At 69.2% G+C, this 51540-nt stretch carries 57 protein-coding genes, 1 tRNA gene and 1 pseudogene; 25 read left to right on the top strand and 34 right to left on the bottom strand.

The genetic code is table 11. The annotated features are described in order from the left end of the window. Together rpmE and V6M45_RS07435 are read left to right on the top strand one after the other, a co-directional pair. A pseudogene (gene rpmE, locus V6M45_RS07440) lies at window positions 1–81 on the top strand (50S ribosomal protein L31); the annotation flags it as partial. A 163-nt stretch (window positions 82–244) separates the two neighbouring features. After that, window positions 245–1807, top strand: coding sequence for a L,D-transpeptidase family protein (locus V6M45_RS07435; RefSeq protein WP_332655120.1), 1563 nt, complete (start codon window positions 245–247; stop codon window positions 1805–1807). A gap of 3 nt (window positions 1808–1810) precedes the next feature. On the opposite strand, the gene rcdA is transcribed toward V6M45_RS07435, so the two are convergent. Together rcdA and V6M45_RS07425 are read right to left on the bottom strand one after the other, a co-directional pair. After that, the gene (rcdA, locus tag V6M45_RS07430) at window positions 1811–2341 is read right to left on the bottom strand and encodes a protease adaptor protein RcdA (RefSeq protein WP_442880556.1); all 531 of its coding nucleotides are present in this window, start codon (window positions 2339–2341) and stop codon (window positions 1811–1813) included. Between the two features lie 82 nt (window positions 2342–2423). Next, entirely contained in the window at window positions 2424–2627 is a 204-nt protein-coding gene (locus V6M45_RS07425) for a DUF1192 domain-containing protein (protein WP_332655118.1), read from the bottom strand. Between the two features lie 81 nt (window positions 2628–2708). Between V6M45_RS07425 and V6M45_RS07420 the strand changes: the two genes are divergently transcribed. Continuing rightward, complete coding sequence (locus V6M45_RS07420; RefSeq protein ID WP_332655116.1) at window positions 2709–3680, top strand: NAD(P)H-quinone oxidoreductase; 972 nt, start codon at window positions 2709–2711, stop codon at window positions 3678–3680. Here V6M45_RS07420 and V6M45_RS07415 read toward each other — a convergent pair whose 3' ends face one another. After that, on the bottom strand, window positions 3681–4268 hold the full coding sequence (locus V6M45_RS07415; protein ID WP_332655114.1) for a beta/gamma crystallin-related protein: 588 nt from the start codon (window positions 4266–4268) through the stop codon (window positions 3681–3683). A 214-nt stretch (window positions 4269–4482) separates the two neighbouring features. Here V6M45_RS07415 and V6M45_RS07410 point away from each other — a divergent pair, with 214 nt between their 5' ends. Beyond that, window positions 4483–5151, top strand: a complete 669-nt coding sequence (locus tag V6M45_RS07410) for a DUF1013 domain-containing protein (protein WP_332655112.1) — start codon at window positions 4483–4485, stop codon at window positions 5149–5151. 59 nt (window positions 5152–5210) lie between these two features. Here the strand turns inward: V6M45_RS07410 and V6M45_RS07405 are convergent, their stop codons facing one another. Then, window positions 5211–5384, bottom strand: a complete 174-nt coding sequence (locus V6M45_RS07405; protein ID WP_332655110.1) for a YdcH family protein — start codon at window positions 5382–5384, stop codon at window positions 5211–5213. 128 nt (window positions 5385–5512) lie between these two features. Here V6M45_RS07405 and V6M45_RS07400 point away from each other — a divergent pair, with 128 nt between their 5' ends. Genes V6M45_RS07400 through V6M45_RS07390 form a run of 3 tightly spaced genes read left to right on the top strand, consistent with a single transcriptional unit; the run spans window position 5513 to window position 6854 of the window. Next, the gene (locus tag V6M45_RS07400; protein ID WP_332655124.1) at window positions 5513–6127 is read left to right on the top strand and encodes a UbiX family flavin prenyltransferase; all 615 of its coding nucleotides are present in this window, start codon (window positions 5513–5515) and stop codon (window positions 6125–6127) included. Then, window positions 6124–6591: a TIGR02444 family protein gene (locus V6M45_RS07395; RefSeq protein ID WP_332655108.1), complete on the top strand. Its 468-nt coding sequence runs from the start codon at window positions 6124–6126 to the stop codon at window positions 6589–6591. Before V6M45_RS07400 ends, V6M45_RS07395 begins: the two co-directional genes overlap by 4 nt. A 38-nt stretch (window positions 6592–6629) precedes the next feature. Continuing rightward, window positions 6630–6854: a YdcH family protein gene (locus tag V6M45_RS07390; RefSeq protein WP_332655106.1), complete on the top strand. Its 225-nt coding sequence runs from the start codon at window positions 6630–6632 to the stop codon at window positions 6852–6854. A gap of 3 nt (window positions 6855–6857) precedes the next feature. Here V6M45_RS07390 and V6M45_RS07385 read toward each other — a convergent pair whose 3' ends face one another. Beyond that, complete coding sequence (locus V6M45_RS07385) at window positions 6858–7421, bottom strand: GGDEF domain-containing protein (RefSeq protein ID WP_332655105.1); 564 nt, start codon at window positions 7419–7421, stop codon at window positions 6858–6860. A gap of 125 nt (window positions 7422–7546) precedes the next feature. On the opposite strand from V6M45_RS07385, the gene purE reads away from it, so the two are divergent. Beyond that, window positions 7547–8050 (top strand): 5-(carboxyamino)imidazole ribonucleotide mutase, encoded by a 504-nt coding sequence (gene purE / locus V6M45_RS07380; protein ID WP_332655102.1) that lies wholly within the window; start codon window positions 7547–7549, stop codon window positions 8048–8050. After that, window positions 8051–9130, top strand: coding sequence for a 5-(carboxyamino)imidazole ribonucleotide synthase (locus V6M45_RS07375; RefSeq protein WP_332655100.1), 1080 nt, complete (start codon window positions 8051–8053; stop codon window positions 9128–9130). 3 nt (window positions 9131–9133) lie between these two features. Here V6M45_RS07375 and V6M45_RS07370 read toward each other — a convergent pair whose 3' ends face one another. Beyond that, entirely contained in the window at window positions 9134–9826 is a 693-nt protein-coding gene (locus V6M45_RS07370) for a COQ9 family protein (RefSeq protein WP_332655098.1), read from the bottom strand. Window positions 9827–10014: 188 nt separating this feature from the next. On the opposite strand from V6M45_RS07370, the gene rpsU reads away from it, so the two are divergent. Next, a complete protein-coding gene (rpsU, locus tag V6M45_RS07365; RefSeq protein WP_168049186.1) occupies window positions 10015–10269 on the top strand; it encodes a 30S ribosomal protein S21 in 255 nt (84 codons plus the stop codon). Window positions 10270–10481: 212 nt separating this feature from the next. Here rpsU and V6M45_RS07360 read toward each other — a convergent pair whose 3' ends face one another. Then, window positions 10482–11867 (bottom strand): ABC transporter permease, encoded by a 1386-nt coding sequence (locus V6M45_RS07360; RefSeq protein ID WP_332655096.1) that lies wholly within the window; start codon window positions 11865–11867, stop codon window positions 10482–10484. Further along, window positions 11864–12820 (bottom strand): ABC transporter ATP-binding protein, encoded by a 957-nt coding sequence (locus tag V6M45_RS07355; RefSeq protein ID WP_332655093.1) that lies wholly within the window; start codon window positions 12818–12820, stop codon window positions 11864–11866. Before V6M45_RS07355 ends, V6M45_RS07360 begins: the two co-directional genes overlap by 4 nt. Window positions 12821–12973: 153 nt before the next feature. Between V6M45_RS07355 and V6M45_RS07350 the strand changes: the two genes are divergently transcribed. From V6M45_RS07350 to phoB, 6 genes are all read left to right on the top strand, one after another. Further along, window positions 12974–14416 (top strand): sensor histidine kinase, encoded by a 1443-nt coding sequence (locus V6M45_RS07350; protein ID WP_332655091.1) that lies wholly within the window; start codon window positions 12974–12976, stop codon window positions 14414–14416. 109 nt (window positions 14417–14525) lie between these two features. After that, window positions 14526–15956, top strand: a complete 1431-nt coding sequence (gene pstC / locus V6M45_RS07345) for a phosphate ABC transporter permease subunit PstC (protein ID WP_332655089.1) — start codon at window positions 14526–14528, stop codon at window positions 15954–15956. Then, window positions 15949–17256: a phosphate ABC transporter permease PstA gene (gene pstA / locus V6M45_RS07340; protein WP_332655087.1), complete on the top strand. Its 1308-nt coding sequence runs from the start codon at window positions 15949–15951 to the stop codon at window positions 17254–17256. Before pstC ends, pstA begins: the two co-directional genes overlap by 8 nt. Before the next feature lie 4 nt (window positions 17257–17260). Continuing rightward, complete coding sequence (gene pstB, locus V6M45_RS07335) at window positions 17261–18133, top strand: phosphate ABC transporter ATP-binding protein PstB (RefSeq protein WP_332655085.1); 873 nt, start codon at window positions 17261–17263, stop codon at window positions 18131–18133. 8 nt (window positions 18134–18141) lie between these two features. Next, on the top strand, window positions 18142–18864 hold the full coding sequence (phoU, locus tag V6M45_RS07330; RefSeq protein WP_332655084.1) for a phosphate signaling complex protein PhoU: 723 nt from the start codon (window positions 18142–18144) through the stop codon (window positions 18862–18864). A gap of 16 nt (window positions 18865–18880) precedes the next feature. After that, the gene (gene phoB, locus V6M45_RS07325) at window positions 18881–19570 is read left to right on the top strand and encodes a phosphate regulon transcriptional regulator PhoB (RefSeq protein ID WP_300291520.1); all 690 of its coding nucleotides are present in this window, start codon (window positions 18881–18883) and stop codon (window positions 19568–19570) included. A gap of 43 nt (window positions 19571–19613) precedes the next feature. Here phoB and V6M45_RS07320 read toward each other — a convergent pair whose 3' ends face one another. From V6M45_RS07320 to V6M45_RS07310, 3 genes are all read right to left on the bottom strand, one after another. Continuing rightward, window positions 19614–20117: a DUF805 domain-containing protein gene (locus tag V6M45_RS07320; protein ID WP_332655082.1), complete on the bottom strand. Its 504-nt coding sequence runs from the start codon at window positions 20115–20117 to the stop codon at window positions 19614–19616. 424 nt (window positions 20118–20541) lie between these two features. Then, a complete protein-coding gene (locus V6M45_RS07315; RefSeq protein WP_332655081.1) occupies window positions 20542–20766 on the bottom strand; it encodes a hypothetical protein in 225 nt (74 codons plus the stop codon). Window positions 20767–20876: 110 nt separating this feature from the next. Next, window positions 20877–21797, bottom strand: a complete 921-nt coding sequence (locus tag V6M45_RS07310; protein ID WP_332655079.1) for an Hsp33 family molecular chaperone — start codon at window positions 21795–21797, stop codon at window positions 20877–20879. Between the two features lie 150 nt (window positions 21798–21947). Here V6M45_RS07310 and V6M45_RS07305 point away from each other — a divergent pair, with 150 nt between their 5' ends. The 5 genes from V6M45_RS07305 (at window position 21948) to V6M45_RS07280 (ending at window position 30548) form a co-directional block, all read left to right on the top strand. Beyond that, window positions 21948–23354, top strand: a complete 1407-nt coding sequence (locus V6M45_RS07305; RefSeq protein ID WP_332655077.1) for an SDR family oxidoreductase — start codon at window positions 21948–21950, stop codon at window positions 23352–23354. 107 nt (window positions 23355–23461) lie between these two features. Further along, on the top strand, window positions 23462–25369 hold the full coding sequence (gene serA / locus V6M45_RS07295; RefSeq protein WP_442880555.1) for a phosphoglycerate dehydrogenase: 1908 nt from the start codon (window positions 23462–23464) through the stop codon (window positions 25367–25369). A gap of 90 nt (window positions 25370–25459) precedes the next feature. Further along, window positions 25460–27289, top strand: a complete 1830-nt coding sequence (locus V6M45_RS07290) for an autotransporter domain-containing protein (RefSeq protein ID WP_332655075.1) — start codon at window positions 25460–25462, stop codon at window positions 27287–27289. Window positions 27290–27554: 265 nt separating this feature from the next. After that, window positions 27555–28181: a M23 family metallopeptidase gene (locus V6M45_RS07285; protein ID WP_332655073.1), complete on the top strand. Its 627-nt coding sequence runs from the start codon at window positions 27555–27557 to the stop codon at window positions 28179–28181. Window positions 28182–28247: 66 nt separating this feature from the next. Beyond that, window positions 28248–30548 (top strand): ATP-binding protein, encoded by a 2301-nt coding sequence (locus tag V6M45_RS07280; RefSeq protein ID WP_332655071.1) that lies wholly within the window; start codon window positions 28248–28250, stop codon window positions 30546–30548. An 8-nt stretch (window positions 30549–30556) separates the two neighbouring features. Here the strand turns inward: V6M45_RS07280 and V6M45_RS07275 are convergent, their stop codons facing one another. Together V6M45_RS07275 and aceA are read right to left on the bottom strand one after the other, a co-directional pair. Further along, window positions 30557–30766 carry a hypothetical protein gene (locus V6M45_RS07275; RefSeq protein ID WP_332655069.1) on the bottom strand — a complete coding sequence of 70 codons (210 nt, stop codon included), beginning with the start codon at window positions 30764–30766 and terminating at the stop codon, window positions 30557–30559. Between the two features lie 14 nt (window positions 30767–30780). Next, on the bottom strand, window positions 30781–32061 hold the full coding sequence (gene aceA, locus V6M45_RS07270; protein WP_332655067.1) for an isocitrate lyase: 1281 nt from the start codon (window positions 32059–32061) through the stop codon (window positions 30781–30783). Window positions 32062–32216: 155 nt separating this feature from the next. Between aceA and V6M45_RS07265 the strand changes: the two genes are divergently transcribed. After that, window positions 32217–33644 (top strand): helix-turn-helix domain-containing protein, encoded by a 1428-nt coding sequence (locus V6M45_RS07265; protein ID WP_332655065.1) that lies wholly within the window; start codon window positions 32217–32219, stop codon window positions 33642–33644. Between the two features lie 52 nt (window positions 33645–33696). Here the strand turns inward: V6M45_RS07265 and V6M45_RS07260 are convergent, their stop codons facing one another. The 3 genes from V6M45_RS07260 to V6M45_RS07250 all read right to left on the bottom strand — a co-directional run bounded on the left by V6M45_RS07260 (window position 33697) and on the right by V6M45_RS07250 (window position 37104). Next, window positions 33697–34428: a hypothetical protein gene (locus V6M45_RS07260; RefSeq protein ID WP_332655063.1), complete on the bottom strand. Its 732-nt coding sequence runs from the start codon at window positions 34426–34428 to the stop codon at window positions 33697–33699. A 169-nt stretch (window positions 34429–34597) separates the two neighbouring features. After that, window positions 34598–36049, bottom strand: a complete 1452-nt coding sequence (locus V6M45_RS07255; protein ID WP_332655061.1) for a M1 family aminopeptidase — start codon at window positions 36047–36049, stop codon at window positions 34598–34600. Between the two features lie 65 nt (window positions 36050–36114). Next, window positions 36115–37104 (bottom strand): helix-turn-helix transcriptional regulator, encoded by a 990-nt coding sequence (locus V6M45_RS07250; RefSeq protein WP_332655059.1) that lies wholly within the window; start codon window positions 37102–37104, stop codon window positions 36115–36117. 89 nt (window positions 37105–37193) lie between these two features. Here V6M45_RS07250 and V6M45_RS07245 point away from each other — a divergent pair, with 89 nt between their 5' ends. Then, window positions 37194–37424, top strand: a complete 231-nt coding sequence (locus V6M45_RS07245) for a hypothetical protein (protein WP_332655057.1) — start codon at window positions 37194–37196, stop codon at window positions 37422–37424. Window positions 37425–37496: 72 nt separating this feature from the next. After that, window positions 37497–38978 (top strand): tetratricopeptide repeat-containing sulfotransferase family protein, encoded by a 1482-nt coding sequence (locus V6M45_RS07240; RefSeq protein WP_332655055.1) that lies wholly within the window; start codon window positions 37497–37499, stop codon window positions 38976–38978. Here V6M45_RS07240 and V6M45_RS07235 read toward each other — a convergent pair whose 3' ends face one another. The 10 genes from V6M45_RS07235 to V6M45_RS07190 all read right to left on the bottom strand — a co-directional run bounded on the left by V6M45_RS07235 (window position 38979) and on the right by V6M45_RS07190 (window position 46760). Next, on the bottom strand, window positions 38979–39404 hold the full coding sequence (locus tag V6M45_RS07235) for a DUF1801 domain-containing protein (protein ID WP_332655053.1): 426 nt from the start codon (window positions 39402–39404) through the stop codon (window positions 38979–38981). A gap of 4 nt (window positions 39405–39408) precedes the next feature. Continuing rightward, on the bottom strand, window positions 39409–40824 hold the full coding sequence (locus V6M45_RS07230) for an NAD(P)(+) transhydrogenase (Re/Si-specific) subunit beta (RefSeq protein ID WP_332655052.1): 1416 nt from the start codon (window positions 40822–40824) through the stop codon (window positions 39409–39411). A gap of 21 nt (window positions 40825–40845) precedes the next feature. Then, window positions 40846–41133: a hypothetical protein gene (locus tag V6M45_RS07225; RefSeq protein WP_332655051.1), complete on the bottom strand. Its 288-nt coding sequence runs from the start codon at window positions 41131–41133 to the stop codon at window positions 40846–40848. Further along, complete coding sequence (locus V6M45_RS07220) at window positions 41130–41432, bottom strand: hypothetical protein (RefSeq protein ID WP_332655049.1); 303 nt, start codon at window positions 41430–41432, stop codon at window positions 41130–41132. Before V6M45_RS07220 ends, V6M45_RS07225 begins: the two co-directional genes overlap by 4 nt. Beyond that, window positions 41429–41743: an NAD(P) transhydrogenase subunit alpha gene (locus V6M45_RS07215; RefSeq protein ID WP_332655047.1), complete on the bottom strand. Its 315-nt coding sequence runs from the start codon at window positions 41741–41743 to the stop codon at window positions 41429–41431. The genes V6M45_RS07220 and V6M45_RS07215 overlap by 4 nt, the downstream gene beginning before the upstream one ends. Further along, window positions 41743–42018 carry a hypothetical protein gene (locus tag V6M45_RS07210; RefSeq protein ID WP_332655045.1) on the bottom strand — a complete coding sequence of 92 codons (276 nt, stop codon included), beginning with the start codon at window positions 42016–42018 and terminating at the stop codon, window positions 41743–41745. The genes V6M45_RS07215 and V6M45_RS07210 overlap by 1 nt, the downstream gene beginning before the upstream one ends. Beyond that, a complete protein-coding gene (locus V6M45_RS07205) occupies window positions 42018–43151 on the bottom strand; it encodes a Re/Si-specific NAD(P)(+) transhydrogenase subunit alpha (protein ID WP_332655043.1) in 1134 nt (377 codons plus the stop codon). Before V6M45_RS07205 ends, V6M45_RS07210 begins: the two co-directional genes overlap by 1 nt. Window positions 43152–43224: 73 nt before the next feature. Further along, window positions 43225–43479: an aa3-type cytochrome c oxidase subunit IV gene (locus V6M45_RS07200; protein ID WP_332655041.1), complete on the bottom strand. Its 255-nt coding sequence runs from the start codon at window positions 43477–43479 to the stop codon at window positions 43225–43227. Further along, the gene (locus V6M45_RS07195; protein ID WP_332655039.1) at window positions 43415–44920 is read right to left on the bottom strand and encodes a serine hydrolase domain-containing protein; all 1506 of its coding nucleotides are present in this window, start codon (window positions 44918–44920) and stop codon (window positions 43415–43417) included. Before V6M45_RS07195 ends, V6M45_RS07200 begins: the two co-directional genes overlap by 65 nt. Before the next feature lie 37 nt (window positions 44921–44957). Continuing rightward, entirely contained in the window at window positions 44958–46760 is a 1803-nt protein-coding gene (locus V6M45_RS07190) for a M3 family oligoendopeptidase (RefSeq protein WP_332655038.1), read from the bottom strand. Between the two features lie 99 nt (window positions 46761–46859). Between V6M45_RS07190 and V6M45_RS07185 the strand changes: the two genes are divergently transcribed. After that, window positions 46860–47330 (top strand): DUF1203 domain-containing protein, encoded by a 471-nt coding sequence (locus tag V6M45_RS07185; protein WP_332655036.1) that lies wholly within the window; start codon window positions 46860–46862, stop codon window positions 47328–47330. A gap of 6 nt (window positions 47331–47336) precedes the next feature. On the opposite strand, the gene V6M45_RS07180 is transcribed toward V6M45_RS07185, so the two are convergent. From V6M45_RS07180 to V6M45_RS07145, 8 genes are all read right to left on the bottom strand, one after another. Next, window positions 47337–47897, bottom strand: coding sequence for a DUF2059 domain-containing protein (locus tag V6M45_RS07180; RefSeq protein WP_332655034.1), 561 nt, complete (start codon window positions 47895–47897; stop codon window positions 47337–47339). Between the two features lie 62 nt (window positions 47898–47959). Next, window positions 47960–48502 (bottom strand): NUDIX hydrolase, encoded by a 543-nt coding sequence (locus V6M45_RS07175; RefSeq protein WP_332655032.1) that lies wholly within the window; start codon window positions 48500–48502, stop codon window positions 47960–47962. Window positions 48503–48661: 159 nt separating this feature from the next. Further along, on the bottom strand, window positions 48662–49351 hold the full coding sequence (gene rplA / locus V6M45_RS07170; protein WP_332655030.1) for a 50S ribosomal protein L1: 690 nt from the start codon (window positions 49349–49351) through the stop codon (window positions 48662–48664). 4 nt (window positions 49352–49355) lie between these two features. Further along, entirely contained in the window at window positions 49356–49787 is a 432-nt protein-coding gene (rplK, locus tag V6M45_RS07165) for a 50S ribosomal protein L11 (protein ID WP_324777633.1), read from the bottom strand. Window positions 49788–49984: 197 nt separating this feature from the next. After that, window positions 49985–50560, bottom strand: coding sequence for a transcription termination/antitermination protein NusG (gene nusG / locus V6M45_RS07160; protein WP_332655026.1), 576 nt, complete (start codon window positions 50558–50560; stop codon window positions 49985–49987). 10 nt (window positions 50561–50570) lie between these two features. Then, window positions 50571–50855 (bottom strand): preprotein translocase subunit SecE, encoded by a 285-nt coding sequence (gene secE / locus V6M45_RS07155; RefSeq protein WP_332655023.1) that lies wholly within the window; start codon window positions 50853–50855, stop codon window positions 50571–50573. A gap of 70 nt (window positions 50856–50925) precedes the next feature. Continuing rightward, window positions 50926–51001, bottom strand: a tRNA-Trp gene (locus tag V6M45_RS07150). A 91-nt stretch (window positions 51002–51092) separates the two neighbouring features. Next, window positions 51093–51540: transporter associated domain-containing protein (locus V6M45_RS07145; RefSeq protein ID WP_332655021.1), on the bottom strand; the 448-nt coding region annotated here is incomplete at its 5' end.

Raw genomic sequence — 51540 nt, 5'->3', positions numbered from 1 at the left:
GGCGGCAATCAGCAGCTGATGGACCGTGGCGGCCGCGTTTCGCGCTTCAACAACAAGTTCGGCGGCTTCATCAAGAAGTAGGCGGTCTGGCTTTAGGGCCACACCCCCCGTCAAGACGGACACGAAGGCGTCGGTCCCGGGACCGACGCCTTTCTGTTTGCCCGGAACGCCGATAACATGGCCGCGTTGGACCACGGGGCGTAGACGCAGGATTCTGCGTGGATTTGGGCGAAGAGCAGCAGTGATGAATCGACGGCAACTGGGTCTGGGCGCGGCGGCAACGGCCCTCGCGTCAGCAAGCGCGCTGGCGGCGAATGCGCAGACCCGCGACCCGGCCGCCGTCGCTTTCTACGACAGCTTCAACGACCAGCTGGCCCGCCTGCCGGCCACGATCCAGCCCGACGTCCGGGCCTTCTACGAGCTGAACGGCTGGCGCCCGGTCTGGACGCCCGAACGCCTGCGCGCCTTGCAGGGGGCCGCCGGTCGCGCCGAGCGCCATGGCCTGTCCCAGTCCGACTTCTTCGATTTCGACGCCCTGGCGTCCGTCCCCGCCGCGGCCGAGATGCGCACCACGGCGGCGGCGCTTGGGTACGGCCGGGTGCTGGCCGAGGGCCGGGTGCGCCCGGAAACGGTCGAAGACCTGTGGGAGATGCAGAAGAACCGGGTCGACCTGCCCGTCGGCCTGAACGACGCCCTCGCCCAGAATCGCCTGATCGACTGGTTCGAGGGCCTGGCCCCGACCGACATCGGCTACTCAAACCTCTCGGCCGGCTATGTGCGCTATCGCCGGATGATCAGCGAGGGGCGGAGCTGGCCCGCCTTCCGGGCCGGGCCGACGATCGAGCCCGGCGCGAGCGATGCGCGCATTCCGGTGCTGATCGAACGGCTCGTCGCCGAGGGCGACCTGTCGACCGCGGACGGGACCCGGCTGGCGGCCCAGGGGAATATCTACGGCCCGGAGCTGGAAGAGGCCGTCAAGGGCTTCCAGGTTCGCCACGGGCTCGGCGCCGACGGCCGGATCGGCACGGGCACGCAGCGGTCGCTGTCGGCCTCGGCTGAGGATCGCGCCCGCCAGATCGCCCTGAACCTCGAACGCCGCCGCTGGCTCAAGCGCGACCTCGCCCCCGAGCGGATCGAGGTCAACACCGCCGCCGCCATCATGGTCTACTGGAAGGACGGCAAGCCCGTTCACTCGAACCGGGTCGTGGTCGGCTCGCCTGCCAACCAGACGCCCAGCCTCGAGAAGCAGTTCGCCTCCGTGGTGGCCAACCCGCCCTGGTATGTGCCGGCCTCGATCGCCCGGAACGAGATTCTGCCCAAGGGTCCCGGCTATCTGGCGGCCAACAACATGTATGTCTCCAACGGCACGGTCATCCAGCGCGCCGGACCGACGGCCGCCCTCGGCTATGTGAAGTTCGAGCTGCGCGACAGCTACGCCATCTTCCTGCACGACACCCCGACCAAGTCGGCCTTCAACCTGGCCATGCGCCAGCGCAGCCATGGCTGCGTCCGGGTCCAGGACGCGGTCGAGTTCGCCCGCCTGCTGCTGTCGCCCGACCCCAGCCTTCTCGCCCAGTTCGACGAGGCCCAGGACACCCGCGAGACCAAGCGCATCCAGACCGGCCGCGAGATCACCGTGCGACTGCTGTACTGGACCGCCTTCGTTGACGGCCAGGGCCGCGTCGCCTTCCGCGAGGACGTCTACGGCCGCGACGACAAGCTGGCCGAGGCCCTCGGCATCGCCGTCAGCCTGCCCAAGGTGGTCGACGACGGGCGTGGCCGCGACGCCGACGACGTCGGGCCGTAGGCGCTACTGCCCGAACGCGGCAGTCAGCCGGTCCAGCTGGCTCTGCACCGGATTGACCGCCTCTTCCCCGGGGGTGTCGAGGTACATCCGCCGGTCGAGGTGCAACACCCGGTCGTACAGTTTCTCGGCCCGGACCAGATATTCGATCAGGGCGATGGGCAGCTCGGGATGGGTCGGTTCGGCCTCGATCTTGCGATCGGCGAGGCGATAGCGCGGTTCGCAGGCCGCCAGCGCCGTCATGTCGCCTTCGCGCACGGCCCGCTGCACCAGCAGCCACGACGCGATCTGCATCAGCCGGGTGGTCAGCTTCATGCTCTCCCCGGCGTAGGCCAGAGCCGTCGTGCGCGACAGCAGCTTGGATTCACGCCGTCCGTCGCCGTCCAGATAGGCCGCGGTCTCCTCGACCAGCTCCATCCCTTCGCGGAACGTGCGGTCGAACAGCTCCGACCGGGCGAAGTCGTCGACGACGGCGGCGCGGCTGCGTCCGCCCGATGGGATGAGGTCGTCGCTGGGCATTAACTCGGTCAGACTCATGTGCAAGGCGCATCCGTATCACGGCCGGCACGGTTTCGCGCGGTGCATGAGCGGACTGCAACGGCCATGCCAACCCGCTGATTCAGGGACGGAAGTTGAACATCGCGTCGGCGGCGTTGCGCTGTGACGACTTGCCCTCGATGGCGGCTTTCGAGCGCGCGATCTCCGCCTCAAGCCCGGCGATGCGCTGTTTGAGGTCCTCGACCGAATAGCCGTCCAGGTCCTCGCGCGTCAGGGCGATCAGGGGCGCGCCCCGCGCCGGACGGGGCTCCAGGTCCTCGAACATCACCGCCTCCTTCTTGGCCAATCCACAGGCAAGCGCCTATCTGAACGCCCGGACAGGGACGATTGCAAGAACGGGGAGCCGATGCGGGCTGTCGAAATCACCGGCGGGTCAGGCCCCGCGGAGGCGCTGACCCTGGTCGAGCGGCCCGATCCGGTCGCCGGGCCGGGCCAGATCCGCCTCCGCGTGCGCGCCGCCGGCGTCAATCGTCCCGATCTGCTGCAACGTCAGGGCCGCTATCCCGCCCCGCCCGGCGCTTCGGACATCCTAGGCCTCGAGGTCGCCGGAGAAGTCGACCAGGTCGGCGACGGCGTCGCCCGTTGGGCCGTCGGCGACCGCGTCTGCGCCCTGCTGGGCGGCGGCGGCTATGCGGACTACGCCGTTGTCGACGCCCGCCACGCCCTCCCCGTCCCGGCCGATCTCGATCTGGTCCAGGCCGCGGCCCTGCCCGAGACCGTCTGCACCGTCTTCGCCAATGTGTTCGAGGCGGGGGCGTTGAGGGCCGGCGAGACCCTGCTGATCCACGGCGCCACCAGCGGCATAGGCGTGACAGCGATCCAGATGGCCAGGGCGGCCGGCGCCCGGGTCATCGCCACCTCGCGCGGCGCGGACAAGGCCCGGGCCGCTGCGGCGCTGGGCGCGGATCTCAGCCTCGACGCCCGTTCCGACGATCTGGAGGCCGCGATCGCGGCGTTCGGCGGGGTCGACGTGGTGCTGGACATGGTCGGCGCGGACTATGCGGCGCTCAACCTGTCCGCTCTCAAACCCTTCGGCCGCTGGGTGGTCATCGCCACCCTGTCGGGCGCGCGGGCCGAGATCGACCTGGCCCGGCTGATGATGAAACGGATCGTCCTGACCGGCTCGACCCTGCGCGCCCGGCCGGCCGACGAAAAGGCTCGCTTGATGGCGGCGGTCGAGGCGACCGCATGGCCGTGGGTGATTGCGGGCCTCGTCCGACCGCCCGTCGAGGCGACTTTCCCGCTGGAGCAGGCGTCGGCCGCCCACCTCAGGCTTGAGGCGGGCGACCACGTCGGCAAGATCGTCCTGACGGCCTGACTACCAGCGGTCGCCGCGGCGAACGGGACGTAGCGAAGAAATACGGTCGTTCAGGCCGTGCTGCTGCAGGTTCCAGACATCGTCGCTGAAGGTTCGGCAGGTCCCGCGGAAATAGGCGTCGGTGCAAACCTCCCACGCGCCCCGGAACTGCATCGAGCTGATCGCGTCGTTGAAGCCCGACTCCCGCAGATTCGGCATGGCCCCGCGGAAGCTGGTCGAGGCGCCGCGATACAGGGCGTCCCGGTAGACCGTGATCTCGTTGCGGCCGCCGCCCCAGCCGCCGCCATTGTCCGGACGACCGCCGCCGGGTCGGTCCTCGTAGGTCCCGCGCCAGGGGCCGCAGACCAGCAGGCCGTTCTCATTGCGGATTTCATAGTCCGAGCAGCGGTTCAGCTCGATCGAGGTGCCGCGAACATTGCCGCGTCGGTCCTGGCAGTCGGCGTAGAGGCGGCCGCGATTGACGTACTCGCCGCTGCAGCTGTCACGGTAGTCGCCGCGCGGCGCCACGCGCTCCTGGCCCCCGCCGGGAGCGTATTCCTGACCAGCGCCGGACAGCATCGTCATGGCGGCAAGGGTTTCGATCAACATGTGTCCCTCCCATCGGGCTTCCTGGACGCACAACGCGTCGGTGGAGCCACTGTTCAGCAGGCTGGATGAACCTTGGCTGTATGGCGATGACGGCTTTCGTTTTCTTTTACCGCGAATGGGCCTATATCGATAACTTCCGCGCCCGGCCGAAAGGTCGGGCGCCGTCGTATCCGGAACCCGCCGCGGCGGGCCAAGAACAGAAGCAAAGACGCTCATGACCGACATCCTCATGCCCAAGGCCACCGCGGTCTGGCTGGTCGACAACACCTCCCTGACGTTCGAGCAGATCGCCGACTTCTGCGGCCTGCATCCGCTCGAGGTGCGCGGCATCGCCGATGGCGACGTCGCCCGCGACATCCGCGGCGCCGATCCGCTGGTCAACGGTCAGCTGACCCGCGAGGAACTGGACAAGGCCCAGAACGACGAGACCTACCGGATGCAGGCCGTGGTCAGCCGCCACGCCGAACTGCTGAAGACCCATAAGCCCGCGCCGAAATACACGCCGGTCTCGCGTCGCCAGGACCGCCCGGACGCCATCGCCTGGTTCGTGCGCAACCACCCCGAGGTGACCGACGCCCAGATCGCCAAGCTGCTCGGCACCACCAAGTCGACCATCGAGAGCGTGCGCAACCGGACTCACTGGAACAGCGCCAACATCAAGCCGGTCGATCCGGTGACCCTCGGTCTCGTCGGCCAGCTGGCCCTCGACGAACTGGTCAAGAAGGCCGCCGACAAGAAGGCCCGAGACGACGCCAAGAAGGGCGGCGCCACCCTGCAACCCGCCGACGCCGTCGAGCCGGCCGAACCGGAATTCGTCCCCGAGGCCCGCGAGCGCCGCGGGGCCGAGCCGACCGCCGAGTCGGTGTTCGGCAAGAAGGACTGAGAAAGAAAGACGGCCCCGGATCGCTCCGGGGCCGTCTTTCTTTCTGCGGGAGGCCGTCGCTAATGCGCTCGGGCCTCCAGACTGGTGATCTGTTCCTTGAGCCGGAGCTTCTGTTGCTTCAGCTCCCTTACGCGAAGCGAGTCCGTGGCCGGGTGGATCATCTCCCGCCGGATGGTCTCATCCAGGTTGCGGTGACGGTTTCCCAGTTCGCGGATACGAGCTTCGATGGTCATGGCTTGCGCCTCCATGTCTAAGGGACCAGTACAGTCAGCGCCGGGTCTGACCGGCTGTAGAATCACATTCCAGTGAACCGCCGACCGTCCTGATACGGACCACCCTGGAGCCCGAATTGGCCGAAGATGTGAACGGAGCCGTACGGAACCTTTCCGGCTCGACCCCCGCCCGATTGATCGTCGGAATTTCCGGAGCGTCCGGCGTGATTTACGGCGTCCGTGTGCTGGACGCGCTGCGCGAGCTGGGGGTCGAGAGCCACCTCGTCGTCACCCGCGCCGCCCTGCTGACCCTGTCGCAGGAGACCGATCTTTCCGCCGACGACCTGCTGGGCCGCGCCGACGTGTCGCACAGGCTCAACGACGTCGGCGCCTCGATCGCCTCGGGCTCGTTCCGGACCATGGGCATGATCGTCGCGCCCTGCTCGGTGCGGACCATGAGCGAGATCGCCACCGGCGTGACCTCGACCCTGCTGACCCGGGCCGCCGATGTGGTGCTGAAGGAGCGGCGGCCGCTGGTGCTGATGGTGCGCGAGACGCCGCTGCATCTGGGCCATCTGCGCACCATGACGGCCCTGACCGAGATGGGCGCGATCGTCGCCCCGCCCCTGCCCGCCTTCTATGCGAAGCCCGCCTCGATCGCCGAGATGGTCGACCAGTCCGTCGGTCGGGCGCTGGACCTGTTCGGCCTCGACTGGTCCGGAGTCCGCCGCTGGGGCGGGTTGAAGGGCGCGGGCGACGAATGAGCGACCTGTGGGACTGGGCCGTACGGGCCTATGCCTCCGATGGCGTCGGCGAGGCCTGCCTGCACCTGCAGGACGCCGCCGGCCAGAATGTGCCCCTGCTGCTGTGGGCCGCCTGGGCCGCACGCACCGGGCGAAGCCCTGACGCCGACACACTGGAGGCGGCCTGCGACATCGCCCGCGCGTGGCAAGAGACGGCCATCGCCCCGCTCCGGTCCGTGCGGCGCGCGCTCAAGGGCCGCAACCCCGATCTGGAAGACGCGGACCGCGAGGCCGTCCGGGCCCAGGTCAAGGCCGTTGAACTGGAGGCGGAACGCCGCCTGCTGGCTGCGCTGGAGGCGCTTTCGCCGCTCCCGGAAGGCGCGGCGCGGCCGGTCCTCGAGGCGTTGATCGCCGTGGCGCGGCAATGGTCCTCGATGACGCCGCGGGCCGGCCTGACTGCGCTCGCCGAACGACTTCCGGCCTGAGCCGACGCGCGTTATAAGCCCGCGTCCGGGGCCCGACCATGAATGACGACGATCCGTTTCTGAGCGAGGAAGAGCAGGCGCTTCACGCCCGTCTCAAGGTGCTGCGCCTCGAACACGCCGACCTCGACGCCTCGATCGAGGCCCTCGGACACATGCCCGTACCTGACCAGCTGATGATCGCCCGGCTGAAGCGCAAGAAGCTGACGCTGCGCGACGAGATCGTGAAGATCGAGGCGATCGTCCTGCCCGACATCATCGCCTGAGGGTCACCGCCCCTTCTTGCGTACCCACATGGCGGCGTCGGCCTCGGCCAGCCAGACCTCCGGATCGGTATGACCGGCAAAGGCGCGGACGCCGAAAGAGCCGCCGAGCTCCGCCGAACGCCCCTCCCATTCGAAGGGCGAGGTCTGCAGCGTTTCCGCGAGGCGGCGGGCCTTTTCCCGGCCCTCTTCCAGGCCGGCGTTGAGCATCAGCAGGCCGAACTCGTCGCCGCCCAGCCGACCGACGGCGTCCGACTCGCGCAGATTGGCCCGCATCATCTCGGCGACATGGACCAGCGCCGCGTCCCCGGCGGCGTGGCCGAGGGCGTCGTTGACGCCCTTGAACCCGTCGAGGTCGAGATAGAGCAGGACGGACGGAACCTCGTGGCGCTGGCAAAAGGCCATGGCGCTCTTCATCGCGGAGACGAATCCGCGCCGGTTCAGGGCCGGCGTCAATACGTCGTGATCGGCCGCCGCCTCGGCCGCCTCGGCGCGCCGCCGCAGGGCCTCGACCTCGGCGCGCAGCCGTTCGATCTCGGCGATGGGGTCGATGACGGCCGCGTCGGTCACAGAAGAAAACAGCTCCCCGGCCGGCGACTCACTGCGTGCCGACCCGCGTTCAGCCTAACGCGGTCGGTTGCGGGCGCAACGCGAGTCCTGTATCGCGCCGCTTTCCCGCGAAAGGGCCCGCAACTATGGCGACCCAGACTCCGCCAACGACCCCGCCAGTGGCGATCATCATGGGCAGCCGCTCGGACTGGCCGACGATGAAGCATGCCGCCGACGCGCTGGACCGGCTGGGCGTGGCCTGGGAAGCGAAGGTCGTTAGCGCCCACCGCACCCCCCAACGGCTGTTCGACTTCGCCACCGGCGCCCGCGTCGCGGGCTACAAGGTCATCATCGCCGGGGCCGGCGGGGCCGCCCACCTGCCGGGCATGGCCGCCTCGATGACAGAGCTGCCGGTGCTGGGCGTGCCGGTCGAATCCAAGGCGCTCAAGGGCATGGACAGCCTGCTGTCGATCGCCCAGATGCCCGGCGGCGTCCCGGTCGCCACCCTCGCGATCGGCGAGCCGGGAGCGAAAAACGCCGGCATTCTCGCGGCGCAGATCCTTGCCCTGTCGGACGAGACACTGGCCGGACGGCTGCGGGCCTTCCGTGAGGCCCAGACCGAAGCGGTCCACGAGACGGTCGAGGACTGAGTGACCGCGCTTCCGCTGCCCCCCGGATCGACCCTCGGCATTCTCGGCGGCGGCCAGTTGGGCCGGATGCTCAGCCAGGCCGCGTCGCGGCTCGGCTTCAACGTCGTCATCCTCGATCCGGAAGAGAACAGCCCGGCCGGCCGCGTCTCCCAGGGACAGATCGTCGCCGCCTATGACAACGCCACGGCCCTGGGGGTGCTTGGCCAGACCTGCGCGGCCGTGACCTTCGAGTTCGAGAACGTCCCCGCCGCCTCTGTCGCGCGTCTGGCCGAGGGCGGCGCCCTTGTCGCCCCGGGCCCCAAGGCGCTGGCCGCGGCCCAGGACCGGGTCGAGGAGAAGACCTTTCTCAACGGCGTCGGCGCGACCACCGTCGACTTCGCCCCCGTGGACAGCCTCGACGACCTTCTGGCGGCGCTTGAGCGGCTCGGCGCCCCTGCCCTGCTGAAGACCCGCCGCGAGGGCTATGACGGCAAAGGGCAGGTCTGGGTGCGCTCGGCGAAAATGGCCGCCGATGCCTGGCATGCCGTCGGCGAACGGCCCTCGATCCTCGAGGCGAAGGCCGACTTCACCCGCGAACTGTCGGTCATCGCCGCGCGCGGTCACGACGGCGCGGTCGCCGTCTATCCGCTGGGCGAGAACACCCACAAGGGCGGCGTCCTGAAGACCACCGTGGCCCCCGCGGCCGTCGACGCCGCGACAGAGAAACGGGCGAAAGCCATCGCCAAAGCCATCCTCGAGGGTCTCGACTACGTCGGCGTGCTCGGGGTCGAGCTGTTCGATCTCGGCGACGGCAAGCTGCTGGTCAACGAGATCGCGCCGCGCGTCCACAACACCGGCCACTGGACCCAGGACGGCTGCGTCTGCGACCAGTTCGAAGAGCACATCCGCGCCATCGCGGGCTGGCCGCTGGGCCCGACGACCGCCCATGCCCGCGTCGAGATGACCAATCTGCTGGGCGACGAAATCGAACAGTGGAAGACCCTGTCCGGCAAGCCCGACGCCCGCCTCCACCTCTACGGCAAGGCAGAGGCCCGACCCGGCCGCAAGATGGGCCATGTTAACCGGGTGAAGCCGCTCTAGCGGCTACTCCGCTTTCGCCCCGTACCGCATCCGGCTCAGCGCGTCCGTCATCCGGCGCAGCGGCGCGTCGAAATCCTTGCCGGCCTTCCACTTCTCGAAGGCCATGACGTTCTCGATGCGGCGGGCGACAAAGGCGTCGGCGGCGTCCTTGCCGTCGAACCATCGCATGGTCAGGGCCGGGATCAGGATGCCCGACAGGATGGCCCGCTTGGAATAGTGGTTCCAGTCGGTGGCCGTGTCGCCGGCCCAGGTCCACAGCAGGTCGGCGGTCTCCCAAGCCAGCTTGAGCCCGAGGTCGGTGTTTGACGGCAGGGCCAGGAAGGCGGCGCAGCGGCGCGTGGCCTCCAGATCGACCGCCCCCGCCTCCATCCGCGCCGAAACGGCACGCGCGATTCGCTCGCGGATCTTCAGCGATTTCGGGTCGACCTCGCCCAGCGACGCCAGCGCCCGATCGTCATGCCGGCGCGACAGCAGGGCGGCGAGATCCCGCGCCCCGTTCGGCAACAGCAACTCCTCATCGCCCCGCGACAGCCCGTTCGCCTCGCAGGCCGCCCGCACCATGCGGCTGTTCCAGCCCAGAGCCGGCGCCCGCTGGATCGCGACGTCCAGCACCGCCTGCTCCATGCGGTCGGCCCAGTCGGCTTTGAGAGCCTCTCCGCCGGGTGGGTCGTTCGACAGGTGTGGCGCGTCGGTCATGGGGCCAGCATAAGCCCGTCCGGCGGGCGTTTCGACCCTTCACATCTTGCCGCGACGATCTGGACAGGACCGGGCCGCTCGTGTATCAGCCCGCCTTCACTCGCGGACCCCGGTCTGACGAGGATGAGATTTATTTGTCTGCCCGTCTCCCTCACAGGACGCGGCGGGCGGCCAAAGGAGAGTTCAACCTGGTACAGATTTTCGTTCGCGATAATAACGTCGATCAAGCGCTGAAGGCCCTCAAGAAGAAGATGCAACGCGAAGGCAGCTTCCGGGAAATGAAGCGCCACGTGCACTACGAGAAGCCCTCGGAGAAGCGCGCCCGCCAGAAGGCCGAGGCCGTGCGCCGCGCCCGCAAGCTGGCCCGCAAGCGCGCCCAGCGCGAAGGCCTGCTGCCGCCGCCGAAGCCCCGCGTCCCGGGCGCCGGTCCGGCCCGCGGCTAAATCGACGTTACGAACTGAAGATCAAAAGGCCGCCCCGGGAACCCGGAGCGGCCTTTTTCATATCCTCCCCATGCAATGGGGAGGTGGATCGACGGCGAAGCCGGCGAGACGGAGGGGCTCTCTCCGCCGCACGACCGCGACGCCGCCAACAGCCCCTCCACCGCTTCGCGGTCCCCCTCCCCATCGCTTCGCGACGGGGAGGAAAGAGACTTCTACCGCCCCCGCCCGATCGCCCCCGCGAAGCTCTTCCAGCTCAGCTTCACGTCCGACAGGGCGCCCGCCCGGAAGGCCCGGCCGGCGATCCAGATCATCAGGGCGGCGAAGGCGAACATCCCGGCCATGGTGCCGACGATCTCGATCATCGGCGGCTCCGACGGGGCGCGGCCGCTCATCAGGAAGGGGGTGAAGAAGGGGATCCACGACATGATCTGGACAACCGGAGCATCCGGCGTCCGGATCGCCATCTGCATGACCAGCAGCGGCACGACCAGGATCATCATGATCGGCCCCATCAGGGTCTGGGCGTCGCGCGGCGTCTCGCAGAAAGCCCCGATGGCCGCGAACAGCACCGCGTACATCAGATAGCCGCCCACGGCGTAGATGGCGAAATAGGCCAGCAGGCCGCTGCTCAGCAGCACTTCGCCGATCATCGGGGCGTACTGCGGCAGACCGGCCATCAGACCGAAGGCGCCGATCCCACCCCAGGCGAGCAGCACGGTCAGGGTCAGCAGCGCCACGCCCAGCACCTTGCCGGTCAGAATCTCGGTCGCCGAGGCCGACGACAGCAGCACTTCCAGGATCTTGTTCGACTTCTCCTCCATCACGCTGTTCAGCAGGATCGAGGCGCCGGTGATGATCAGCGACCACAGCAGGAAGCCGGAAGCGAGGCCGATGATCGTGGGCAGCTGGTCGCGGAACGACACCTCGCCGCCGCTGGCCGATTTCGGCGACAGGGCGACGACCTCCGGGCGGAAGCGGCCGGTCTCCTCGACCACGGCGGCGTCGATCCCGACCGCCTTGAACACCTCGCGGCGGTTGGCGTCCTTGAGGGCGTCGCGGACGAAGTCCTCGACCGTGTCGTCAGTGGCGCGCCGGGTCCAGACCCGCGCGGTCGGCTTCCCGTCGACGCGGTTCAGAAGCACCACGGAATCGAGCTGCTGCTCTTCGGTGACCTCGTCGCCCAGATAATGGCGAACGAGATCCTCGCGCGCCTTGCCGGGGGCCGCGGCGGCCAGATCGGCCGGCGGGGCGACAATGGTCATGCGCAGGCCCGAGAGTTGGCTCAAGGCGCTGCTCGCGGCGGCGGCGCCGGTCTGACCGCCGGCCTTCTCCGCCTTGGCCTGGGCTTCGCGCCCGATCTGCTCGCGCCGCGCCCGTTCCTCGCCCAGCGCGGTCTGGACGGCGGCCGCAAGGCCGGTCGCCTGCGGTCCCTCCTCCAGCACCACGACCTCGCGCATGGGCTCGCTGGATTTCATCAGGATCGGAATGGCGCCGCCGAGGACGGCGAAGATCGGAAACGCCAGCAGCGAGAGCCAGAAGCCGACGGTCTTGGCGTAGGCGGCGAACTCGCGCCGGGCGATCAGCAGGGTGCGGTTCATCGGGCGGCCTCCGCGGCTTTGACGGACTGGTCCTGGTCCGGGTTATCTCCGGTCAGGCCGATGAAGGCGTCGTGCAGGCTGGGCTCGCGCAGTTCGAAGCGGCGCACGTCGAGACCGTTCAGGAAGGCGGCCTTCAGCGCGTCCTGGCCCCGCCCGCCGGCGACGAGGCCGGCCTTGAGCACGCGGACGCCGTCGACGTCGGATATCACCTCGACCCCGCTGACGCCCGGCAGGCCGGCCGCCTGCTCCGGCGCGATGACGCCTTCCAGTTCGAGGAAGCGCGGCGTGGTGGCCCGCGCTTCGGCGACTGTGCCCTCGAAGGCCTTCTTGCCGCGCGCCAGCAGCACGACCTTGTCGCACAGCCGCTCGGCGTGCTGCATCACATGGGTCGAGAACAGCACGGTGGCGCCGTCGGCGGCGAGGCCGCGGATCATCGCCTCCAGCCCCTGCTGGTTGACCGGGTCGAGGCCGGAGAAGGGCTCGTCGAGGATCACGAACTCGGGCCGGTGCACGACCGAGGCGATCAGCTGCACCTTCTGGGACATGCCCTTGGACAGCTCCTTCATCTTCTTGCGCTTGGCGTCGCCCAGCCCCTGGGCGTCCAGCATCTCGCGGGCCCGCTTGCGACCCTCGCCGGTCGGCAGGCCCTTCAGCGCGCCGAAGAAGGCGATGGCGTCGACCGGGGTCATCTTCTTGTAGAGGCCGCGCTCCTCCGGGAGGAAGCCGATGCGGTCGCGAACCTTGCGGCCGTCGTCGGCGCCGAGGATGGTGATCCGGCCCGACGTCGCCGGCTGCAGGCCCAGAATCATGCGGATGGTCGAGGTCTTGCCCGCGCCGTTCGGCCCCAGGAAGCCGCAGATCGAGCCCTTCTCGACCTCGAAGCTGAGATCGCGCACGGCCTGGAAGTCGCCGTATCGCTTACTCACGCCTTCCAGCGTCAATGCCGCCGTCATAGGTCCTCCGCCGAATGCCGGTTCATTTGCGACAGTCGTAGGTCTGTAAAGGGTGTTTGACAACCATTCGCCGGGCCTGCACCCGTGCGCTTGTCATGAATTCCGTGTCATGTTCGCGGGATAAGAGGCGGCGAGCCCGCACCGGAATTTCGAATGCCCTACGATGTCTCGCCCTCGCCCGTCGCGCCGCAGGCCAGCTCCCGCCTGTGGACGACCGGAGCCAGCGCCGGCGTCGCCATTGTCGTGCTGCTTGGACTGGCCCTGCTTCAGCCCGATCGGGCGTGGCCTCTGCTGGCCGGGGCGGCGCTGGTGGCGGTGGCGACCTGGGCGGTCAACCGGGGGGCGGGGGCCGCGGCTGGCTCGATCGGAGGGGCGCCCGCGGCCGCGCCGGACCGGATGGCGGACGATCGCGCCCTGCTGGAAAGCCTGTTCGAGTCGCTGGATGACCCGGTGCTGGTGGTGTCCGGCGGCGAGGCGGACGACATCGCCGACCGCCGGGTGGTGCTGGCCAACGCCGCCGCTCGCGACCTGCTGAGAATCGCCCGCGAGGGAGCGCTGCTGGTCTCGGCCCTGCGCGAGCCGGCCGTGCTTGAGGCGGTGGACGAGGCCCTGTTCGGCGGCGTGGCGCGGACCACTGACTACGCCGGCGTCGGCGCCCAGACGCGGCACTGGCGGGCCCTGACCCGCCCCCTGGCCTCGACGGACGGACGGTCGCTGGCCCTGGTCGTGCTGCGCGACGAGACCGACGTCCGCAGAATGGAGCTGATGCGGGTCGATTTCCTCGCCAACGCCAGCCACGAGCTGAGGACGCCGCTGGCCTCACTGTCGGGCTTCATCGAGACGCTGAAGGGCCACGCCCGCGACGATCCCAAGGCGCGGGACAAATTCCTCGACATCATGGCGACCCAGGCCGAACGGATGGGACGGCTGGTCGCCGACCTGCTGTCGCTGAGCCGGATCGAGCTGAACGAGCACGTCCCCCCCGCCGGCCGGCTCGACCTCGCCCGGGCGGCCTCCGACGTGATCGACGCCGTCAGCGTGCTGTCGGCCGAGCGCGAGGTTCGGGTGGAGCTTCTTGACCCGACCATCAGCGCGCCGATCCACGGCGATCGCGACGAGATCGTGCAGGTGGTCCAGAATCTGGTCGACAACGCCATCAAATATTCGGCGCCGGGGGACACGGTCGAGGTCGTGATCCAGCCTGAGGTCACGCTCGATCAGGCCTCGGCCCCATGGTCGGGCGGCAACCGCGGCGACGGGGCCACCCGGTTGCCGCTGGTGACCCCGGACCGCGAGCCGGGCCTGCGCTACGCCGCGGTCAGCGTCCGCGACCACGGCCCAGGCATGGCGCGCGAGCACCTGCCCCGGCTGACCGAACGATTCTACCGCGTCGAGGGCCAGAAGAGCGGCGAGCGCTCCGGCACCGGGCTGGGCCTCGCCATCGTCAAACACATCGTCAACCGCCACCGCGGCGGGCTGACGGTCGAGAGCGCGCCGGGCAAGGGCGCGAGATTCACCGCCTACTTCCCGGTGGCGGCCCCAAGGGGCGCGACCGGGGCGCGTGACGGGCAGGCGACGGGTCGCCGGCGGCCGTAACAGAACTGTCACGCGGTCGTCGTAATCCGCTGACCATTCACGGGCAGGTTCCGCCGCGAACGACGGGCCCCTCCCCGGCCGTTCCGATTCCTCCCGGTTCCGGACCCGCATGACCTGGCTTTTCCTGCCGATCCTGATCGCCGCCGCCGTCGCCGCCTGGGTCGGCGCGCGCTCTCTGGCGCGGCGCCGTCAGCAGGGCGTGCGCGCGCACTCCCGGCCCGGCCAGTTCGGCGCCTACGCCCTGATCTGGACCCTCGTCCCCGCCCTCGTCGTGCTGATCGGGGCGGCGCCGCTGACGCCGACGATCGAGAGCGGTCTGATCGTCGCCGGAGCGCCCGAGGCGGTGACCGAGCTGGAGCCGCTGCGCCGCAACGCCTTTTTCACCGACGCCCGGGCGGTCGGCGCCGGCCAGCCGGCCGCGCAAATCTGGCCCGCGCCCTATGCCGAGCTGTTGCCGGCCGAGGGCGCCCGCGTGGCCGGCATCGGACGTCTGCTGGATCTGGGCGGCGTGGTGGGGGCCGCGCTGGCGGCGCTGCTCGGCGCCCTGTTCGCCTTCAGCCGCATCCGCCCGGACATGAGGGCCCGCAATCGGGTCGAGGGCTGGATCGTCGGCCTGTTGTTCGCCAGTTCGGCCGTGGCGGTCCTGACCACCGTGGGCATCATCGCCTCCCTGGTGTACGACTCGCTGCGCTTCTTCGCCTCCGTGCCCATCATGGAGTTCCTGTTCGGGACGCAATGGAGTCCCCAGACGGCGATCCGGGCCGACCAGGTGGGCTCCAGCGGCGCCTTCGGCGCCCTGCCGCTGTTCGCCGGCACCTTCCTGATCATGCTCATCGCCATGACGGTGGCCGCGCCGGTCGGCCTGTTCGCCGCCATCTACCTGTCCGAATACGCCGGGCCGGTTTTCCGGGCGACGGTCAAGCCGATGCTGGAGGTGCTCGCGGGCGTGCCGACCGTGGTCTACGGCTTCTTCGCCGCCCTGACGGTGGGCCCGGCGTTCCGTGAGTTCTTCAACGGCCTCGGCGCCCTGCTGGTCGGCGGCCCGCTGGACGGGCTCGGCCAGTATCTGATGCTGGTCCAGAACCAGATGGCCCTGGTCGCGGGGGCGGTCATGGGCATCATGCTGATCCCCTTCGTCAGCTCCCTGTCGGACGACATCATCAACGCCGTGCCCCAGTCGCTGCGCGACGGTTCCTACGCCATGGGCGCGACGAAGTCCGAGACGGTCAAGCGGGTGCTACTGCCCGCCGCCCTGCCGGGCGTGGCGGGCGCCATGCTGCTGGCCATGTCCCGGGCCATCGGCGAGACCATGATCGTGACCATGGCGGCCGGTCTGGCGGCGCGTCTGACCCTGAATCCGCTGGATACGGTGACCACCGTGACGGTCCAGATCGTCACCCTGCTGACCGGCGACCAGGAGTTCGACAGCCCCAAGACCCTGGCGGCGTTCGGCCTCGGCCTGACCCTGTTCCTGGTGACCCTCGTGCTGAACGTCATCGCCCAGCGCATCGTCCAGACCTATCGGCAGCAATATGACTGACGCGGCCATCACCCCGACCGTCCCCGGCGCGAAGGAGGCGGCGCGCGCCGACCGTCTGCGCGCGGGCCTGAAGCGGCGCTATGCCCGCGAACGGCGCTTCAAGCTGTACGGCCTGCTGGCCATCGGCCTGGCGGTGGGCTTCCTCCTGCTGCTGCTCGGCCGGATCTTCGAACAGGGCCACACCGCCTTCTACGCCCACACGGTCACGACCCCCGTCTACATGGACCCCGCGCGCGTCGATCGCGCCTATCCGCAGGGGACGAATTTCGAGCTGCTGGTCGCCGAGCAGCAGCTGGCGCGACTGGGCGTCCAGGACGACGTGTCGGGGACGAAGGCCACGGCCATGCGCGGCCTGTTCTCCTCCGAGCTTAAATTCATCGCCGCCGAGCGTGTTCGCCAGCAGCCGGAACTCATCGGCCAGACGACGCCGATCGCCGCCCCCCTGTCGGACGACGCCGACCTGTATTTCAAGGGCGAGATCTCGCGCGACACCCCGGCCGAGCAGCGCCGACTGTCCGACGAACAGATCGACTGGCTGGACCGGATGAAGGCCGACGGCATGGTCGCCAGCCACTTCAACTCGGCCCTGTTCACCAAGGGCGACTCGACCGAACCGGAATTGGCCGGGGTGCTGGGCGCCGTGATCGGCTCGGCCCTGATGCTGCTGGTGACGGCCCTGATCGCCCTGCCCCTCGGCGTCGGCGCGGCGCTGTACCTCGAGGAGTTCGCGCCCAAGGGACGGATCACCAACCTGATCGAGGTCAACATCAACAACCTCGCCGCCGTGCCGTCGATCATCTACGGCCTGCTGGGTCTGGCCCTGTTCATCAACTGGATGCACCTGCCCCGCGCCAGCCCGCTGGTGGGCGGTCTGGTGCTGGCCCTGATGGCCCTGCCGACCATCATCATCGCCACCCGGTCGTCGCTGAAGGCGGTGCCGCCGTCGATCCGCGAGGCGGCCCTGGCCATGGGCGCGTCGAAGACCCAGACCGTGTTCCATCACACCCTGCCGCTGGCCATGCCGGGCGTGATGACCGGGGCCATCATCTCCATGGCCCACGCCCTCGGCGAGACCGCGCCCCTGCTGCTGATCGGCATGGTCAGCTTCGTGCCGGGCATCCCGCATGGCCTGGCCGAGCCGACCGGCGCCCTGCCCTCCCTGATCTACATCTGGGAGAACGCCTCGGAGCGCGCGTTCCATGAACGCACCGCCGCGGCCATTATCGTCCTCCTCGCCTTCATGATCATCATGAACGCCGCCGCCGTCCTGTTGCGGCGACGCTTCGAACGCCGGTGGTAGTCGTATGAAGTTCAAGATCTTTCACGCCCCGGAAGGCTCGAACGGCGGCTCGGCCGACGCCGACGCCGACGCGCGCGTCATCGCCCCCCCGCCAGTCCTGCACAGCGCCGACCCGAGCGCGCCGATCAAGATCACCGCCCGCGACGTGTCGGTCTTCTACGGCGAGAAACAGGCGCTGCACGAGGTCTCGCTGGAGATCCCGGACAAGACGGTCACGGCCCTGATCGGCCCCTCGGGCTGCGGCAAGTCGACCTTCCTGCGGACCATGAACCGGATGAACGACACCATCCCGGGCGCCCGCGTCGTCGGCCGCATCGAGATGGACGGCGCCGACATCAATGCGAAGTCGGTCGACCCCGTGCTGCTGCGCGCCCGGGTCGGCATGGTGTTCCAGAAGCCGAACCCCTTCCCCAAGACCATCTATGAGAACGTCGCCTACGGCCCCCGCATCCACGGCCTGGCGGGCAGCAAGGACGAGCTGGACGCCGTCGTCGAGGCCTCGCTGAAGCGCGCCGGCCTGTGGGACGAGGTCGCCGACCGGCTGCACTCGCCCGGCACCGGCCTGTCGGGCGGCCAGCAGCAGCGTCTGGTCATCGCCCGCGCCATCGCCGTCGAGCCCGAGGTGATCCTGATGGACGAGCCCTGCTCGGCCCTCGACCCCATCGCCACCGCCCGCATCGAGGAGCTGATCGACGAGCTGCGCGAACGCTACTGCATCGTCATCGTCACCCACTCCATGGCCCAGGCGGCGCGGGTCAGTCAGCGCACGGCCTTCTTCCACATGGGCCGACTGATCGAGACCGGCGACACCGAGGACATCTTCACCAATCCGCGCGAGCGTCGCACGCTCGACTACATCACCGGCCGCTTCGGCTAGGACCCGCCATGACCCAGCACACCGTCAAAGCCTATGGAGACGAACTGGACCAGCTGACGGCGGAGGTCGCCCGCATGGGCGGCCTGGCCGAGGCCCAGGTCGCCGACGCCATCGATTCCGTCGCCCGCCGCGACGTGGCCCTGGGCCGTTCCGTGGTCGAGCGCGACGCCCGGCTGGACGGCCTGCAGCGTGAGATCGAGAAGAAGGCCATTCGCCTGATCGCCCTGCGCCAGCCGGTCGCCTCCGACCTGCGCCGCACCCTGTCGTCGATGAAGCTGGCCACCGACCTGGAGCGCACGGGCGATCTCGCCAAGAACATCGCCAAGCGCGGCCTGATCCTCGCCGAGGGCGAGCCGATGCAGCCGCTGACGCGGTCGATCGAGCGGATGGGCAAGCTGGTCTCCATGCGTCTGCGCGACGTGCTCGACGCCTACGCCGCCGGCGAGGTCGACCGGGCCGTGGCCGTCTGGAGCACGGACGATGAGGTCGACGAGCACTACAACAGCCTGTTCCGCGAGCTGCTGACCTACATGATGGGCGATCCGCGCACGATCGGCGCCTGCACCCACCTGCTGTTCATGGCCAAGAACCTTGAGCGCATCGGCGACCACGCCACCAACATCGCCGAGACCATCTACTACGAGATCACCGGCCTGGAGTTCTCGGGCGAGCGCCCGCGCTGGAATCCCGACACGGCCGAGGACACGCCCGAACCGCCGACATCCGCCTGAGTTCCGGAGAACCGCCGTGCAGCCCTATGTTCTGGTGATGGAAGACGAGGACGCCCTGGCGACCCTCGTTCAGTACAACCTTGAAAAGGAAGGCTACCGCGTCGTCGTCGCCGCCGACGGCGAGGAGGGCATGCTGCAGATCGAGGAGCGTCTCCCCGACCTGGTGCTGCTGGACTGGATGCTGCCCAAGCTGTCGGGCATCGAGGTGTGCCGGCGCATCCGCGGCAAGCCCGAGACCCGCAACCTGCCGGTCATCATGCTGACCGCCCGCGGCGAGGAGACCGACCGCGTGCGCGGCCTCGACACCGGCGCAGACGACTACATGACCAAGCCGTTCTCGATGGTCGAGCTGAACGCCCGCATCCGGGCCGTGCTGCGCCGCATCCGTCCGGGTCTGGCCGACGACCGTCTGACCCATGGCGACATCGTCATCGACCGCGTCGCCCACCGCGTGCGCCGGGCCGGTCAGGAAATCCACCTCGGCCCCACCGAATTCCGCCTGCTGGACCACCTGATGCAGCACCCCGGCCGGGTGTTCAGCCGCGAGCAGCTGCTGGACGCGGTGTGGGGCTCGGATGTCTATGTCGAGGCCCGCACCGTCGACGTCCACGTCGGCCGCCTGCGCAAGGCCCTGAACATCGAAGGTACGGTCAATCCCATCCGCACGGTGCGGTCGGCGGGCTACTCGCTGGACCTCGGCGGCTGAGCAGCGGCGGTCGGGCCGCCGCGCTCATTCCGCCCTGGTGACGCTAGTGCGCGCCCGGGCCCTGAAGGCCCTTCGGATTGGGTCCGAACCGGTTGTCGCCGCGCTGACCCTCGGTGAGCCCGATCCAGAGCAGGAAGCCCAGCCCGATCAGGAACATCACGCCGAACAGGCCGATGGCCGGACCGACCACGGCGAAGATCGCCGCCGGATCCTCGTTCTCGAGCGCGGCCGCATTCATGAAGGCGGTGGCGCCGATCATGGTGAAAGCCACGAATGTGCCGAGGATGCCGACCGCATAGGGGATGGCGGCGAGCCAGCCCGTGTAACCCATGTCGTGCAGCCGCTTCACCGTGATCGCCAGGTTCGGCCAGATCAGCGCAATCGAGAGGATGAAGCCCAGCAGCGGAATCCAGCCGAACACCACCCCGAGACCGAGGCAGACCAGCCAGCCGATCCAGAAATGGGACCGCCGCGTCCGGCCCTCGAACGAAAAGAACAGCTGCTTCCAGTCGAAGCCCTGAACCTGGGTTGACGATTCCATGGTCATCCGATCCTCCCCTGAACAACGTCGGGAGCATGACGGACCGGAGCAGCCTTCGCAACCCGGCGTTATCGCAGGTCGGACCGCCGCGACACGCCCTCGCCGTCGGCCTGCGGACGGCGCCGGGACCCAGGCGTCACTACGCCTTTCGCGTGGCTCCGCAGAGGTCGCAGAACTCCCAGCCCTGCCGCCGTCGATTGGTGCGCCAGCGATGACGCCGGCATTTCAGACGACGAACGAGCTTGGTGAGCCAACGCAACTTACTCTCCGCAACGATAGTTGGCCGCATCGAACGCCTCGATGGCCGGCCCGGGTCGTTCAGAAACCCGTGGAGACCGGGGCGACGCCGTCGGCCCGATCAAGGCGCTCCAAATAGCAAGAGGCCCTCCCCGCGCAAGCGGAGAGGGCCATCACAGACCAGTTTCCTGGATCAGTCGCTCTCGCTGTCGTCGTCCGTCGCGGCGACGACGGTCAGGACGATGAGGCCGCCCATGACCACGAGCACCGGCAGCGGAACGCCGGCGAATTCAGCGGATTGGTCGGCGGTCGCGCCGATGCGGTCACCGACGCGCGAAACGGCGGAATCATTGGCGGCGGCCGCTTGGCCGGCGATCAGCAGCAAGCCCGCGGTCACCGCGGCGATCGTCTTCTTCATGGGAATCCCCTCGACATTGGCGCAAATTGGCCTTTCGTGGAGGTTGCACATTCACACGCGGAAGTCACCCCGCGAGCGGCGCCGCTCCACACGCCCCGTGTAAAGCGTGTTCATCCGGCCACGATCTCTTCCGGCTCCAGCTCGTAGACCGTCGCGCAGTATTCGCAGGTCACCCGGATCTTGCCGTCGTCCTCGACCATCTCGGCCCGCTCCTCGGCGGAGAAGGAGGACAGCACCGTGCCGATGCGGTCCTTCGAGCAACGGCACACCGCCTGAAGCGCCCGGGCGTCCTCCAGCCGCACGCCGTCCTCATGGAACAGCCGGAACAGCAGGGTTTCGGGCGAAACGGTGGGATCGATCAACTCGTCGTCGCCCAGCGTCTGGAACAGGGCGCGCGATCGGTCCCACGCTTCCTCGGTCGAGCCGCGGGCCGCGTCGCCGGCGATCAGCTGGATCAGGGCCCCGCCCGCGCGCCACGCCGTGCCCGCATCGGTGGTCACCGCGCCGACCGCCAGCCGCACCTTGGTCGGGATCTGCTCGGACTGCTGGAAATAGTGTTCGGCCGCCAGCGACAGGCTTTCGCCCTCGATCGGGGTGATGCCCTGGGTGCGTTCGAAATCGGCGCCGCGGTCGAGCGTCATCACGAACAGGCCTTCGCCCAGCAGGGTTCGGGCGCCGGGACGGGCGAATCCCTGCGACACCGCCGCGACCTCGGCCTCGTCGAAACGGCAGTAGCCGCGCAGGTGGCCCCGGGTGTCATAGTCGGCGACCACGTAACGGACCGGGCCGTCGCCCTGGGCCTGGACGATCAGCCGCCCCTCGAACTTCAGGCTCGAGCCGATCAGGGCGGCGAGCGCGCAGGCCTCGCCGAGCAGGGCCGCAACGGGTTCGGGATAGGCGTGCGCCGACAGGATGGCGTCGATGGTGTCGCCCAGCCGGACCAGCCGGCCGCGCACCGGCCAGCCTTCAATCTGGAAGGCGGCGGCGAGATTGTCGGCCAACGGGGCGGAAGCGGGCGCGTGATCGGTCACGGCGGTCCTCAAAAGGGGTGGTTGTGCGGAAGCGTCGCAAGATAGGCGCCCGTATCGCGATTGGTAAGGGCGGCGTGCTAGACGAGGAACCGGCGGGGTCGCGGTCCCGTTTCTCAAGGCCCCTGTCGACCCCATCCAGCCGGCGATTTCATGACCAAAGCGACGCTCAAGCCCCTGAAACAGCAGGCCATCGTGATCACCGGCGCCACCTCGGGCGTCGGCCTGGCGACAGCGCGGAGGGCGGCGCGGGCGGGCGCCTGCGTCTTCCTGATCGCCCGCGGCGAGGGCGACCTTAAGGCCCTTACGGAGGAGCTGCAGGCTACGGGGGCGCGCGCCGCCTGGGCGGTGGCCGACGTGGCCGACCACGACGCCCTGGCCGAGGCGGCCGAGAAGTGCCGGCGGCTGTTCGGCGGCTTCGACACCTGGATCAACAACGCCGGCGTTTCGATCTACGGCCCTATCCGCGAGACCACGCTGGAGGACCAGCGACGGCTGTTCGAGACCAACTACTGGGGCGTGGTCAACGGATCGCTTGTCGCGGCCGAGCATCTGCGCGAACGCCCGGGCGGCGGGGCCATCATCAACGTCGGCTCCATCCATTCGGACGCGCCGATCCCGATCCAGGGCGTCTATTCGGCCTCCAAGCACGCGGTGAAAGGCTTCACCAACGCCCTGCGCATGGAACTGCTGCGCGAACAGGCGCCGATCACCGTCAGCCTGGTCAAGCCCGGCGCGATCGACACCCCTTACAACAAACACGCCCGCAACCTGACCGGACAGGCGGTGCAGAACCCCCAGCCGGTCTATGCGACCCACGTGGTGGCCGACACCATCCTGTACTGCGCTGAGCATCCGATCCGCGAGATCACCGTCGGCGGCGGCGGCCGGCTGATCGCCAGTTTCTATTCGGTGCTGCCCGGCGTGGCGGAACCTCTTTTCGCCCGGTTCGCTCCTTCCCTGATGCGGGACAGGCGTTCCGCCTGGCAGCCGGACGAGGACGGGCTCTACGACCCGACCGAGGACGGTCTCGACGAAGAGGTCTACTATCCCATGGTCCGACAGTTCTCCGCCCTCGCCGAAGTCCGGAAACACCCCGGCATCGCCGCCGGCGTGGTCGCCATCCTGGCCGGGGTCGGCCTGGCCACCCTGCTGCTGAACCAGCGCACCGGCCCGACGCGGCTGGAAAGCCTGCGCGGCCGGATCAATCCGCGCGGCTGGGTGGACGCCGACGGCCTGCGCACCCGGTTCGAGGACCTGACCGAGACGGTCCGCCGCGGCATGAGCGAGGCCGGCGAGCGGGCCGCGGATTTCGGCGAGGACGCCCGCCACCGCTCGCGGCGGTTCCTGGACGACACCCGGCATAGCTCGCGCAAGGTGCTGAAGAAGCAGGGCAAGCGCGCCCGCCACTACGCCTCCGAGGCCGGGACCTACGCCCGCGACCACGCGAAGGAGGGCGGCGCGATCCTCGCCCTCGTCACCATCGCGGCGGCGGTTGGCGCCGCGGCGCTCGACGCCCGGCGGCCGGACAGCAAGCTGCGAAGCCTCGGCCGTTTCTGACGCCCGCGCCGTTCCAAGGTGACGGCCAGACAGTCCCGCCGCGGGTCGTCGGCTCGGCTGACCGCGCCTTGTCTCCGGCGACCGTTTCCGTTGCTGCAGCTGCGAAGGTGCGCGATGGTCCCGGCATGACCGGTGCGGCGACCTTTGTTTTCGACTTCGACTCGACCCTCGTCGACTTCGAGACGCTCGAGCTGCTGGCCGACATCGCGCTCGAGGGTTCGCCCGAGGCCGCCGCCGTGCGGGCGAAGATCGCGCGGCTGACCGACCGGGCCATGACCGGCGACCTCCCGTTCGGCGAGGCCCTGAGCCGCCGCCTCGCGCTGCTGCCGCTCACACGAGCCCACATCGATCGCCTCGCTGCCGACGCGGAGCCCCGCCTGACAGCCTCGGTGCGCCGCAACCTGGCCTTCTTCCGTGAGCAGGCGGGCCGCATCATCATCGTCTCGGGCGGCTTTCGAGAAATCATCGCCCCGGTCGCGCGCATCCTCGGCGTGGCGCCGGACCGCATCGTCGCCAACGACCTGAGCTATGACGCCGACGGTCGCGTCAGCGGCGTGGCCGAAAGCCCCCTGCTCGACCCCTTCGGCAAGGCCGGTGCACTGAAGGCCCTCCACCTTCCGGGCCCCGTCGTCATGGTCGGCGACGGCTGGACCGACGCCGAGGTCAAACAGGCGGGCGTGGCCGACCGCTTCTACGCCTTCACCGAGATCGTGCGCCGCGAACGGGTGGTCGCCGCCGCCGACGACGAGGTGCGCTCGATCGACGAACTGCTGCATCTGGAGGGCCTCGCTGGCCGCTGGTCGTATCCCCGCAGCCGGATGCGGATGCTGTTGCTCGAAACCATCCACCCGGCGGCCGTCGAACGGCTGCAGGCGGCGGGTTATCAGGTCGAGACGGTGACGGGCGCCCTGGGCGAGGACGCCCTGATCGAGAGCATCAAGGGGGTGCATGTCCTCGGCGTCCGCTCCAAGACCCAGGTCAGCGCCCGGGTTCTGGACGCCGCCGACAAGCTGATGGCCGTCGCCGCCTTCTGCATCGGGACCAACCAGATCGACCTCGACGCCGCCGCGGAACGCGGCGTGGCCGTGTTCAACGCCCCCTACTCCAACACCCGCTCGGTGGTGGAGCTGGCGGTCGGCCTGACCATCGCCCTGCTGCGCGACGTCACCGACAAGTCCGCCGCCATGCATCGCGGCGAGTGGAACAAGTCGGCGACCGGCTCGCGGGAGCTGCGCGGCAAGACCCTCGGCATCGTCGGCTATGGCGCCATCGGCTCGCAGCTGTCGGTGCTGGCCGAGGCCCTGGGCATGCGCGTGCTTTTCTACGACCTGACCGAACGGCTGGCCCTGGGTAACGCCCGCCGCATGCCGTCGCTGGATGCTCTGCTGGCCGAAAGCGACGTGGTCAGCCTGCACGTTGACGGGCGGCGCGAGAACACCGCCCTGCTCGGCGCGGCCGAGCTGTCGCGGATGAAGCCCGGCGCCCTGCTGCTGAACCTGTCCCGCGGCCATGTGCTGGATATCGGCGCCCTGGCCCAGGCGCTGGGCGCGGGCCGGATCGGCGGGGCCGCGCTCGACGTTTTCCCCGAAGAGCCGGCGACCAACGCCGACCCCTTCGACAGCCCTCTCCGCGGCCTGAAGAACGTTGTGCTGACCCCGCACATCGGCGGCTCGACCGAGGAGGCCCAGGAGGCCATCGCCGAGTTCGCCGCCGAGCGGCTGCTGGCCTATTTGAACCGGGGCGACACCACCTTCTGCGTCAACCTGCCGAACGTGCAGCTGGCCGAGGTGAACGGGGCCCACCGCATCCTGCACATCCACCGCAACCAGCCGGGCGTGCTGGCCGAGCTGAACCGCGCCCTGGCGGCGGCGGGGCTGAACATCCTCGGCCAGCATCTGAAGACCGACGAGCGCACCGGCTATGTCATCACCGATGTCGATCGTGATTACGACCCCGCCTCCCTCGCGGCGCTGCGGAGTGTGGCCGGAACGCTGCGCTTCCGGACCCTGCAGTGAAAGCTTCCCCGGCGGCATCTTGCGCACCCTGAAAACGGGCGCAGAGTGTCGCGCAACGGTCGCATGATGACGGCCGAGGGAGGATCACAGATGTCTCGTTTCCTGCGCAACGCGGCCGCCGCCGCGCTGGTCGTCGCCGCCTTGGGCGCATGCGCCACCACCGCCAGCGCCCAGAGCTACACCCGTCTGGTCGTGTTCGGCGACAGTCTGAGCGACAACGGCAACCTGTACGCCGTGACGGGCGGGACCCAGCCGCTGTCGCCGCCCTACTATCAGGGACGATTCTCCAACGGGCCGGTGTTCACGGAACTGCTGGGCTTCAACGCGGGCCGTTACACCGCCGGCGCGCCGGTGACCGGCAGCGTCAACTACGCCTTCGGCGGCGCCCGCACCGACAGCGCCGCCAGCCCGCCCGGCATGCGCAACCAGTTGCTGGCCTACACCGGGGGCGGGGGCACGTTCGGAGCCAACGACCTGGTCAGCATCCTCGGCGGCGCCAACAACATCTTCCAGGCCTTCCCCGGCGCCGCCGCGAGCCCGGCCACCGCCCAGGCGACCATGCAGGGCGTGGCGACCGCCGCGGCCGGCGATATCAACTTCCTCGTCAACAGCGTGGCCGCGGCGGGCGCCGGAACCGTCCTGGTCACCAACCTGCCGCGCCTCGGGATCACGCCGGGCTTCTCGGCTGGGAGTATCGGAGCCTCCGGCTCGGCGCTTGCGGACTTCTCGGGCACGACCTTCAATTCGGCCCTGCTGTCCGGACTGTTTGGAGTCGCCGCCGCGAACCCGAACAGCAACATCATCCTGATGGACCTGTACAAGATCAGCGATCCGCTGGCCGGCAATCCAGGCGCCTTCGGCCTGACCAATGCGAGCACTGCATGCTTCAACGGCGTGACTGTCTGCGCCGACCCCGACAGCTACCTCTACTGGGACAGCGTCCATCCGACCGCGGCCGGGCACCGTCTGATCGCGCAACTGGCCAACGACTACCTCTACTATGGCGATCTGGGAGCCCAATCGACGGTCCAGGCCGAGACCGGCTTCCGCCAGCGCGAGGACCTGCTGGATCTCGCCAGCGAGGGCCTGTCGGCGCGTGGAGGCTGGGAGCCCGGCACCCATCTGACGTTCGGGGCGCTCTACGACAGCGTCGAGACGGACGCCCGCGGGGTCGTCGCCGCGGCGGACGCGACCGGCTGGGGCGGACGGGTGGGGCTCGACCACGTCATGTCGGACACCCTGCGCTTCGGCCTGGCCGGGACCTTCCGCACCGCCGACGTCGAAGCGGGACCGATGGCCTTCGACGTCGAAACCTACGCTTTCGACATCTACGCCGGCTGGCGTTCGGGCGCGATGTTCGTCAACGCCACGGTCGGCGGCTCGATCGACCAGTATGACGACATCACCCGCGCCACCTCGCTCGCCCCGATCGTCCACACCGGCGACACCGACGGCGGCAGCCTCGGCGCCCGCCTGCAGGCGGGGACCTGGCTCGACATGGGGGGCATCGCCCTCTCGCCGCGCGTCGCCGTCAACTTCGTCTCGACGGACGTCAACGGCTATGTCGAACAGGGCGCGGCGGCGCAGTACCAGTATGAGGACCGCACCGTGCAGGCGGCCAGCGGCGAGATCGCGCTGCGGGCCGAGGGCGGCGGCGAGGGCCTGAACTTCTGGGTCGAGGGCGGCTATCGCGACAGCTTCGGCGACAGCAGCGACGCGGTCCGGGTCGGCATCGCCGGCAATCCGGCCCAGGTGCTGGAGCGGGACATCGGGGATCCGTTCGGAGGCTCGCTGCTGGCCTCGGCCGGGGTTGAGGCCGACGTGGGGCCGGGCACGATGTCGATCGGCTACCGCGGCCGCTTCGGCGACGCCGCGGACGCCCATGTCGGCGCGATCACCTTCCGCCTTCCGCTGCCCTGAACCACGGCGATATCCGGATCCGGCGCGTCGCCTTCGGGCGGCGCGCCTTTTTCGTGCGCGGCGATTTTGTTGATTTCGCTTGAGTATTTACGGCTCCGCTGCGACCTCCTGTCACCCCGTCGGAACCTTTTCGGCCCCAAAGTCGCCCCGTGCGCCCCCTACGAAGTCCGTCCTCCCGGTCGCCGACCGAGAGCGTCGCCTGTTTCGCGGCCCGTCGGCGCCTTCACCGCTCAGTAGAGCCGAAAAGACGGAGCTGACGCCGCCCATGATGCGACGCCTGTTGCCGACCGCCCGGTCGTTTCTCATCCATTCCGGCCAAGCCGCCGCGCTGGCTTCGGTCGCCGTGCTGGCCATGGCCGCCGCCCCTGTTTCCGAACCCGCAGCCAACACGGTCGAGATCGAACTGCCCGCTCCGGAAGCCCCGCCCGTAACCGCCGTCGCCCAACCGGCCGGGCCAATGACCCGCCTGATCGCCTTTGCGGCCCCGCTCAAGGGTTACGCGGTCAACTCCGCCTTCGGCCTGCGGCGCCTCGCCGGCGAAGCCGCCGCCCGCCAGCACAAGGGCGTCGACATCGCCGCCCCGCGCGGCACCAGCGTGTTCGTCGCCTCCGAAGGCGAGGTGGCGCGCACGGGTTATGACGCCGCCGGCTACGGCCGCTTCATCGAGGTCCGCCATCCCAATGGCATGAGCACCCTGTACGCCCACCTGAGCCGCATCGACGTGGCCCGCGGCGATCGCCTCGGGTCTGGCGAGCGAATCGGCCTCGTTGGCTCAACCGGCCGTTCGACCGGACCGCACCTGCATTTCGAGGTGCGCCGCGACCACGCCCAGATCAATCCGACCGCGGTTCTCGGTCAGGAGTTCGAGGTCAAGGTCGAGGCCTCCGTCTAAGGCTTTGCCATACGCCACGGTTTCTTCACCCCTTTGCCGGATGATCTTCGGCCAAGAGGGGGGACCGTGGACCGGATCCTGTACTGCCTGACGATCGAGCATGACTGGCGCTGGACGCTCGCAGCCGGGATCCTGTGCGCCTTCGGCGTGGTCACCGCCTTCCGACTGCTCGTCACGGCTCGCTCCCTTCAGCGCGAGCGCCGCAGCGAAGTCGCCTTTCTAGGCGCCGTAGTCGGCGGCGTATCGGTCTTCTCGACCCACTTCCTGGCCATGCAGGGCTATGACGCCGGCGGCGAGGTTCGTTACGGCCTCGTTCTGACGCTCCTGTCCCTGGTGCTCGGGGTCGGCGGCGTGGCCCTCGGCTCGGCCATTGTGATGAGAGGCGCCGACCGCTTCCGTCGCGGGCTCGGCGGCGTGGTCGGCGTGTCCGGCGTCACCGCCATGCATTTCGTCGGCATCGCCGCGCTGGAGCTACCGGGGCGCATCATCGGCTGGGATCCCGCCCTCGCCGGAGCGGCCGTCGTCGCCGGGGTGGTCTTGGCCTTGCTGACGAGCGCTGTCGTCTATGGCGGCGGCGCGGCCCGCTTCGCAGCCACCTGCATCCTGGGTGCCCTATCGGTCATCGTGGTCCATTTCACGGCGATGAGCGCCATGACGATCACGCCGGTCGCGGCCCTGTCCGGCGCTCCGGCCGCGTTCGGTCCGACCTTCTCCGGCTCGGCCATGCTGGCGGTGCTGGGGGTCATGGTCACGGGGCTGGTGGCCATCGCCGGAGTCGTGGCCTGGATGGGCTATTTCTCGCGCTCCAGCGCCCTGAACCAGATCCGGGAAGCCATCGACGCCATGCCGGACGGCCTGGCTTTCTTCGACGCTGAGGACCGCCTGGTCCTGTGGAACAATCGCTACGACGAGGTGAACCCGGAGCTGTCCTCCAACCTCCAGATCGGGATGACTTTCCGCGAGATCATCCAGATCGGTCTCAACGAGGGCCTGTATGCCGAGGCCAAGGGCCGGGAAGACACCTGGATCGCCGAACGCATGGCGTCGCGCAGCGCCCTGTCGGCCATGATGGAACAGCGCATCGCCGGCGATCGCTGGCTGCGCGTGGCCGACCGCCGCACCGCGGCCGGGGGCATCGTCACCGTCTGCACCGACATCACCGATCTGAAGAACGACGCCCGGGCCCTGGCCGAGGCCCGCGACGCCGCCCAGGCGGCCAACGCCGCCAAGAGCCAGTTCCTGGCCAATATGAGCCATGAAATCCGCACGCCCCTGAACGGCGTCATCGGCGTGGCCCAGGCCCTGGCCGGCACCGATCTGTCGATCAAGCAGGCGGAGATGCTTGACCTGATCCAGTCGTCGGGCCGCACCCTGCAGGTTCTGTTGAGCGACATTCTCGATCTGGCCCGGGTGGAATCCGGCCGGCTGGAGCTGTCCGAAGAGGCTTTCGACCTCGGACGGGCGGTCCGCGAGGCGGCCCAGCTCTACGAGGCGTCCGCGCGCGAGAAGGGCCTCCAGTTCTTCGTCGAGATCGCCCCCGAAGCCGACGGCTGGATCGCCGGCGACCTGGTCCGCCTCAAGCAGATCCTGACCAATCTGGTCTCCAATGCGGTGAAGTTCACCAGCGAAGGCTTCGTCAGCCTGACCGCGGCCGCTGGCCCCGACCGGGACGGGGTCCCGACCCTGCGCTTTTCGGTCGAGGATACCGGCATCGGCTTCGACGCCCGGACGCGCGAGCGCCTGTTCAGCCGCTTCGAACAGGCCGACGGCGCCATCACCCGCAAATTCGGCGGCTCGGGGCTCGGCCTCGCCATCTCGCGCCAACTGGCTGAGATGATGGGAGGCGATCTCGACTGCGAAAGCGAGCCCGGCGGCGGCTCGGCCTTCATCCTGACGGTGCCGCATCGCGCGGCTGAAGCGCCGGGCGCGGTCGCTCCCGACCTCGTGGAGACCGAGGCCCACCATCGAGGGACGGTCCGCGTCCTGATGGCCGACGATCACCCCGTAAACCGCCGGGTGGTCGAGATGATCCTCGCCCAGGCCGACGTCGCCCTGACCTCCGTCGAGGACGGCGCCCAGGCCGTGCAGGCCATCCGCGACGGGGACTACGACCTGATCCTGATGGATATGCAGATGCCGGTCATGGACGGGCTCACGGCCACGCGGGAGATTCGCCTGCATGAAGCGGCCATGGGCCTGGAACGCACGCCGCTGGTCATGCTGACCGCCAACGCCCTGCCTGAGCATATCGCCGCCGCGGAGGCTGCGGGGGCCGATTTGCACCTGCCCAAGCCCTTCGACGCCGCCGACCTGCTGAACCTCGTGGTGTCCCTGCCCCGGTCGATGGACAAATCCCTGGCGGCCTGACGAGATCCCTATTCGTAGCCGTGCGCGGCCTCGTTGATCACCTGCGAAGGCATCGACGAGAAGTCGACGGCGACCGGTCGCGCCGCGCGGGCCTGAAAGGTCTTGATGACGTGCTCGAGCCGTCGACGCACTTCCCGCTCGGCCTCGGACGTGGTGTCGAGGTTCAGGGGCGCAAGGCAGAAGTCGATGATCGCCTGCGGTCGGGACATGGGTTCCATGACTGGTCTCCTGCTTATTCGGCCGCCACGAACTGGGCGGTTTCGGTGGATTCCTTCATCGCCGTGGTCGACGACTGGCCGTTAGAGATGACGGTGGCGACCTGATCGAAATAGCCGGTGCCGACCTCGCGCTGGTGGCGGGTCGCCGTATAGCCGGCGGCCTCGTTGGCGAACTCGCGCTGCTGCAGCTCCGAATAGGCCGCCATGCCCCGGTCGCGGTAGCCGTCGGCCAGCTCGAACATCGAGTTGTTGAGGGCGTGAAAGCCCGCCAGCGTCACGAACTGGAATTTGTAGCCCATGGCCCCCAGCTCGCGCTGGAATCTGGCGATGGTGGCGTCGTCCAGCCTGGCCTTCCAGTTGAACGATGGCGAGCAGTTGTAGGCCATCAGCTTGCCGGGATGCGCCTTGTGCACGGCCTCGGCGAAGCGGCGGGCGTCGTCCAGATCGGGGTGTGAAGTCTCCCACCACAGCACGTCGGCGTATTTCGCATACGACAGACCGCGGGCGATGCAGTGATCCAGACCCGTGCCCTCCTTCAGCCGGAAGAAGCCCTCGGGCGTGCGGTTGTCGCGGTCGATGAAGGGCCGGTCGCGCTCGTCGACGTCCGAGGTGATCAGCTGGGCGCTCTCGGCGTCGGTTCGGGCCACGGTCAGGGTCGGCGTGCCCATGACGTCGGCGGCGAGACGCGCGGCGATCAGGTTGCGCTCATGCGCCTGGGTCGGGATCAGCACCTTGCCGCCAAGGTGGCCGCACTTCTTTTCCGAGGCCAGCTGGTCCTCGAAGTGAACGCCCGCCGCGCCCGCCTCGATGAAGGCCTTCATGATCTCGAAGCTGTTCAGCGGTCCGCCGAAGCCGGCCTCGGCGTCGGCGACGATGGGGGCGAACCAGTCGCGCTTGGCGCCGCCCTCGGCATGCTCGATCTGGTCGGCGCGCTGCAGGGTGCGGTTGATGCGGCGGCACAGCTCGGGCGCGGCGTTGGCCGGATACAGCGACTGATCCGGGTACATGGCCCCGGCGGTGTTGGCGTCGGCGGCGACCTGCCAGCCTGACAGATAGATGGCCTTCAGCCCCGCCCGGACCATCTGCATGGCCTGATTGCCTGTGACGGCGCCCAGAGCATTGATGAAGGGCTCGTCGTGCAGCAGCTGCCACAGGCGGTTGGCGCCGCGCTCGGCCAGGGTGTGGGTGATCGGCAGGGAGCCGCGCAGGCGCAGGACGTCCTCCGGCGTATAGGGGCGCTCGATGCCGTCGAACCGGCCTTTGGGCGAGGGGACGAGGTCGGCGAAGGTGGTCATGGTCGGGTCTCTGCGCGATCGCGGCCGGCTGGCGGCGGGTGATGCAGAGGGAAACACGGGAAAGTCACGAACGACACAGCCTCAGCCCTACATCCTGTGTCGTTTGGTCACATTATGACACTTGCTGTTAAGTCATTTCATGACATTCTGCGGCCATGGACGCGACCGCCGACCGCAAGCTGTTCCTCGGAGGCCGCCTCAAGCGGCTGCGGCGCGATCTCGCCCTGACGCAGACGGCCATGGCCGCCGATCTCGGCGTGTCCCCCAGCTATCTCAACCACATAGAGCGGAACCAGCGGCCGGTGTCGGCGCAGCTGCTGCTGCGTCTGGCCGACACCTATGACGTCGACCTGCGTACCTTCGGCCAATCCGGCGGCCCCGCGACCGAGGCGGAACTGGCCGAGGCCTTCGCTGACCCGCTGTTCCAGGGCCTGCCGGTGCCGCGACACGAGATCGTCCAGCTGGCCGAGGACCAACCGGCCGTCGCCGACGCCCTGCTGCGCCTCTACCGCACCTTTGCCGACCGCCGCGCCCGCGACCGGGCCGAGGCCGACGTCACCGGCGGCGCGGGCGAGGCCAGCCCCGCCGACTGGGTCCGGGAATACGTCCAGGGTCGCCGCAATCACTTTCCCGAACTGGACGCCCTCGGCGAAACCCTCGCCGCCGCCCTCGAGGCGGAAGCGCCGGGCGAGTCGTTCGAGACCCGCGCCCGCGCCCGGCTGCTGGCCCGCCACGGCCTCCCGGTGCGCACCCTGCCGGCCGAGGTCATGGTTGAATGGACCCGCCGCTACGACCCGCACCGCAAGCGGCTGCTGCTGTCCGAGACCCTCGGCCCGTCGTCCCGCGCCTTCGCCGTCGCCTTCCAGCTGGCCCTGTCCGAGCACGATGACGAACTGACCGCCCTCGCCGACGCGGCCTCGGCCCCCGACGAACCGACCCGACGGCTGCTCAAGGTCTCCCTGACCAACACCCTCGCAGCGTCGATCCTGATGCCCTACGGCGCCTTCCAGCAGACGGCCGAGACAACGGGCTACGATCTCGCCCGGCTTCAAGCCCGCTTCGGCGTGTCATTTGAACAGGCCGCGCATCGCCTGACCACCCTCTCACGGCCGACGGCGCGGGGCGTGCCCTTCTTCCTGATGCGGGTCGACCAGGCCGGCAACATCTCCAAACGCTTCGCCTCGGGGTCCTTTCCCTTTTCGCGCTTCGGCGGCGCCTGTCCGCGTTGGCGGCTGCACAGCGCCTTCCGCACGCCCGGCCGCGTCGTCACCCAGGTCATCGAGACGCCCGACGGCCAACGCTGGTTCACCCTCGCCCGCACCGTCGATCGTCAGGGCCACGACGCCTTCACCGAGGGCCACGACCTCGCCATCGGCCTCGGCTGTGAGCTGAAACACGCCCACCGGCTGGTCTACGCCCGCGGCCTCGACCTGACCGCGCCCGAGGTCACCCCCATCGGCCCCGCCTGCCGACTGTGCCACCGCCATCCCTGCGCCGAGCGGGCGGCTCCGCCGGTGGACCGTCCGCTGGTCGTCGACGACTGGGCGAAGTCGGTCAGTCCCTATCCGTTCGCGGGGGGATGAGTCCGGGTTGCAGGCTGTGGCGCCGCCCCACCTTGGCCCCAAGGCGCGCGCTTCAGAGCGACCTGAGTTTCTGCTCGTCGTCCCAGGTCAACCCGCGTCCCTCCGTGATCGAATAGAGGGCAGTCTGCACGACGTCAGAGCCCTCCAGGTCCACAGGACGGTCGCCGATGCGAGCCAGCAGGTCGCGGATCGCCGGATCGTCGCTCACGGGACCAAGCGCGTAGCGGATTCCGGCTTCCGAAGGTTGGCCGCTTTCGTTCAGGCAGTAGAGGTTGAGCTGCACCGGGAAGCCAGCCTTCGACAGCGGCGCATCCTCCCGTTCGACGTCCGCCCCGTCACGATCAATCGGAATCCCGCCCGGACCGCAGGGGGTCGGAGGCGCCTCCACGACGACGGTCTCGACCAACAGTCCATTCTGGTACGGCCCCGCCGCCTTTGCGACCACCACCAGTCCCCGAGGCAGCGTAACGATGACCGGTCGGGAGGTCGTGTTGCACAGGGACAGGCAGACCGTGACGTTGAAGCCGGAACCGTACGAGTCAGACCCGCAGTCCACCCCGTCATCAACTCCGCGAATCGGCGCCGCCAGCGAGACCCCCGCAGGGAGCTGAAGCGGCGTCCCGGTGGGCAGGCCAGGGTCATCGCCCAGCCCGGGTCGCACCACATTGGGCTGGGCGCGGTAGCGTGCCATGTCGGCGGCGGTCATGTTCTGGGCCGAAGCCGGGGCCCCGGCGGCGACCGCCATGACAAGCCCGGCGCACAGGGCGAGAATGCGGATGATCATGGGGTCTCCACAGCAGGATCAGGCAGCAGCGATTCTTCGATCCGGCGCTGTAGTCGAAGGAGAGCGACGTTTCAGAAGGATGCTGCGAAGCAGGCCCACGCTGCGACCAGGGCCGCGCGGGACATGATCTGCTCCGTCACGAGTTCGAGCGACCCTGGAGATCTCTTCGTCAGGAACCCGCCCCCGGCGCCGGCGTCTGATCCAGCACCACCCGCCCGGCCTCCAGCCGCATCGCCACCCCTGCCCGCTCCAGCAGTCCCGCGACCACCTCGGCCGCCTGCGGCGAGCCCTGATCCAGCAACATCTCCATGTCCCGCCGCAGCGACGGATCGCCCGACACCTCGTCCAGCGCTGTCAGCCACTCGTCCCGCGTCAGCACCGCGTCCTCCCGGCTGGCGTCGATCAGCGGCTTGAGGAAGTCGAACCAGTCCCCGCCGGTGGCGCGCCGCTGCGCCCCCTCGGCGACGAGGGCGAACACCGCCCCACAGGCGTAGTTGGCCCGGTGTTCTCCGCGTTCGGCGGCCTCGGCGACCGGCTCATCGGCCCGCGCGATGCAGTCGTCGACCTCCTTCTGCAGCTCGGCCCGGGCGTCCCAGTCGGGATCGATCGACTGCGTCGCCCGGATCGCCATCATGTCGGCCCCGCCCTCGGTGATCCAGGCGTCGCGGACGCGTTCGTAACTAACCACCTGGCCCAGCCAGAAATGCGCGCTCTCGTGGCCGATGAACCAACGCGACATGGACAGGACGCGGGCGGTCGGCTGCACCACGCCCTCGCCCTCGAAGGCCATGACGATCAGCCCCGGCATGACGCTGCCGCCCATCGAGGTGCGCCCCGGCGTCGGCCCGGTCCAGCTCATCATGATCGTCGGCCGCGCCGTCTGGCCCGCGCCGAGCCGTTCGGCGTAGAGGTCGGACACACGCGGGGCGAAGGTCTCGATGGCGTCGCCGATCCAGCCGGGCAGCTGCGGATCCGCCACCGTGGTCAGTCGCTCGCTCTCGACGATGTCGGCCTGGCCGAACAGCACATAGGTGTTCGCCTCGGCCTCGGTCACCTCGGCCACGCGGGAGCCGCGGAACAGCACAGGTCCGTTCTGATCGCGCCAGGTCACCAGCGCCGGCCCGGCCTCCATCGGATAGCCGTTGAGATCGGCCGGAACCTCGGCGACGTCGGCCGGCGACGCCAATGGGAACAGGTCGAACTGGCCGCTGGGCAGCGCCACCGATCCGTCGGTGAAGACCAGGGTGCTGTAATCGGCTTCGAGGTTCTCTGTCCGGGGCGTGAAGGCGATCCGGACCTCGCGGGGGACCGGCCCGCCGCCGGCGGCGCGCAGCACGTCGCGATTGCCGATCCGCTCCAGCACGACCCCGGGGGTCACGACCCGCCACTGCTCCAGCCGCCACGGCCGCCGCGACTCGCTGATCAGGGAGGAGCTGAAGAAGGCCCACACCGGCGCATCGCGGTCGAGCCGATAGTCGGCGGTCCAGGACTCTCCATCCCGGGTGACGGTCACCGCGGGCCGCGAGTCCGCGACCTCGACGGCCGCGGGAGGACTGGCGGCGGCGCAAGCGCCGGCTGTGAGCATCGATACCGCCAGCGCGGCCATGGCTGATCTGAACATTCAGGGTCCCCCTTTGCCCCGCGCCCATAGCGCGGAGACCCCGGCCGGGTCAGCTTAAGCTTTCGTCAGGCTTGGGCCCGATCGAGGGCGCGTCGTGCGGCCGCCAGCTCTCCCGCCATCACCGCCTTGAGTCGCGGCGGGTTCACGATCTGGACCTGCTCCCCCCAGGTGAACAGATGCCAGGCCAGTTCGCGCATGCCTGAGGCCCTGAACCGCACCACCACGCCGCCGTCCGCCTGGGCCTCGACGCTCTGGGTCGGGTGCCAGCGCCAGGCGCGCGCCTCGTCTGCGCCCTTGGGCGACACTTTCAGCACCACATCCTCGATCTCGTCCTGATAGATGCCGAATGACTGGCTGGCGAAGGCCTGCAGGTCGAAGTCCGCCGGCGCAGAGGCCACCCCCTCCTCGCCCCGCACGGCGCTCATCCGATCGAGGCGGAAGGTCTGGATGCGGCCGCTCTCGCGGTCGGCGGCCACCAGATAGTTGGCGCGGCCGAACATCACCCCGCACGGGGCCACGCTGCGGCTGCGCGCCTCGGCGCCCGGGCGGCTGTAGATAAAGCCCAGCGGCCGGCCGGCCAGAATCGCCTGCCGGATCTCGGCCAGCACCGCCTCATCCGCCGAGGGACGCGGCCCGGCCTGCACGGCGATGGTCTCGGCCCGCACCAGCGCCTCCAGATCGGGCGCCAGCCGGTTCAGGGTGGTCGAGCGCATGGCCGACTTCAGCTTGCGCTCCAGCCCCTCCAGCGCCGCCGCCCGCCCGGGTTCGCCGCTGGCCCGCAGCGCTTGCGCCGCCTTGGTCAGTTCGATCAGCTCGGCCGTGGTCGGGGCCTGCTCGAAGGCCGACAGGCCGCCGCGGATGCGCCAGCGCTTGTTCGGCGGGTCCGACACCTCCTCGGTCTGCGGGAACAGGCTGATCACGGCGTCGCGCAGCCGTTCCGCCGTGCGTCGCCCCACGCCCAGATCGCGCTCGATCTCGCCGATCGTCACGCCCTCGGCGCTGGCGGCCATGCGCCGCGCCAGGTCGATCACCAGGGCCGCCTTGTCGTGTCTCATGCGGCGGAGAAGAGCATACGTCCGATTTTGACGCAACGCTGTCCCATAGTCGAACCATCGACAGAAACACCGCTTCAGGAGTTCCTCCCATGGCCCGCACTTTCGCCCCCGCTTCCGCCGTCGCCGCCAGCCGCTACCTGATCGTTCCCTGCGAGGCCGACGGCTGCGGCGACCTCGCAGTCATCTGGGACCGGCTGGAGGAGCAGGTCATCGACGTCATCGACGCCCGCCTGTCCGCCCGTTACGCCGACGAGGACGCGCTGTGGGACGAGGCCCGTCCGGCCTTCGACCCGGCCGAAGATTTCCGTATGGCCGCCTGATCCCTGTCCGCCGGCTTGCGGCGGCGCGCCGGGACCGCTAGCCCTCCTCCTGCCCCGGGAGGATGAACGAGCATGACGACGCAGACGGTGGACGGAGCCCAGCTGGTCAACGGCGCCCTGGCCGCGTTCCAGGCCCGTGAGCGCGATGACGCCGCCCTGCTGCTGGCCCGGGCGCTGCAGGCGAACCCGCCGCTCGGCGCCCGCTGGGCCTCGGTGTCGCGACTGGCCGCCACCCTCGGAGAGATCACCCTGGCGCTGGCGGCGGCGCGCAAACACATCGCCTCGACGCCGACCGCCGAGGCGCGACTGGCCTATGCCCAGCTGCTGATCCAGAGCGGCCGCACCCAGGACGCCCTGCGCGAAGGCGCCGCCCTCGCCCGCGAGCGGCCCAACGACCCCGCCGCCCTGCATTTCCTCGCCACCTGCCAGGTCCAGCTGGGCGATCACGACGCCGCCGTCGCCAACCTGCGCCGGATCATCGCCCTGCCGAGCGTGCGTCTGGGGGCCGAAAACGCCTGGCATGTGCTGGCCGACATCAAGAAATTCACGCCTGACGATCCTGACATCGCGCAGATGGAAGCGATGCTGGAGCGGATCGGCACGACCGACGCCAACCGTCAGAGCCGCATCGTCATGCTCTACGCCCTCGGCAAGGCGCTCGACGACGCCGGCCAGAGCGATCGCGCCTTCGCCTGTTTCGACGAGGCGGCGCGGCTGCAGAAGATCGACAGCACCTTCAACGCCGCCCAGGCCGACGCCTTCGTCGAGGCCGTGGTCAAAGGCTACGACCGCGCCTTCATGGACAGCCTGCCGAAGAGCACGGTCGACAGCGACCGACCGATCTTCGTTCTGGGCCTGCCGCGCTCGGGCACGACCCTGGTCGAGCAGATCCTCGTCAGCCATTCGCAGGTCGTCGACGGCGCCGAGGCCAATCTGTTCCGCCCCGCCGCCATGGCCATCAAGGGCTACACCCCGGATGAGGTCCGCGCCTCCTTCGACCGCCCTGACGCCGCGACCCTGCCCGACCGCATCGCCCGCGCCTATCTGCATCTCGTCGACGAGCGTTTCGGCAAGACCGGCCGCGTGGTCGACAAGACCCTGAACCAGACCCGCTACCTCGGCCTGATCCATCAGGTGCTGCCGAAGGCGAAACTGATCTGGCTGCGCCGCGACCCCGCCGGCATCGCCTGGTCGTGCTACCGCACCCGCTTCGCCAGGGGCGTCGACTGGACCCGTTCGCTGACCGACATCGCCGCCTATTTCAAGGGCGAGGACCGGCTGCACGCCCACTGGTCGGCCGTGCTGGGCGACAGCCTGCTGACCGTGCCCTACGAGGCGCTGGTGGACGATCCGGAGACCTGGATGCGGCGCATCATTGAGCACGCCGGTCTGGAATGGGAGGACGGCGTCCGCGACTTCCACAAGACCGAACGCGCCGTCACCACCGCCAGCTTCGCCCAGGTCCGCAAGCCGATGTACGCCTCGTCGAAGGAGGCGTGGAAGCGGTATGAGACGCAGCTGAAGCCGTTCTTCGACGCCTACGGCAAGGGCTGATCAGCCCGCGGGATAGCGTTCGCGCATGGCCTCGACGGACCATCGGCAGAGACGCCGCAGCTTTTCGTCGTCGAGGTCCGAAAGCCGGTTGAAGTAGAGGCAGGAGACGCTGGTCTTGTACTTGCCGAGCCCCTCCATCAGGTCGGGGCGCTCGGTGAAGCCCGGCATGATGTAGAGGGTCATGTTGGCCTTGCGCGGCGAGAAGCCGATGATCGGCCAGTCGGCGGGCTTGTTGGTGGTGTTGACGTAGGTGTAGCGGCCGAAGCCGACGATCGACGGCCCCCACATCACGGGTTTCTCGCCAGAGACTTCCTCCAGCAGGGCGCAGAGCTTCGCGGAATCCTCGCGGCGGCCGGCGTGTTCGACCGAGGCGATGAAATCGGCCGGCGGGACGTCGGTGGGTTGGGTCTTCAGTTCAGAAGCCATGGCCTCACAGCGCCTTCACGATTCCCTCGACCATCTTCTTGGCGTCGGCGAACAGCATCATGGTGTTGTCGCGGAAGAACAGCTCGTTCTCGACGCCGGCATAGCCGCTGCCCATGCCGCGCTTGATGAACAGCACCGTGCCCGCCTTCTCCACGTCCAGCACCGGCATGCCGTAGATCGGGCTCTGCGGGTCCGTCTTGGCGGCGGGGTTGGTGACGTCGTTGGCCCCGATGACGAAGGCCACGTCGCAGCTCGAGAACTCGCTGTTGATGTCCTCCAGCTCGAACACCTCGTCATAGGGCACATTGGCCTCGGCCAGCAGCACGTTCATGTGGCCCGGCATGCGGCCGGCGACGGGGTGGATGGCGTATTTCACCTCGACCCCTTCTTCCTTCAGCTTGTCGGCCATCTCGCGCAGCGCATGCTGGGCCTGGGCAACGGCCATGCCGTAGCCCGGGACGATGATCACCTTCGAGGCGTTCTTCATGATGAAGGCCGCGTCCTCGGCCGAGCCCTGTTTGACCGGCCGGGTCTCGACCGCGCCGGCGCCGGCAGCGGCCGTCTCGCCGCCGAAGCCGCCGAGAATGACGCTGATGAAGCTGCGATTCATGCCCTTGCACATGATGTAGCTGAGGATGGCGCCCGAGCTGCCGACCAGCGCCCCTGTGATGATCAGGGCGATGTTCTCGAGAGTGAAGCCCAACGCCGCCGCGGCCCAGCCCGAGTAGGAGTTGAGCATCGACACCACCACCGGCATGTCCGCCCCGCCGATGGGAATGATCAGGGTCGCGCCCAGGATCAGGGCGATCAGGAACACGCCCCAGAAGGCCCAGGTCGCCGTCCCGCCCGAACCGATCATCACCCCGATCAGCAGCACCAGCCCCAGCGCCAGGGCGATGTTGATCAGGTGCCGCGCCGGCAGCAGGATCGGCGCCCCGCTCATGTTTCCGTTCAGCTTGGCGAAGGCGATCACCGAGCCGGTGAAGGTCACCGCCCCGATGGCCACGCCGAGGCTCAGCTCGATGATCGACAGGGTCTTGATGCCGCCGGCCGCCGTGGCGATGCCGAAGCTGTCGGGCGCATAGACCGCCCCCACCGCCACCAGACAGGCCGCCATGCCGACCAGCGAGTGGAAGGCCGCCACCAGCTGCGGCATCTGGGTCATCTGCACCCGGGCCGCGATCAGGGCCCCGGCCCCGCCCCCGACCACCACCCCGCCGCCGATCAGGGCCAGGGTCAGCGGATCCAGCGTTCCCGTCGACCACAGCGTGGCCAGCGTCACCGCCACGGCCAGGGCCATGCCGACCATGCCCAGCGTATTGCCGCGCCGGCTCGTCTCCGGGCTCGACAGTCCCCGAAGGCTGAGGATGAACAGGACGCCGGAGACCAGATAGGCCAGGGCCGCGATCGATGCGTTCATGCGGTCAATTCCCCCTCATCGTCACTTCCCCGCCGGCGGACAGGCCGTCCGCGCCAGCCGCCACAGGGCCGCGGCGATGAACAGCGGGCCGACGAAGACCATAGCCCAGTCCCAGATGCTCATCGGCTTCAGCTGCGCCACGATGCGCAGCAGCACCGACGAGAACAGCAGCACCACCCCGCTGTCGAGAAAACGCAGTTTGCGAATGGCGTCTTTGGCGCCGAACCAGCTCCACAGGGCCAGACCCGTCCCGATCGCCGTGGCGACCCAGGATGCGCCGATCGCGAAGGTCTGGATGTCGAAGCTCACCGGGGCCGCTTCCTCGGGGCCAGACGGCCCTGATGCACGGAGCGGATGCCGTTCATGACGAAGATCAGACCCACGCCCAGCATGGCTACGGCGAGGAACCACTGCTCCTTCACCCCGTAATCATACGCCTTCCACAGCCAGAACAGGCTAATGACCGGATAGATGATCGCCGCGATGACGCGCTCGGCCGACTGCCGCTTCTCGCCCTCCAGCCGCCCGCCGAAGATCAGGAAGCCGATCACCAGGATCAGGACGACCGGAAAGGCGACGAGGAAATACAGATCGGGCGCGGGAATCACTTGGGTCGTTCCTTCTTGCGGTACATCGCCAGCATGCGCCGGGTGACCATGAAGCCGCCGAAGATGTTGACGCTGGCCAGGGTCACGGCGGCGACGCCCGCGCCCTTGGCGATCCAGCCGTCGTCGCCGCTCGCCGCAGCGGCCGCGATCAGCCCGCCGACCACGATCACCGACGAAATGGCGTTGGTCACCGCCATCAGCGGCGTGTGCAGCGCCGGCGTCACGCTCCAGACGACATAGTAGCCGACGAAGATCGCCAGCACGAAGATGGCGAGGCGGAAGATGGTGGGGTCGACGGGGACGTGTTCCATCAGGCGGCTCCGCGTTTAGGTTCCAGGCGACCACGATGGGCGAAGAGATCGACGATCAGCCAGAGGGCCTGTGCCGACGCATACAGGAGTGGTCTTTGAGAGGAGCCACCCTCGAACTCCAACTCGACAACAAGCCTCGCCAGGCAGATTGCGATCAGGACGCCATGAACAACGACAATCCGGGTGTAACCCCCGTGCCACCGTTTGGTGAGCCAGAACAGGATCCGACTCAAAACGAATGTGCCGAACAGGGCGCCGGCGACCAAGAGGACCATCATCCCCTCCCCCCCTCATGCACCACGGCCCCGCCGTGGGTCACCGCGGCCGCCTTCAGGATTTCGTCCTCCAGATCGACCGCCAGCGCTCCGTCCACAACCATCAGCCCCACGAAGGCGGCGAGGTTGCGCGCATACAGCGCCGAGGCGTCGGCCGGGATGCGGCCCGCCATATTGGTCCAGCCGACGATCTGCACGCCGCTGGTCGTGGTGACCACCTCGCCCGCCTTCGCCCCCTCGACATTGCCGCCGTTATCGATGGCGAGGTCGACCAGCACGCTGCCCGGCTTCATCGAGGCCACATGCGCCGCCGTGACCAGTCGCGGCGCCGGGCGGCCGGGGATCAGGGCGGTGGTGATGACGATGTCCTGCTTGACGATATGGCTGGCGGTCAGCTCGGCCTGCTTGGCCTGATACTCGGCCGACATCGGCTTGGCGTAGCCGGCGGCGGTCTCGGCCGCCTTGAACTCCTCGTCCTCGACGGCGACGAATTTGGCCCCGAGGCTCTCGACCTGCTCCTTCGAGGCCGGCCGCACGTCGGTGGCCGTGACCACGGCCCCCAGCCGCCGCGCCGTGGCGATGGCCTGCAGCCCGGCCACGCCCGCCCCCATGACGAAGACCTTGGCCGGGGCGACCGTGCCCGCCGCCGTCATCATCATCGGAAAGCCCTTGCCGAAGGCGTACGCCGCCTCGATCACCGCGCGATAGCCGGCCAGATTGGCCTGGGACGACAGGGCGTCCATGACCTGGGCCCGCGAGATGCGCGGCACGAACTCCATGGCGAAGGCGGTCACGCCCTGGCCCGCCAGCGCCGTCACCGTCTCCTTGTCGCGATACGCATCCAGCAGGGCCACGACCACCGCTCCGGGCTTCAGGGCGCTGGTCTCCTGCGCCGTCGGCCCGCGCACCTTCAGCAGGATGTCGGCGCCCGACAGCACCGCCTTGATGTCCTTGGCCACGGTCGCGCCGGCGGCGGCGTAGTCCGCATCGGGAATGGACGAGCCGGTCCCCGTCCCGGCCTCGACCGTCACGGTCGCGCCGAGGGCGATCAGCTTCTTCACCGTTTCCGGAGTGACGGCGCAGCGCGTCTCGCCGTCACGGCGTTCGCGGGTCACGGCGATGGCGACAGCCAAGCGAATCCCTCCGTCTTCTCACGACGGAGGAACGTTAGGCTTATCCAGGACGACCCGTCAAAAGCGAAGGACGCTAGTGGGTCTTCTTGCCGGACTTGAGGAAGAAGAAACCGGCGACCAGCACCACCACCGCGGTGATCGCGCCGCCGATGAAGCTGCCGCCCGGCTGGAACCACAGCACCAGGAAGGCCAGCGTCGCCGCCGTCAGCAACGAGCCCCACTTGGCCAGGTTGATGAACAGGTCGAAGGTCGACGCCTGTTCCTCAATGTGCTGCGAGCCGCGAACATAGTTGTCGTGCGCGTCGGAGGCGGAGTGCGGGTCGGCCATGATCGGGTCCGGAATCTGGTAAGGCGTTGGCCGCTCTTATAGCGGGGCCCGCCGCGCGCTCAAGCGGGCGGCGACAATTCGCATCGCCGGCCTGGTCCAGCGCCGCCAGCACGTCGCGGGTGAAGGCGATGTGGTCGAACCGCCCGCCCGCCGGATCCTCGCCGCGACGGACGATGACGATTCTCCGGCTGGGCACGATGACGACGTACTGGCCACGGTTCCCGTTGGCCGAGATCGCATCGGTCGGAACGCCCTCCGACTTGTCGAACAGCCAGAAGGTCGCGCCATAGCCCTGCTCGCCGTTCGGCTGCGGCCCGGACGGCCGCGAGACATAGTCGCGCCACCCCTCGGGCAGGATGCGGACCCCGTCCACCACCCCGTCACCGACGTACAGCTGGCCGAACCGCGCCAGATCGCGCGCCGTCGACCACACCTGGCTGGACAGCACATAGTTGCCGCGCCAGTCGGTCTCGGCCCATGTGTCGTACATGCCCAGGGTGCGGAACAGGTCCGCGGGCGGATGCTCCTCGAAGGTCGGCGCGATGGCGAGGATGGCCAGCAGGATGTCGTTGTTGGCATAGCGGAACCGGGAAGCCGGCGCCGCGATCAGCGGCCACGTCGTCGCCTGCTCGTCCACCCCGACCCCGCCGAAATAGAGGGCGTCGGTGCGATTGCCCGCCGTATCGCTGGTCAGGCCCGAGGCCATGCGCATCAGGTTGTCGAGCGTGATGGCCGCGCGCGGATCGCCTTCCCGGCTCCAGTCGGCGATCGCCGCCGGCGCGTTCACATCGACCTCGCCCCGCTGGACGGCGGCGCCGATGATTGTGCCTGCCAGTGACTTGGCCACCGACCAGGTCCGCTGGGGCGTGTCCGGACCGAAGCCCTGCGCATACCATTCGCCCACCAGCCTGCCGTCCTGAAGGACGACGATCGCCGTCGTTGATGAATGCTCCCCGTATCCGCCCCCAAACGCGAGTTCGACCGCGTTCGTCAGGGGCCCGTCGAGGCCGGCGAGCACGTCCGCTGATCCCGCCTCCTCGAAGAAGGGGATATCCGCTGGCCGCAGCGGCGCCCCCTCCCCGCCGGGCTCGCCTGTCCAGCCCACAGGCAGGATGCTGCAGCCCTGTCCAGGACGATAGACCGCCGTCCGCGGCGGCACGGCGTCGTCCCAGGCGACCGAGACGCGGGATCCTTCAACCTCGACCGGCATGTTCCGGACCAGGGCATCCAGTTCGGGATAGATTCCGACCAGCTCGTTGGCCTCGACGCTTTCGACCGTGCGCGACGCGCCCGCCGCCTCGGCGTTCTTCAGCGCGCCACAGACCATCAGAGCCTTGTATCCGGCCGCCATGGCGCGGGTCGTCGGCGTCGGTTCGGCAGGACTCTGCGCCACCGCCGGAAGGGCGAAGGCGATGGCGGCGGCGAGGATCAGGTTGCGCATGGGGCGGACGCTCGCCCGGGGGCGCCGGTGCGTCAACTCAGACCAGCGCCTCGAACCGGTCGATCAGCCCCTCCAGCCGCTTCGTGCCTATGGTCCAGAAGGCCGGGTCGCGCGGGTTCAGCCCGAACGGCGCCAGCGCCTCGACATAGCCCTTCGACCCGCCGCCGGCGAGCAGCGCGCGATACAGCGGCGTGAACCCCTCAGGGTCCTTCGCCCGCGTCTCCATCAGCGCCGCCACCAGCAGGTCGCCGAAGGCGTAGGCGTAGACGTAGAAGGGCGAGTGGACGAAGTGGCTGACATAGCTCCACCAGTGCTCATAACCGGGGTTCAGCGTCACCGCCGGGCCCAGCGACCCGCCCATCTCCTCCAGCCAGATCTCGCCGATCCGCTCGACCGGCAGTTCCCCCTTCGCCCGCTCGTCGTGGAAGCGCGTTTCGAACCGGTGGAAGGCGATCTGGCGCACCACGGTGTTCAGCCCGTCCTCAATCCGCCCCGCCAGCAGGCCGCGCTGCTCGGCCTTGGGCGCCGTGGTCAGCAGCCGGTCGAAGGTCAGCCCCTCGGCGAAGATCGACGCCGTCTCGGCCAGGGTCAGGGGCGTATCCGCCAGCAGGCTGCCCTGCCCGGCCGCGAGCGTCTGGTGCACCCCATGGCCGAGCTCGTGCGCCAGGGTCAGCACGTCGCGCCGCTCGCCCATCCAGTTCAGGAACACATAGGGATGGCGGTCCGAGGTCACCGGATGGGCATAGGCCCCCGACTGTTTCCCCGGCCGCGCCCGGCCGTCGATCCACGGCTTGTCGAAGAAGCCTCTCGCCCGGTCGGCGAACTCCGCTCCGAGATCCGAGAAGCTCTCCAGCACCAGTTCACGCCCCTGCGCCCAGTCGTAGCCGCGCGGCGCGGTGGTCTCGATCGGGGCGTTGCGGTCCCACTGGTCCAGCTTCACCTTGCCCATGGCGCGGGCCTTGAGGGCGTAATAACGGTGCGACAGGCGCGGATAGGCGGCCCCGACCGCCTCGGCCATGGCGTCGACCGCGTCGCCGTCCACCTCATTGGCCAGATGCCGGCCGTCGGCGGGGCGTTTGAAGCCGCGCCATTTGTCTTCCAGCGCCTTGTCGGCGGCCACGGTGTTGAGCACCAGCGCCATGGTCTTCACCCGCGCGCCCAGCGCCTCGTTCAGCCCCTCGGCCGCCGCCTTGCGCCGCGCCGCCTTCGGGTCCGAAAGCCGGTTCAGCGCCTCGGCCAGGGTCAGTTCGTCCTTGCCGGCCTTCACCTTCATCGCCGCCAGCGTCTCGTCGAACAGGCGCGGCCACTGGGCGCTGATCGGCCCCCGCTCGGCCAGGAAGGTCTCCAGCTCCTGCGACAGCTCGTGCGGCTTCATCGCCCGCACCCGGCGCAGCCACGGCCGCCAGCGGGCGACGGCGGGCGCCGCGGTCAGGGCGGCCTCGATCTCAGCCTCCTCCAGCTGGTTGATCTCCAGCGTGACCCAGACCGTCGGGGTGGCGATGGCGGTGATCTTCTCGCGGACGGTGGCCTCGAAGCCCTGCGCCCCCGCGTCGTTGCGGTCGGTCGAGGCGGCGAGGAAGGCGTAGGCGCCGAGGCCGCCCAGCAGGTCGGAGGCCTGTTCATACAGGGTCACCGCCCGATCCAGCCGCTCGCCCAACACGGCGGCGTCCGATCTCGCCTCCAGCAGCCGCCCCTCGAGGGCGTTGAGCTCGTCCACAAGGGCGCGGGCCCGGACGAGGTCGGCCTCGATCCGGGGGTCCTGGCGCGAGGCGTAGAGGTCGGTCAGGTCCCACAGCGGGGCTTCGGCGGAATCGGCGGGGGTCTGGAAGGGCGCGTTCATGCCCTCCGTTGTGGGGACGCGCGCGCTTCGGCGCAACGGCCGAAAACCGCCAGACCTCCGGAGCGACGTTTGCGACACCGGCCGCGAAGGAGACCCCCAATGAGCTTTCGCATCCACGGCCTGCCCCTGGCGCCGTTCCGGCCCCTGTTCGATCTGGACGACGCCGCCCTTCTGGCGCTCGGCGCGCGGCGGATTGTGGCCGACGCCCCGCACGCCGCCCCCTGCCGGGTCAGCCTCGCCGATGCGACGCCGGGCGAGCGGTTGATCCTGCTGAACCATCGCCACCTCGACGCTCCCGCCAGCCCCTACCGCAGCGAAGGCCCGATCTTCGTGCGCGAGGCGGCCGTCGAGGCCGCGCCCGCCCCCGGGGAGGTTCCGGACATGCTGGGCCGCCGCCTGCTGTCGGCCCGGGCCTATGACGCCGACGGGATGATGACCGACGCCGATGTGGTCGAGGGCTGCGATCTCGCCGGGCGGCTGGAGGTCTGGCTGGCGGATCCCGCTGTCGCGACGGTCCACCTGCACACGGCGCGCCGCGGCTGTTTCATGGCCGAGGCCAACAGGGCCTGATCGGCCCTATTTGGGCGCAGGCGCGACCAGAACCTCGCCGCGCATGCGCCGCTGGAGCTCCTCGAGTTCATTGGCTTCGCATCCGTAGTGCTGGCAGATGCGGGCGGCCATCTTGTCCATCATCTGCGGCAGCACGGTCATGGCGGCCCGGTTGGCTTCCGGCATGGCCACCATCGTCTTCTCGAGAATCGTACGCCCGAGTTCCGTGTCATAGAACTCAATCAGGGCCTCGAGCTCGGTCTCCGTGAAGGCCCGGGCGTAGACCGGGATCATCGCGTCGATCATCCGCGGGACCATGTCGGTGGTCAGCTCGCCGGTCAGATCGACGAGGAACCGCTGGTCCTCCGCCGGAAGATTTCGTGTGTCGGGGTCGAGGGACGCCTGGTCGGCGATCATCTGGCGAATGGCGTCGTCGAACTGCTCCGTCATGGTCAGGTCGATATACCGCCGCGTCAGCGCCAGTTGCCGGGCCGAAGGCTCCGACGCCGCCTGGGGCGCCTCGCTCGCCCGCACCGGCGTCGCGGTCAGGGTCGCCCCCGCCAGCACCGCCGTCAAACATACAATCATTAAGCGCATCGCATCCCCCTTTCGCGCATATTCCGCGAAGGCGTGTCCGATGACAACCCGGCTCAGGGCCGGAAAGCGGCGATCAGGGCCTGCAGGTCCGGCTCGTCCACCCGGCGCGCCGCCTCCTCGCGCGGCAGCCAGACACGCTCGCGTTCGGCCCGCTCCTGCCAGTCCGCGTGCTCGACTGTCACCTCCAGCCCGTACAGGTCGACCGCGCACCAGCGCGCCGCCCGCCGCTTCAGCACCTTCAGATAGCGGAAACTGCCCAGCGGCCGTTCGCCGACCACGCCCTCGACCCCGGCCTCCTCCAGCGCCTCCTGCGCCGCGGCCTCGGCGTCGGTCTTGCCGGCCATGCGGCCGCCCTTGGGGGTCACCCAGCGCCGCGTCTCGCGCGAGGTGACGAGCAGTATCTCGACGCCGTCCGGTCCGCGCCGCCACGGCAGGGCGGCGACCTGGCGTCGCTCGGCCCGCCCGGCGGGGGGAGCCTCCCCGGGCGTCGGCTCCGGCGCGGCCGTTCCGTCCCCCGCATCGACAGGCCGGTGATGAAGACCCCGGCCGGCCGTCCGACGTCCTCCGGACAGCAGCGCCCGGAACCAGCGTATCATCAGCGAATCTCCCGCAGCCCGTATCGGTCAGTCCCGCGTTGGGCGGGGCGCGTCAACCCGTCTGCATACGGAGTATTTGCCTCACACCGCCGGCGGGCAAACGAAAACGGCGGCGGAGATCGCTCTCCGCCGCCGTCCCGTTCAGCTCTGGTCAGACGATCAGGCGTTCAGCGACGCCGGGTCGATCTTGAAGCCCGGGCCCATGGTGGACGACAGGCTGATCTTCTTGACGTAGGTGCCCTTGGCGCCCGCCGGCTTGGCCCGGGTCAGGGCGTCGACGAACGCCTTGACGTTGGCTTCCAGCGCGGCCTGGTCGAACGAGGCCTTGCCGATGCCGGCGTGGACGATGCCCGCCTTCTCGACGCGGAACTCGACGGCGCCGCCCTTGGCGTCCTTGACCGCTTGCGCGACGTTCGGGGTCACGGTGCCGACCTTCGGGTTCGGCATCAGGCCGCGCGGGCCCAGCACCTTACCCAGACGGCCGACCAGGGCCATCATGTCCGGAGACGCGATGACGCGGTCGAAGTCCATGAAGCCGCCGTTGATCTTCTCGTACAGATCCTCGGCGCCGACGTGCTCGGCTCCGGCCGCGCGGGCTTCATCAGCCTTGGCGTCCTTGGCGAAGACGGCGACGCGGACGTCACGGCCCGTGCCCGAGGGCAGGTTGACCACGCCGCGGACCTGCTGGTCGGCGTGACGCGGGTCGACGCCCAGGTTGACGGCGATCTCGATCGACTCGTCGAACTTGGCCGAGGCGTTGGACTTCACCGCCGCGATGGCGTCGGCGAACGGCATGTCGACGGTGACGTCGCCGGTGCGGGCCTTGAAGCGCTTGGTTTGCTTGGCCATGTGCTTAGCCCTCCACGACGTTGAGGCCCATGGCGCGAGCCGAGCCTTCGATGATCTTGGTCGCCGCGTCCAGGTCGTTGGCGTTCAGATCCTTCATCTTCTTTTCGGCGATCTCGCGCAGCTGGCCGCGCGTGATCTTGCCGGCCACTTCGCGGCCGGTCATCTTCGAGCCCGAGGTGATCCCGGCGGCCTGCTTGATGTAGTGGGTCGCGGGCGGGGTCTTGGTGACGAAGGTGAAGCTCTTGTCCTGATAGACGGTGATCACCGTCGGCAGGGGCGTGCCTTTGACTTCCTTCTCGGTGCGGGCGTTGAACTCCTTGACGAAGCCCATGATGTTGACGCCGCGCTGGCCCAGAGCGGGGCCGATCGGGGGCGACGGCGTGGCGTTGCCGGCCGGCACCTGCAGCTTGATGTAGCCGAGAATCTTCTTGGCCATTGGTCTCTCCTTACAGTGGTCCCGAACTCAATCGGAACCGGTGAGCCGTGGTCCGGCATGGCTGCCTCCCACGGATTTATGCGGGCGAACCCGCACCGCCCCATCCGGAGCGAGGCGCGCGTGTAGCGGATACGGGGCCGAAAAGCAAACGGCGGCCCGGAAGGCCGCCGCTGCGATACGTTCCGATGGAGGCAGGCCTAGGCCGCGCTCTTCTCGACCTGGCTGTACTCCAGATCCACCGGGGTCGGGCGGCCGAAGATGGACACGGCCACGCGCAGGCGGGCGTTGTCCTCGTCGACGCTCTCGACCTGGCCATCGAAGCTGGCGAACGGGCCGTCGATGACCTTGACGGTCTCGCCGATGTCGAAGCGGATGGTGGGCTTCGGACGCTCGACGCCCTCTTCCACGGCCCCGATGATGTTCTGGACCTCACGCTCCGAGACCGGCAGCGGCTTGGTGCCGCCGGCGGCGCCGAGGAAGCCCGTCACCTTCGGCGTGTTCTTGACCAGGTGATAGGCGTCGTCGGTCATCTCCATCTTCACCAGCACATAGCCGGGGAAGAATTTGCGCTCCGAGTTGACCTTGCGGCCGCGGCGGATCTCGACGACGTCCTCGGTCGGCACCAGGATTTCCGAGAAACAGTCCTCCAGCCCCTGCTGGCGCGCCTGGTCCGTCAGGTGCTGCGCCACCTTCTTCTCGAAATTCGAGTAGGCGTGGACGATGTACCACTTGTGGCGCGGATTGGCGGGCTTGGCGGGAGCGGCGTCGGTCATGGGCGGTCTCTTACTGGCCGATAGCCAGGATGTTGCGCGAGGCGAAGGCCAAGCCGGTGTCGACGACGAAGAAGAAGATCGAGGCGATCACGACCATGATGAAGACCATCACCGAGGTGATCCACGTCTCCTTGCGGCTCGGCCACACGATCTTGCGGCCCTCGGCGCGCACCTGGCTGAAGAACTGCGGAATCGAGACCCGCGGCTTCTTCGGAGCGTCCGCCGCGACGGCGGCGCCCGCGATCGCGGGTTGAGCAGTCTGGGGGCGGCGCCCGGGGGTCTTGGCCTTGGCCATCACTGATCCGTCAAAGAATTGATCCTGTCGCCCCCAGATAGGAAGCCCTATCCGGCGGCGACAGGGGAAATGGCAGGAGTTGGGGGACTCGAACCCACGACCCCCGGTTTTGGAGACCGGTGCTCTACCAGCTGAGCTAAACTCCTGGATGCAATCACAGCGCGCCCCGAAGGACGCATGTGATCGCCAGACCGGGGCGTATGCCCGACGCCGTGCGGGTTTTCAAGGGCGGAAGGGTCAATCGTCGTGGTGCGCCGCCACGGCGCTGGCCTCGTCCTCGGGCTTGACCACCTGGCGGAACAGCAGCTTGTCGATGCGGCGATCGTCCATGTCGATGACCTCGACCTCGAAACGGCCCAGCTGCAGCATCTCGCCCTCGTCAGGCACCCGCGACAGCTGGTGCAGCACCAGACCGGCCACGGTATGGAATCCTTCCGCCTCGCCGAAGTCCTCGCCGAGCGCGTCGGCCAGTTCCTCGATGTCCGCCTGGCCGTCGACCATCCAGCTGCCGTCCTCGCGCTGGCGGATATAGGCCTCTTCCTCGTCGTGGCCCTCGTCGAAGTCGCCGGCGATCATCTCCAGCAGGTCGGTGGCCGTCACCACGCCCTCGAAGGCGCCGAACTCGTCGACCAGGAAGGCCATGTGGACCTTGGACGCCTTCAGGATCTCCAGCGCCTTCAGCACC

This window comes from Brevundimonas sp. (genome assembly GCF_036676055.1).
GTDB lineage: Bacteria > Pseudomonadota > Alphaproteobacteria > Caulobacterales > Caulobacteraceae > Brevundimonas.
The sequence above is the reverse complement of the archived record's forward strand: the minus strand, read 5'-3'. Positions and strand labels throughout refer to the sequence as shown.

What these genes read in the sequence shown, in the direction of transcription:
- V6M45_RS07435 (WP_332655120.1), top strand. Translation starts at nt 245, where the DNA reads ATGAATCGACGGCAACTGGGTCTGGGCGCGGCGGCAACGGCCCTCGCG.
- rcdA (WP_442880556.1), bottom strand. Translation starts at nt 2,341, where the DNA reads ATGAGTCTGACCGAGTTAATGCCCAGCGACGACCTCATCCCATCGGGC.
- V6M45_RS07425 (WP_332655118.1), bottom strand. Translation starts at nt 2,627, where the DNA reads ATGTTCGAGGACCTGGAGCCCCGTCCGGCGCGGGGCGCGCCCCTGATC.
- V6M45_RS07420 (WP_332655116.1), top strand. Translation starts at nt 2,709, where the DNA reads ATGCGGGCTGTCGAAATCACCGGCGGGTCAGGCCCCGCGGAGGCGCTG.
- V6M45_RS07415 (WP_332655114.1), bottom strand. Translation starts at nt 4,268, where the DNA reads ATGTTGATCGAAACCCTTGCCGCCATGACGATGCTGTCCGGCGCTGGT.
- V6M45_RS07410 (WP_332655112.1), top strand. Translation starts at nt 4,483, where the DNA reads ATGACCGACATCCTCATGCCCAAGGCCACCGCGGTCTGGCTGGTCGAC.
- V6M45_RS07405 (WP_332655110.1), bottom strand. Translation starts at nt 5,384, where the DNA reads ATGACCATCGAAGCTCGTATCCGCGAACTGGGAAACCGTCACCGCAAC.
- V6M45_RS07395 (WP_332655108.1), top strand. Translation starts at nt 6,124, where the DNA reads ATGAGCGACCTGTGGGACTGGGCCGTACGGGCCTATGCCTCCGATGGC.
- V6M45_RS07390 (WP_332655106.1), top strand. Translation starts at nt 6,630, where the DNA reads ATGAATGACGACGATCCGTTTCTGAGCGAGGAAGAGCAGGCGCTTCAC.
- purE (WP_332655102.1), top strand. Translation starts at nt 7,547, where the DNA reads ATGGCGACCCAGACTCCGCCAACGACCCCGCCAGTGGCGATCATCATG.
- V6M45_RS07370 (WP_332655098.1), bottom strand. Translation starts at nt 9,826, where the DNA reads ATGACCGACGCGCCACACCTGTCGAACGACCCACCCGGCGGAGAGGCT.
- V6M45_RS07360 (WP_332655096.1), bottom strand. Translation starts at nt 11,867, where the DNA reads ATGAACCGCACCCTGCTGATCGCCCGGCGCGAGTTCGCCGCCTACGCC.
- V6M45_RS07355 (WP_332655093.1), bottom strand. Translation starts at nt 12,820, where the DNA reads ATGACGGCGGCATTGACGCTGGAAGGCGTGAGTAAGCGATACGGCGAC.
- V6M45_RS07350 (WP_332655091.1), top strand. Translation starts at nt 12,974, where the DNA reads ATGCCCTACGATGTCTCGCCCTCGCCCGTCGCGCCGCAGGCCAGCTCC.
- pstC (WP_332655089.1), top strand. Translation starts at nt 14,526, where the DNA reads ATGACCTGGCTTTTCCTGCCGATCCTGATCGCCGCCGCCGTCGCCGCC.
- pstA (WP_332655087.1), top strand. Translation starts at nt 15,949, where the DNA reads ATGACTGACGCGGCCATCACCCCGACCGTCCCCGGCGCGAAGGAGGCG.
- pstB (WP_332655085.1), top strand. Translation starts at nt 17,261, where the DNA reads ATGAAGTTCAAGATCTTTCACGCCCCGGAAGGCTCGAACGGCGGCTCG.
- phoU (WP_332655084.1), top strand. Translation starts at nt 18,142, where the DNA reads ATGACCCAGCACACCGTCAAAGCCTATGGAGACGAACTGGACCAGCTG.
- V6M45_RS07320 (WP_332655082.1), bottom strand. Translation starts at nt 20,117, where the DNA reads ATGACCATGGAATCGTCAACCCAGGTTCAGGGCTTCGACTGGAAGCAG.
- V6M45_RS07315 (WP_332655081.1), bottom strand. Translation starts at nt 20,766, where the DNA reads ATGAAGAAGACGATCGCCGCGGTGACCGCGGGCTTGCTGCTGATCGCC.
- V6M45_RS07305 (WP_332655077.1), top strand. Translation starts at nt 21,948, where the DNA reads ATGACCAAAGCGACGCTCAAGCCCCTGAAACAGCAGGCCATCGTGATC.
- V6M45_RS07290 (WP_332655075.1), top strand. Translation starts at nt 25,460, where the DNA reads ATGTCTCGTTTCCTGCGCAACGCGGCCGCCGCCGCGCTGGTCGTCGCC.
- V6M45_RS07285 (WP_332655073.1), top strand. Translation starts at nt 27,555, where the DNA reads ATGATGCGACGCCTGTTGCCGACCGCCCGGTCGTTTCTCATCCATTCC.
- V6M45_RS07275 (WP_332655069.1), bottom strand. Translation starts at nt 30,766, where the DNA reads ATGGAACCCATGTCCCGACCGCAGGCGATCATCGACTTCTGCCTTGCG.
- aceA (WP_332655067.1), bottom strand. Translation starts at nt 32,061, where the DNA reads ATGACCACCTTCGCCGACCTCGTCCCCTCGCCCAAAGGCCGGTTCGAC.
- V6M45_RS07265 (WP_332655065.1), top strand. Translation starts at nt 32,217, where the DNA reads ATGGACGCGACCGCCGACCGCAAGCTGTTCCTCGGAGGCCGCCTCAAG.
- V6M45_RS07260 (WP_332655063.1), bottom strand. Translation starts at nt 34,428, where the DNA reads ATGATCATCCGCATTCTCGCCCTGTGCGCCGGGCTTGTCATGGCGGTC.
- V6M45_RS07255 (WP_332655061.1), bottom strand. Translation starts at nt 36,049, where the DNA reads ATGTTCAGATCAGCCATGGCCGCGCTGGCGGTATCGATGCTCACAGCC.
- V6M45_RS07250 (WP_332655059.1), bottom strand. Translation starts at nt 37,104, where the DNA reads ATGAGACACGACAAGGCGGCCCTGGTGATCGACCTGGCGCGGCGCATG.
- V6M45_RS07245 (WP_332655057.1), top strand. Translation starts at nt 37,194, where the DNA reads ATGGCCCGCACTTTCGCCCCCGCTTCCGCCGTCGCCGCCAGCCGCTAC.
- V6M45_RS07240 (WP_332655055.1), top strand. Translation starts at nt 37,497, where the DNA reads ATGACGACGCAGACGGTGGACGGAGCCCAGCTGGTCAACGGCGCCCTG.
- V6M45_RS07235 (WP_332655053.1), bottom strand. Translation starts at nt 39,404, where the DNA reads ATGGCTTCTGAACTGAAGACCCAACCCACCGACGTCCCGCCGGCCGAT.
- V6M45_RS07230 (WP_332655052.1), bottom strand. Translation starts at nt 40,824, where the DNA reads ATGAACGCATCGATCGCGGCCCTGGCCTATCTGGTCTCCGGCGTCCTG.
- V6M45_RS07215 (WP_332655047.1), bottom strand. Translation starts at nt 41,743, where the DNA reads ATGGAACACGTCCCCGTCGACCCCACCATCTTCCGCCTCGCCATCTTC.
- V6M45_RS07210 (WP_332655045.1), bottom strand. Translation starts at nt 42,018, where the DNA reads ATGGTCCTCTTGGTCGCCGGCGCCCTGTTCGGCACATTCGTTTTGAGT.
- V6M45_RS07200 (WP_332655041.1), bottom strand. Translation starts at nt 43,479, where the DNA reads ATGGCCGACCCGCACTCCGCCTCCGACGCGCACGACAACTATGTTCGC.
- V6M45_RS07195 (WP_332655039.1), bottom strand. Translation starts at nt 44,920, where the DNA reads ATGCGCAACCTGATCCTCGCCGCCGCCATCGCCTTCGCCCTTCCGGCG.
- V6M45_RS07190 (WP_332655038.1), bottom strand. Translation starts at nt 46,760, where the DNA reads ATGAACGCGCCCTTCCAGACCCCCGCCGATTCCGCCGAAGCCCCGCTG.
- V6M45_RS07185 (WP_332655036.1), top strand. Translation starts at nt 46,860, where the DNA reads ATGAGCTTTCGCATCCACGGCCTGCCCCTGGCGCCGTTCCGGCCCCTG.
- V6M45_RS07180 (WP_332655034.1), bottom strand. Translation starts at nt 47,897, where the DNA reads ATGATTGTATGTTTGACGGCGGTGCTGGCGGGGGCGACCCTGACCGCG.
- V6M45_RS07175 (WP_332655032.1), bottom strand. Translation starts at nt 48,502, where the DNA reads ATGATACGCTGGTTCCGGGCGCTGCTGTCCGGAGGACGTCGGACGGCC.
- rplA (WP_332655030.1), bottom strand. Translation starts at nt 49,351, where the DNA reads ATGGCCAAGCAAACCAAGCGCTTCAAGGCCCGCACCGGCGACGTCACC.
- rplK (WP_324777633.1), bottom strand. Translation starts at nt 49,787, where the DNA reads ATGGCCAAGAAGATTCTCGGCTACATCAAGCTGCAGGTGCCGGCCGGC.
- nusG (WP_332655026.1), bottom strand. Translation starts at nt 50,560, where the DNA reads ATGACCGACGCCGCTCCCGCCAAGCCCGCCAATCCGCGCCACAAGTGG.
- secE (WP_332655023.1), bottom strand. Translation starts at nt 50,855, where the DNA reads ATGGCCAAGGCCAAGACCCCCGGGCGCCGCCCCCAGACTGCTCAACCC.